53 protein-coding genes are annotated in these 48798 nt (G+C 47.4%); 41 read left to right on the top strand and 12 right to left on the bottom strand.

Going from position 1 to position 48798, the window contains the following annotated elements; genetic code table 11:
- Positions 1 to 28: 28 nt before the first annotated feature.
- Positions 29 to 523 carry a glutathione peroxidase gene (locus CHH53_RS15045; RefSeq protein ID WP_095216957.1) on the bottom strand — a complete coding sequence of 165 codons (495 nt, stop codon included), beginning with the start codon at positions 521 to 523 and terminating at the stop codon, positions 29 to 31.
- A 104-nt stretch (positions 524 to 627) separates the two neighbouring features.
- Here CHH53_RS15045 and CHH53_RS15040 point away from each other — a divergent pair, with 104 nt between their 5' ends.
- Positions 628 to 1008, top strand: coding sequence for a VOC family protein (locus CHH53_RS15040; RefSeq protein WP_095216951.1), 381 nt, complete (start codon positions 628 to 630; stop codon positions 1006 to 1008).
- Between the two features lie 103 nt (positions 1009 to 1111).
- Here CHH53_RS15040 and trhO read toward each other — a convergent pair whose 3' ends face one another.
- Both trhO and corA read right to left on the bottom strand, forming a co-directional pair.
- Positions 1112 to 2071 carry an oxygen-dependent tRNA uridine(34) hydroxylase TrhO gene (gene trhO, locus CHH53_RS15035; protein ID WP_095216950.1) on the bottom strand — a complete coding sequence of 320 codons (960 nt, stop codon included), beginning with the start codon at positions 2069 to 2071 and terminating at the stop codon, positions 1112 to 1114.
- Between the two features lie 113 nt (positions 2072 to 2184).
- Complete coding sequence (corA, locus tag CHH53_RS15030; protein ID WP_095216949.1) at positions 2185 to 3153, bottom strand: magnesium/cobalt transporter CorA; 969 nt, start codon at positions 3151 to 3153, stop codon at positions 2185 to 2187.
- A 449-nt stretch (positions 3154 to 3602) separates the two neighbouring features.
- Between corA and CHH53_RS15025 the strand changes: the two genes are divergently transcribed.
- The 4 genes from CHH53_RS15025 (at position 3603) to CHH53_RS15010 (ending at position 5687) form a co-directional block, all read left to right on the top strand.
- Complete coding sequence (locus CHH53_RS15025; RefSeq protein WP_077305238.1) at positions 3603 to 3800, top strand: cold shock domain-containing protein; 198 nt, start codon at positions 3603 to 3605, stop codon at positions 3798 to 3800.
- Positions 3801 to 3879: 79 nt separating this feature from the next.
- Complete coding sequence (locus CHH53_RS15020; RefSeq protein WP_095216948.1) at positions 3880 to 4185, top strand: hypothetical protein; 306 nt, start codon at positions 3880 to 3882, stop codon at positions 4183 to 4185.
- The gene (locus CHH53_RS15015) at positions 4186 to 4761 is read left to right on the top strand and encodes a xanthine phosphoribosyltransferase (protein WP_095216947.1); all 576 of its coding nucleotides are present in this window, start codon (positions 4186 to 4188) and stop codon (positions 4759 to 4761) included.
- Between the two features lie 23 nt (positions 4762 to 4784).
- Positions 4785 to 5687, top strand: a complete 903-nt coding sequence (locus CHH53_RS15010; protein ID WP_095216946.1) for an AEC family transporter — start codon at positions 4785 to 4787, stop codon at positions 5685 to 5687.
- Between the two features lie 26 nt (positions 5688 to 5713).
- On the opposite strand, the gene CHH53_RS15005 is transcribed toward CHH53_RS15010, so the two are convergent.
- The gene (locus tag CHH53_RS15005; RefSeq protein WP_095216945.1) at positions 5714 to 6592 is read right to left on the bottom strand and encodes an NAD(P)-dependent oxidoreductase; all 879 of its coding nucleotides are present in this window, start codon (positions 6590 to 6592) and stop codon (positions 5714 to 5716) included.
- Between the two features lie 485 nt (positions 6593 to 7077).
- Here CHH53_RS15005 and CHH53_RS15000 point away from each other — a divergent pair, with 485 nt between their 5' ends.
- Complete coding sequence (locus CHH53_RS15000; protein ID WP_095216944.1) at positions 7078 to 9294, top strand: ribonucleoside-diphosphate reductase subunit alpha; 2217 nt, start codon at positions 7078 to 7080, stop codon at positions 9292 to 9294.
- 19 nt (positions 9295 to 9313) lie between these two features.
- Here CHH53_RS15000 and CHH53_RS14995 read toward each other — a convergent pair whose 3' ends face one another.
- Positions 9314 to 9979, bottom strand: a complete 666-nt coding sequence (locus CHH53_RS14995; RefSeq protein WP_158221578.1) for a Type 1 glutamine amidotransferase-like domain-containing protein — start codon at positions 9977 to 9979, stop codon at positions 9314 to 9316.
- Positions 9980 to 10085: 106 nt separating this feature from the next.
- On the opposite strand from CHH53_RS14995, the gene CHH53_RS14990 reads away from it, so the two are divergent.
- Together CHH53_RS14990 and CHH53_RS14985 are read left to right on the top strand one after the other, a co-directional pair.
- On the top strand, positions 10086 to 10799 hold the full coding sequence (locus CHH53_RS14990; protein WP_095216942.1) for a TraR/DksA C4-type zinc finger protein: 714 nt from the start codon (positions 10086 to 10088) through the stop codon (positions 10797 to 10799).
- Positions 10800 to 10913: 114 nt separating this feature from the next.
- Positions 10914 to 11582 carry a class I SAM-dependent methyltransferase gene (locus CHH53_RS14985; protein ID WP_095216941.1) on the top strand — a complete coding sequence of 223 codons (669 nt, stop codon included), beginning with the start codon at positions 10914 to 10916 and terminating at the stop codon, positions 11580 to 11582.
- Here the strand turns inward: CHH53_RS14985 and CHH53_RS14980 are convergent.
- The 3 genes from CHH53_RS14980 to CHH53_RS14970 form a co-directional block, all read right to left on the bottom strand.
- Positions 11548 to 13098: a glycosyltransferase gene (locus CHH53_RS14980; protein WP_095216940.1), complete on the bottom strand. Its 1551-nt coding sequence runs from the start codon at positions 13096 to 13098 to the stop codon at positions 11548 to 11550. The two genes, CHH53_RS14985 and CHH53_RS14980, sit on opposite strands and share 35 nt — an antisense overlap.
- A 63-nt stretch (positions 13099 to 13161) precedes the next feature.
- Positions 13162 to 13602, bottom strand: a complete 441-nt coding sequence (locus CHH53_RS14975) for an NUDIX hydrolase (protein WP_158221577.1) — start codon at positions 13600 to 13602, stop codon at positions 13162 to 13164.
- Positions 13603 to 13781: 179 nt separating this feature from the next.
- A complete protein-coding gene (locus CHH53_RS14970; protein ID WP_233135140.1) occupies positions 13782 to 15170 on the bottom strand; it encodes a S1C family serine protease in 1389 nt (462 codons plus the stop codon).
- Positions 15171 to 15349: 179 nt separating this feature from the next.
- Between CHH53_RS14970 and CHH53_RS14965 the strand changes: the two genes are divergently transcribed.
- The 4 genes from CHH53_RS14965 (at position 15350) to CHH53_RS14950 (ending at position 19692) form a co-directional block, all read left to right on the top strand.
- On the top strand, positions 15350 to 16042 hold the full coding sequence (locus CHH53_RS14965; RefSeq protein WP_095216938.1) for a response regulator transcription factor: 693 nt from the start codon (positions 15350 to 15352) through the stop codon (positions 16040 to 16042).
- Positions 16039 to 17355, top strand: a complete 1317-nt coding sequence (locus CHH53_RS14960; RefSeq protein ID WP_095216937.1) for a sensor histidine kinase — start codon at positions 16039 to 16041, stop codon at positions 17353 to 17355. Before CHH53_RS14965 ends, CHH53_RS14960 begins: the two co-directional genes overlap by 4 nt.
- Positions 17356 to 17455: 100 nt before the next feature.
- Positions 17456 to 19282 carry a translational GTPase TypA gene (typA, locus tag CHH53_RS14955; RefSeq protein WP_095216936.1) on the top strand — a complete coding sequence of 609 codons (1827 nt, stop codon included), beginning with the start codon at positions 17456 to 17458 and terminating at the stop codon, positions 19280 to 19282.
- Between the two features lie 107 nt (positions 19283 to 19389).
- Positions 19390 to 19692, top strand: coding sequence for a YkvA family protein (locus CHH53_RS14950; RefSeq protein ID WP_095216955.1), 303 nt, complete (start codon positions 19390 to 19392; stop codon positions 19690 to 19692).
- Positions 19693 to 19930: 238 nt separating this feature from the next.
- On the opposite strand, the gene CHH53_RS17510 is transcribed toward CHH53_RS14950, so the two are convergent.
- Positions 19931 to 20068 carry a hypothetical protein gene (locus CHH53_RS17510; RefSeq protein WP_198946061.1) on the bottom strand — a complete coding sequence of 46 codons (138 nt, stop codon included), beginning with the start codon at positions 20066 to 20068 and terminating at the stop codon, positions 19931 to 19933.
- A 109-nt stretch (positions 20069 to 20177) separates the two neighbouring features.
- Here CHH53_RS17510 and CHH53_RS14945 point away from each other — a divergent pair, with 109 nt between their 5' ends.
- The 8 genes from CHH53_RS14945 to abc-f all read left to right on the top strand — a co-directional run bounded on the left by CHH53_RS14945 (position 20178) and on the right by abc-f (position 28221).
- Positions 20178 to 20381 carry a hypothetical protein gene (locus CHH53_RS14945; RefSeq protein WP_095216935.1) on the top strand — a complete coding sequence of 68 codons (204 nt, stop codon included), beginning with the start codon at positions 20178 to 20180 and terminating at the stop codon, positions 20379 to 20381.
- A 54-nt stretch (positions 20382 to 20435) separates the two neighbouring features.
- Complete coding sequence (argS, locus tag CHH53_RS14940) at positions 20436 to 22118, top strand: arginine--tRNA ligase (RefSeq protein WP_095216934.1); 1683 nt, start codon at positions 20436 to 20438, stop codon at positions 22116 to 22118.
- Positions 22119 to 22293: 175 nt separating this feature from the next.
- Complete coding sequence (locus CHH53_RS14935; RefSeq protein WP_095216933.1) at positions 22294 to 23436, top strand: CapA family protein; 1143 nt, start codon at positions 22294 to 22296, stop codon at positions 23434 to 23436.
- Positions 23437 to 23500: 64 nt separating this feature from the next.
- Positions 23501 to 23821: a thioredoxin family protein gene (locus CHH53_RS14930; protein ID WP_095216932.1), complete on the top strand. Its 321-nt coding sequence runs from the start codon at positions 23501 to 23503 to the stop codon at positions 23819 to 23821.
- A gap of 126 nt (positions 23822 to 23947) precedes the next feature.
- Positions 23948 to 25288, top strand: a complete 1341-nt coding sequence (locus tag CHH53_RS14925) for an Nramp family divalent metal transporter (protein ID WP_095216931.1) — start codon at positions 23948 to 23950, stop codon at positions 25286 to 25288.
- Positions 25289 to 25373: 85 nt separating this feature from the next.
- Positions 25374 to 26267, top strand: a complete 894-nt coding sequence (locus CHH53_RS14920; protein WP_095216930.1) for a diacylglycerol/lipid kinase family protein — start codon at positions 25374 to 25376, stop codon at positions 26265 to 26267.
- 44 nt (positions 26268 to 26311) lie between these two features.
- Positions 26312 to 26440: an RAxF-45 family protein gene (locus tag CHH53_RS17940; protein WP_369819902.1), complete on the top strand. Its 129-nt coding sequence runs from the start codon at positions 26312 to 26314 to the stop codon at positions 26438 to 26440.
- Positions 26441 to 26607: 167 nt separating this feature from the next.
- Positions 26608 to 28221, top strand: a complete 1614-nt coding sequence (gene abc-f / locus CHH53_RS14915) for a ribosomal protection-like ABC-F family protein (protein WP_095216929.1) — start codon at positions 26608 to 26610, stop codon at positions 28219 to 28221.
- Between the two features lie 39 nt (positions 28222 to 28260).
- Here the strand turns inward: abc-f and CHH53_RS14910 are convergent, their stop codons facing one another.
- Positions 28261 to 29154 carry an SDR family oxidoreductase gene (locus tag CHH53_RS14910; protein ID WP_095216928.1) on the bottom strand — a complete coding sequence of 298 codons (894 nt, stop codon included), beginning with the start codon at positions 29152 to 29154 and terminating at the stop codon, positions 28261 to 28263.
- A gap of 335 nt (positions 29155 to 29489) precedes the next feature.
- Between CHH53_RS14910 and CHH53_RS14905 the strand changes: the two genes are divergently transcribed.
- The 5 genes from CHH53_RS14905 (at position 29490) to CHH53_RS14885 (ending at position 34590) form a co-directional block, all read left to right on the top strand.
- Positions 29490 to 30008, top strand: a complete 519-nt coding sequence (locus CHH53_RS14905) for a YppG family protein (protein ID WP_095216927.1) — start codon at positions 29490 to 29492, stop codon at positions 30006 to 30008.
- A gap of 26 nt (positions 30009 to 30034) precedes the next feature.
- Positions 30035 to 30727: an alpha/beta hydrolase gene (locus CHH53_RS14900; protein WP_095216954.1), complete on the top strand. Its 693-nt coding sequence runs from the start codon at positions 30035 to 30037 to the stop codon at positions 30725 to 30727.
- A 332-nt stretch (positions 30728 to 31059) separates the two neighbouring features.
- A complete protein-coding gene (gene cshA / locus CHH53_RS14895; RefSeq protein ID WP_095216926.1) occupies positions 31060 to 32553 on the top strand; it encodes a degradosome RNA helicase CshA in 1494 nt (497 codons plus the stop codon).
- A 104-nt stretch (positions 32554 to 32657) separates the two neighbouring features.
- On the top strand, positions 32658 to 33137 hold the full coding sequence (locus CHH53_RS14890; RefSeq protein ID WP_095216925.1) for a PH domain-containing protein: 480 nt from the start codon (positions 32658 to 32660) through the stop codon (positions 33135 to 33137).
- Positions 33130 to 34590: a PH domain-containing protein gene (locus tag CHH53_RS14885; protein ID WP_095216924.1), complete on the top strand. Its 1461-nt coding sequence runs from the start codon at positions 33130 to 33132 to the stop codon at positions 34588 to 34590. The genes CHH53_RS14890 and CHH53_RS14885 overlap by 8 nt, the downstream gene beginning before the upstream one ends.
- 9 nt (positions 34591 to 34599) lie before the next feature.
- Here CHH53_RS14885 and CHH53_RS14880 read toward each other — a convergent pair whose 3' ends face one another.
- A complete protein-coding gene (locus tag CHH53_RS14880) occupies positions 34600 to 35370 on the bottom strand; it encodes a rhomboid family intramembrane serine protease (RefSeq protein ID WP_095216923.1) in 771 nt (256 codons plus the stop codon).
- Between the two features lie 152 nt (positions 35371 to 35522).
- Here CHH53_RS14880 and acpS point away from each other — a divergent pair, with 152 nt between their 5' ends.
- The 15 genes from acpS to CHH53_RS14805 all read left to right on the top strand — a co-directional run bounded on the left by acpS (position 35523) and on the right by CHH53_RS14805 (position 47902).
- On the top strand, positions 35523 to 35888 hold the full coding sequence (acpS, locus tag CHH53_RS14875) for a holo-ACP synthase (protein ID WP_095216953.1): 366 nt from the start codon (positions 35523 to 35525) through the stop codon (positions 35886 to 35888).
- 61 nt (positions 35889 to 35949) lie between these two features.
- Positions 35950 to 37461, top strand: coding sequence for an NAD(P)H-hydrate dehydratase (locus CHH53_RS14870; RefSeq protein WP_095216922.1), 1512 nt, complete (start codon positions 35950 to 35952; stop codon positions 37459 to 37461).
- 50 nt (positions 37462 to 37511) lie between these two features.
- Positions 37512 to 38528 (top strand): LolA family protein, encoded by a 1017-nt coding sequence (locus CHH53_RS14865; RefSeq protein WP_095216921.1) that lies wholly within the window; start codon positions 37512 to 37514, stop codon positions 38526 to 38528.
- Between the two features lie 84 nt (positions 38529 to 38612).
- Positions 38613 to 39785 (top strand): alanine racemase, encoded by a 1173-nt coding sequence (alr, locus tag CHH53_RS14860; RefSeq protein ID WP_095216920.1) that lies wholly within the window; start codon positions 38613 to 38615, stop codon positions 39783 to 39785.
- Positions 39786 to 39941: 156 nt separating this feature from the next.
- Positions 39942 to 40217: an antitoxin gene (locus tag CHH53_RS14855; protein ID WP_095216919.1), complete on the top strand. Its 276-nt coding sequence runs from the start codon at positions 39942 to 39944 to the stop codon at positions 40215 to 40217.
- A gap of 4 nt (positions 40218 to 40221) precedes the next feature.
- A complete protein-coding gene (locus CHH53_RS14850; RefSeq protein WP_093727599.1) occupies positions 40222 to 40572 on the top strand; it encodes a type II toxin-antitoxin system PemK/MazF family toxin in 351 nt (116 codons plus the stop codon).
- A gap of 205 nt (positions 40573 to 40777) precedes the next feature.
- A complete protein-coding gene (locus CHH53_RS14845; RefSeq protein ID WP_095216918.1) occupies positions 40778 to 41650 on the top strand; it encodes an STAS domain-containing protein in 873 nt (290 codons plus the stop codon).
- Complete coding sequence (locus tag CHH53_RS14840; protein ID WP_038558142.1) at positions 41647 to 42003, top strand: STAS domain-containing protein; 357 nt, start codon at positions 41647 to 41649, stop codon at positions 42001 to 42003. Before CHH53_RS14845 ends, CHH53_RS14840 begins: the two co-directional genes overlap by 4 nt.
- Before the next feature lie 2 nt (positions 42004 to 42005).
- Positions 42006 to 42407: an anti-sigma regulatory factor gene (locus CHH53_RS14835; protein ID WP_095216917.1), complete on the top strand. Its 402-nt coding sequence runs from the start codon at positions 42006 to 42008 to the stop codon at positions 42405 to 42407.
- 16 nt (positions 42408 to 42423) lie between these two features.
- Positions 42424 to 43434, top strand: coding sequence for a PP2C family protein-serine/threonine phosphatase (locus CHH53_RS14830; protein WP_095216916.1), 1011 nt, complete (start codon positions 42424 to 42426; stop codon positions 43432 to 43434).
- A 55-nt stretch (positions 43435 to 43489) separates the two neighbouring features.
- Positions 43490 to 43819 carry an anti-sigma factor antagonist gene (locus CHH53_RS14825; RefSeq protein WP_095216915.1) on the top strand — a complete coding sequence of 110 codons (330 nt, stop codon included), beginning with the start codon at positions 43490 to 43492 and terminating at the stop codon, positions 43817 to 43819.
- A 2-nt stretch (positions 43820 to 43821) separates the two neighbouring features.
- Positions 43822 to 44298 carry an anti-sigma B factor RsbW gene (gene rsbW, locus CHH53_RS14820; RefSeq protein ID WP_095216914.1) on the top strand — a complete coding sequence of 159 codons (477 nt, stop codon included), beginning with the start codon at positions 43822 to 43824 and terminating at the stop codon, positions 44296 to 44298.
- Positions 44270 to 45061 carry an RNA polymerase sigma factor SigB gene (gene sigB, locus CHH53_RS14815; RefSeq protein WP_093727605.1) on the top strand — a complete coding sequence of 264 codons (792 nt, stop codon included), beginning with the start codon at positions 44270 to 44272 and terminating at the stop codon, positions 45059 to 45061. The genes rsbW and sigB overlap by 29 nt, the downstream gene beginning before the upstream one ends.
- Complete coding sequence (locus CHH53_RS14810; protein WP_233135138.1) at positions 45054 to 45650, top strand: SpoIIE family protein phosphatase; 597 nt, start codon at positions 45054 to 45056, stop codon at positions 45648 to 45650. The genes sigB and CHH53_RS14810 overlap by 8 nt, the downstream gene beginning before the upstream one ends.
- An 89-nt stretch (positions 45651 to 45739) precedes the next feature.
- On the top strand, positions 45740 to 47902 hold the full coding sequence (locus tag CHH53_RS14805) for a Tex family protein (RefSeq protein WP_095216912.1): 2163 nt from the start codon (positions 45740 to 45742) through the stop codon (positions 47900 to 47902).
- Positions 47903 to 47944: 42 nt separating this feature from the next.
- Here the strand turns inward: CHH53_RS14805 and cmpA are convergent, their stop codons facing one another.
- Entirely contained in the window at positions 47945 to 48067 is a 123-nt protein-coding gene (gene cmpA / locus CHH53_RS14800) for a cortex morphogenetic protein CmpA (RefSeq protein WP_095216911.1), read from the bottom strand.
- 88 nt (positions 48068 to 48155) lie between these two features.
- Between cmpA and CHH53_RS14795 the strand changes: the two genes are divergently transcribed.
- Positions 48156 to 48632, top strand: a complete 477-nt coding sequence (locus CHH53_RS14795) for a SprT family protein (RefSeq protein ID WP_233135136.1) — start codon at positions 48156 to 48158, stop codon at positions 48630 to 48632.
- Positions 48633 to 48798 lie beyond the last annotated feature (166 nt).

Raw genomic sequence — 48798 nt, 5'->3', positions numbered from 1 at the left:
GTTCATAACCTAAACATGACCAGGTATGTCATCTGCTCATTTGTGCTTGGTCGAGCAGTTTCTCGATGGCTGGTTTCATATCCATCGGACTGGTCTTGGGAGCAAAGCGCTCGACGACATTTCCTTCCGCATCGACGAGGAACTTTGTGAAATTCCATTTGATGCTTTTGGAAAATAGTCCGCCTGCCTGACTGGTCAGGTGCTTATAAAGCGGGTGGGCCTCAGGGCCGTTCACCTTCACTTTTTCAAACATCGGGAAGCTGACGCCGTAATTGCGCTGGCAAACAGCTGCGATTTCTTCACTGCTGCCGGGTTCCTGATTCATGAATTGATTACTCGGAAAGCCGAGGATGACCAGGCCCTTTTCTTGATAATCTTTATATAACTCCTGAAGCTGTTCCAATTGGGGTGCAAAACCGCATTTACTTGCTGTATTCACAATGACGAGCACCTTGCCTGCATAATCGCTGAGACTGACTTGTTTTCCCTCTAAGGTAACTGCTGAATAATCGTATACTGTCATATCGGCTTCCTCCTCTGCTTGCATCTCCAATGTAGCATAAACCGTAAATAAGCGATAACAATCCAAATTTTCAATGGTAGAATATAGGGAAAGGGGGTTATCCAATGGAATTTTTCCTGAAACAGCTGGATCATGTGCAGCTTGCCTGTCCTCGCGGCAGTGAAGACCAAGCAAGGCAGTTCTTTGTGGATGTCCTTGATTTTGAGGAAATTGAAAAGCCTGCCACATTGCAGGCAAGAGGCGGTGTTTGGTTCAGCTGCAACGCAATTACTGTTCACATGGGTGTGGAAGAACCTTTTTCCCCTGCACGAAAAGCCCATCCGGCTTTTGAGGTCGAAGGACTCGCATCGCTACGGCGTCACTTGAGTGACCATAGCGTGGACTTTATCGATGATGAGGATTTGCCCGGTGCAGATCGAATCTATGTGGACGATCCCTTTGGCAACCGCCTCGAATTCCTGGAATGGAAAAAGCCGCACAGTTGATGCTGTGCGGCTTTTTCCTAATAAAGCGAATGTTTGTTTTCAGCTGACTTCCACAACAATGAAAAAGGATGTAAAGCCTGTGCTGGCTTTACATCCTTATCCATCAGTTTGCTACTTTTTCGTCCTCAAGTTTTGCAAGGCGTTCTTCCACTTCTTCCGGAGTCAAGCCGTGTTCTGCCACGTACATGTTACGCGGGGAACGGCGGCAGCTGTCGGAGCAGCCGCGAAGATACTTATGCTCGTTTTCTTCCGAGCAAAGGAACTGGCGGTTGCAGGAAGGATCTGCACAATTCACATAACGTTCACAAGGTTTGCCGTCGAAGTAATCCTTACCTACGACAACATGCTCTGTTTGGTTGACCGGTACGGAAATGCGGGAATCGAATACATACATTCTGCCGTCCCAGAGTTTACCTTGTACTTCGGGATCTTTTCCGTAAGTGGCAATACCGCCATGCAGTTGGGCAACATCCTCAAAGCCCTCGCGTACGAGCCAGCCGGAGAATTTCTCGCAGCGGATACCGCCTGTGCAATATGTCAATACGCGTTTGCCTTCCAATTTGTCTTTGTTTTCGCGGACCCAGTTCGGCAGGTCGCGGAATGTCTCGATGTCAGGACGGATCGCGCCGCGGAAGTGGCCAAGATCGTATTCATAATCATTACGGGCATCAAGGACAACGGTGTTCTCGTCCTGCATCGCTTCATAAAATTCCTTCGGAGACAGGTATTCACCTGTGACCTCGCGAGGGTCTATATCATCTTCAAGACGCAGCGTCACCAATTCAGGGCGGTGGCGTACATGCATTTTCTTGAAAGCATGTCCATCTGCCTCATCGATTTTAAAGATCATATCTTCAAAACCTGGTTTCGCATGCATCATGTCCATATAAGCCTGTGTCTGTTCGACTGTGCCGGAGCAAGTGCCATTGATACCTTCTTTGGCAACAAGGATACGGCCTTTCAGTCCGAGCTCCTTGCATTTCTCCAAATGTTCTTTAGCGAAAGCTTCCGGATCTTCAATATCTACATAGTTGTAATACAATAATACTCGATAGTCGCTCATCTTTTTTTCCACCTGTCATTTATATTTGCAAGATACAAATTTAGGGGATGTCGTTATTCATACTCTTGCAATCAAATATTTTAACACGTATGGAATTCCAGTACAAATGGAAATTAAAACAATTTGTTTTTGAAATAATACCACATGCCAAAAGTGATCAGTACAAGAAGGACGGTGACCCCTGCTGTTGTCCAAGGGCTGTCTTGGAATGGTATAGGGAGATTCATCCCGAAAAATCCGGTCACGAATGTGAGCGGTAGCATGACGGTGGAAATGATCGTCAGGAAGTTCAGTTTTTCCGTCGACTTGGCGCTGATGATGGAATAATACGTATCCAATGCACTATTCACCAAATCACGGAAAGTCTCGGTGGAGTCGACGATACGTTCCAGGTGATCGATCAAGTCCGTATAGAAGGGCACATTCTCTTCCTGGATATCGAATTTCCATTTGCCGTTCACATTCAGGAAAATACGCCGCTGCGGGAGAATCACCCGCCTGATCAGAATGATCGTCCGTTTCAAGGCAAGGAACTCTTCGGTTACCTCTTTGACTCCTTCACTGTACATCTCATCTTCAAGCTCTTCGATCCGGATGCCGATCCGATCCAGGACAGGGAAGTATTCATCCGTGATGCCATCCGCGAGTGCATATAGCAGGAAGTCGGCCCCTTGATTCATGAAGCGGGAGGAGCGGGAGCAGATGGCATCCATCTGGCCGAGCCAGCGCAGCTTATGCTTGTGGATGGTAACGACATAATTGGGTCCTAAAAAGACATTCAGCTCAAGCGTCGTGATTTCGTTGTCACTTTCCTCGTTGTAACGCAGGGCATGGAAGACGAAAAATTTGTATGCATCATAATCATCAACCTTTGCGCGCGGGCTGTCATGCAGGCAGTCCTCGATTGCCAGCGGGTGGAAATCGAATATCCCCGCCAGCTCATGCAATTCATGGGATTTCACATCATAGGCATCAATCCATAGCAGATTATCGGGATCCTCCAAATGCCTATTGCTGTCCTGCAATGAAATATTCGTATGCATCGAGTCTGTTTTATGATCATAAAGATACGTCTTAATCATGCTGCCACCCCTTTCATTACGTTTATTCTTTCACAAAAGCTATAGTCACTATAAAAAAAGGGGTAAGGACTGTCAACTGGAATATTCCTTCTAGAAATCGGGTATGGAAAAGAAAACCGATGGAGAAAATGGAAGGGAAATCACATGTTTTCCGAAAAATAACTTGTAATAAATGCCAATGGTCACAGGTCTAATTACGTCTTTATGAAAGCGGATTCCGCTTACAAAGCCAATGATGTAAGCGTTTTTATAGGGCGTAGGTCTCATTCTGAATTTAATTTGGAGAAAAAGTTAGAATTGACTTGCATTCTTATTGAAAAAAGGGTACTCTTAAAGAGCAAAAGGAAACGGTTGAATAATCTTTACGATCTCTTTCACAATAAGTGGTGTAAAGGTATAACGATTCAATACCTGTACTTTTGTACTTCTATTGTAAGGAGGTCATTTAAATGACTGGAAAAGTAAAATGGTTTAACGCAGACAAAGGTTTTGGTTTCATCGAAAGAGAAGACGGTGACGACGTATTCGTACACTTCTCTGCTATCCAAGCTGACGGCTTCAAAACTCTTGACGAAGGTCAAGAAGTTGAATTCGAAATCGTTGAAGGCAACCGCGGCCCACAAGCTGCTAACGTAACTCGTCTGTAATATATCATACGACGACAGAGGCGCATTCTGGATTTTTCCAGGATGCGTCTTTTATCATTTTCAGGAGGTGTGACTGCTGATGAGCCAAGAGGAGCTGTCCAAAAAGATCATCGAAAAGTACCAGGAAGATGAGCGGATGATGATACGGATATTTACCCAGTGGTGCGCGAATCAAGGTTTGGATGCTGTTTCCTTGTACGGACAAGCCTATCCGGATCAAGGGAAAAATGAAGCATTGCTGGAGGCTTTGGATGAAGTTCTGCCCAAGGAGGAGGCATCCGATATTTCGGATGATATGGTTGTGGAAGTGCTGCAATTTTTCGGTAATGATGATTTGGCTTTCGTTGTCGCTTCGGCTGCAGAAGAAAGGAAGGGGAAACGATAGATGGAACTGCTCGAAAAAGCAATTCTGGAAAGAGGCACCATCATTGGGGACACAATCGTTAAAGTGGATAGCTTTTTGAATCATGAAATGGATACGTCCCTCCTTTATGAAATAGGGAAGGAGTTCCAGCGGAATTTCAGGCACAAACCAGTGACAAAGATTGTAACAATCGAATCAGGCGGTATTGCACCGGCGCTGATGACTGGTTTGGCCTTCAACGTCCCGGTTGTTTATGCGAAAAAGCAGAAATCGCTGACGATGAAGGGTGATGTGTACTGTGAATCCGTCTATTCGTTCACGAAGCAAGTCTACTCGGATGTGACGATTTCAAAAGATAGATTATCATCAGAGGATCATGTGCTCATCATCGATGATTTTCTTGCGAATGGGGAAGCTGCAGCTGGATTGATCAGTATTTTAGAACAAGCTGGTGCTGAAGTAGCAGGTATCGGGATCGTAATCGAGAAAAGCTTCCAGAATGGACGGAAGCGTTTGGAGGAGTTGGGAATCGATGTCGTGTCCCTTGCCCGGATTGCTCGGATCGGAGAAGGGAAGATAGAGTTTCTGAAATCATAAATAATGTGATAGGATGATAGTCTTTGGCTTACATATTGACACTTTTGCCGATTTTCGGCATTTTCCTTCTTGGTTTCATTGGACAAAAACTGTTGAAATTCGACATCAGAAGCATTTCGAAGATGTCGGTTTATCTGCTGTCGCCGGTATTGGCTTTTCAAACTTTTTATGAGAATCGCATGAGTGTGGATTATATCTACCTTGCCATTTTCGTAGTCGGGATCTGTCTTGCGCTTTTATTGATTTGTTATATCATCAGTTTGCTGCGTGGATACGATCGACAGGATACATACAGCCTTATGCTTGGGGCTTCTTTCATGAACAATGGAAATTACGGAACACCGCTCGTGCTGTTCGTTTTCGGGGCGGCGGGCTTTGATTATGCGGTCATCCTGCTTGTATTGCAGCAGCTCGTCATGGTTACAATCGGCGTATTCGTTGCTGCCAAGGGAGGCGGCGCCGTATTATCGCTCCGCGGCACCCTCTTGTCCGTCTTGAAAATACCGATCATTTATGGGGCTCTGCTCGGTATTTTGTTTCAAGTCTCATCCATACCGCTCAGCGGACCGGTCACCGAAGCCATCCATCTCGTAGCTGATGCAGCAATCCCTACCGTCATGATCGTGCTTGGTATGCAGCTGGCCAATATTTCATTGAAATCCTTTGAATATGAGCGCCTTACTTATGCGCTCGTGCTGAAACTGCTCATCTCTCCTGCGATTGCTTATCTTTTCACCTTATTCCTCCCTGTGGATGACATGGTGAAACAGATCATGATTTTGGTAGCCGCAATGCCAACTGCTGCAAATACGACGCTTTATGCGCTTGAATTCGGTGCCAAGCCTGCTTATGTATCAAGTGCGACCATGATCAGCACACTTCTCAGTCTCATCACCTTGCCGCTTTTGCTGTATATACTTGTATAAAGAGGCCAGTTTCCTGGCCTCTTTGCTTATGCTTTCTTCGTGAATAGCTTGATCAAAGCTTGTGTGCCGAGGTCTTCGTCGCCGTTTGCTGCCAGGCGTTCATACAAGGAAAGGCTCAATTCCAATCCTGGGGTCATCAAGCCCATTTCCCGGGCGGCTTCCAAGGCAAGCTTCATGTCCTTGATAAAGTGCTTTACATAGAAGCCTGGATCATAATCCCCCCTGATCATCCGGGGAGCAAGATTGCTCAGGCTGAAACTGCCGGCAGCGCCCGTCGTAATCGATTGAAGCACCTTTGATGGATCCATGCCAGCGTATTCTGCATAGGCAATAGCTTCACAAACACCGACCATATTGCTAGCGATCGTCACCTGGTTGATCAGCTTCGTATGCTGTCCGGAGCCGGCGGGACCTTGGAGGATGATATTTTCCCCCATTGCTTCGAAAAGCGGCAGTGCGGCTTGGAATGCATCTTCGTCGCCGCCGACCATGATGGCGAGTTTCCCGTTTTTGGCGCCGACATCTCCGCCTGAAACGGGAGCATCCAAAGCAAAGAGCCCTTTATCTTTTGCTGCAGCATGAATTTCCTCCGCAAGGGCCGGTTTGGAAGTCGTCATATCGATCACGTATGTACCGGGCTTGGCGTGCTGGAGAATCCCGTTTTCGCCAAAGTAAACTTCCTGCACATCACTGGGATAGCCGACCATTGTGATGATGGCATCCACACTTGCAGCTAGACTTGCAGGTGTATCGTGCCAAACGGCTCCTGCATCGATCAATTCTTCTGCTTTTGCCTTCGTCCTTGTGTAGACTGCCAGCTCAAAACCAGCCTGCATCAAATTGCGGCTCATGCTTTTCCCCATGACGCCTGTACCGATGAATCCGACCTTTTTGATTGTCCCCATATTATCCCTCCTTCGATTCTGTTTTCATCGTACCGCTTAGCAGCTGGAATGTCGAGTGATGGAGATATTTTGGGTGAAAATCACAAACAATTTTTCGACAGCGAAAAACCTCGAAAGATGGCAGTTTTTATTCTAAGATAGATTGTGAAATATGACTGCGGCAGAAAGTAGCGATTGAAAGAGTGAGGGATGTATGGTAAAGTCATTTATACAACATCTTGTTAGTTCAGACATGAATTACTACTATATATAGTTTCGAAGGCGAGCAAGCCGGGTATCGACAGGTGGATGGGGAAATCGCTTCATCAGCCTGATAGACAGTGTTCTGTGACACTTTTTATTTGTCGATTCTGATCTATGCTACTACTGTATCTAGTAGGGCGGGCAGAAGAGACAGCTTCCTGGTAGTTGCTCACTTTGTGCGTTTAGGGGAAAAAGAAGTACTTACTATTACACCTGTATTTTTTGGAGGAGGAAGTTTCAACATGTTAGATACGACACAGACAGTCAATTGGAAAGAGCATGTGGCATCCGTGCTCGAATCACGCTTTGCGCCGGCTGATGCCAAGCATTTGGTGCAATATGGCGAGCGCCTGATGGAACAAAAGGCGTGGTCATCGGAAAAGGAATGGTTGAACCAGCTGATCTTGGAAGGCTTGGCACAGCTGGATGAAGAAGAGCCGCAATGGACATATATCGCAGCCAGCCTATACCTGGAACAGCTTTATTTCCAAGCGTCACAAAACAGAGGATATAATTTCGAAGATAAGTATGGATCCTTCTACAGCTTGATTCAGCAATTGACTGAAATCGGTATCTACAACAAATTCCTTCTCGACACATACAGTGAAGAGGAAATCAACTACTACAACAGCTTGATCGATCATAAAAAAGATGGTTTGTTCACCTATATCGGCTTGCGTACACTTGCAGATCGTTATTTGGCGACTGATCACAAAGGCGGTACATACGAGCTGCCGCAGGAAAGATTCATGATCATCGCCATGACCATCATGAGCAAGGAGCCTGAGGAATCCCGGAAAGAGCTTGTTGCAGAAGCTTACTGGGCATTGAGCAACCTTTATATGACGGTTGCCACGCCAACTCTGTCCAATTCAGGCAAGAGCTACGGTCAGCTTTCCAGCTGCTTCATCGATACAGTCGATGACAGTCTGCAGGGTATCTTCGACAGCAACACAGATATTGCCAACTTATCCAAGAACGGCGGCGGTATCGGGGTCTATCTAGGTAAGATCCGCAGCCGGGGCAGTGCCATCAAAGGCTTTGAAGGTGCTTCTTCTGGTGTGCTTCCGTGGATGAAACAGCTGAACAATACGGCGGTCAGCGTCGATCAGCTTGGTCAGCGCAAAGGTGCTATTGCCACGTATCTTGATATTTGGCATAAGGATATCTTCCCATTCCTTGATGCGAAACTGAATAATGGTGATGAACGTCAGCGTACACACGATTTATTCACAGGTGTCTGCCTGCCTGATATCTTCATGGAACAAGTGCAAGCACGGGGTAATTGGTATCTGTTCGACCCGCATGAAGTCCGCCGCGTGATGGGCTTCTCCTTGGAAGATTTCTATGATGAAACAAGAGGCGAAGGATCTTTCCGTGAGAAGTACTGGGCGTGTGTGGAGAATCCGGACTTGCATAAAGAAGAGGTACCGGCAATCAATGTGATGAAGCGCATCCTGCGCAGCCAGCTGGAAACAGGTGGTCCATTCATGTTCTATCGTGATGAAGTCAACCGTCAAAATGCCAACAAGCATGCAGGCATGATTTATTCCAGCAACCTATGCACGGAAATCATGCAGAACCAGAGCCCGACGCTCATGACGGAACAGACAACAAAGGACGGCAAGATCATCATCACGAAAGAGCCGGGGGATTTCGTCGTATGCAACCTATCTTCCATCTCTTTGGCAAAAGCAGTTACAGAGGACGTGTTGGAGCGTTTGATTCCGATTCAAGTCCGCATGCTGGATAACGTCATCGATTTGAATACGATCCCTGTCCTGCAAGCGCAGCTCACGAATCAGAAATATCGTGCCATCGGACTCGGAACATTCGGCTGGCATCATTTGCTTGCTTTGAAACAGATCGATTGGGAAAGTGATGAGGCTGTTGCATATGCAGATGAGCTTTACGAGAAAATCGCTTACCTGACTATCAAATCCAGTATGGAAATCGCGAAAGAAAAAGGTGCATATCCTATTTTCGAAGGTTCTGAATGGGCAGACGGCAGCTACTTCGACAACAAAGGCTATACCACTGGTGATTCCGAGCTTGACTGGAAAGGCCTGAAGGAGCAAGTGAAGGAAAACGGCATGCGCAATGCTTATTTAATGGCAGTGGCGCCGAACTCTTCCACTGCACTGATTGCTGGAAGCACTGCGACTACAGATCCGATTTTCAGCAAGTTCTATTCCGAAGAGAAGAAGGATTATAAAATCCCTGTCACTGCACCTGATTTGAATGAGGATACGGACCGTTTCTATAAATCCGCTTATGAAATCGATCAGCAATGGAGCGTGAAGCAGAACGCAGCGCGCCAAAAGCATATCGACCAGGCAATTTCTTTCAATATGTATGTACCGAACTCCATCAAAGCAAAAGATTTGCTTGATTTGCATATGGCTGTTTGGGACTCCGGAATCAAGACATCTTACTATTTGCGTTCTACATCCAACTAATAGAAAAAAGGGACCCTATTCACAGGGTCCCTTTTTCTATGCATTTCACTTGTTCGTTCCCGAAGACTGCTGCAGGCAGCTCGTTCTCAAGATATAAACAGGCGTCCTCATCTATGCCATATCCGAGGGGGATATTATGCTGATTCAGACCGGCAAGGAGGTTCGGCTCATCCTGCCATTGGGAGAAGTGGACACTGATCAGCTGGTTTTGAAGGAGACCAAGACCAGGTCCGCTCCAAGCTTGCTGATGGTCTGTATCATGCGGGGAGAGTAAAACAGTTTCAGGCATGATCAAGGCTCCCGCGCTATTCCCTGCCAGCGGTATGCCGGCATGATATTTTTCTGTCAGCAGCTGCTTGAAGGGCTGCTTCGTATAGCGGGAATAGTATGTTTCGGAATGTCCGCCTCCTATGAAGACACCGGTGGCATTTTTTATTATATTCGCTGCCTTTTCGGTATCTAAATACCCCGTCTCATCGGGTACGATAACGGCAATATTATCCTCTCGGACGCCTTGGGCGGTCCAGTGGATTGTATAACGCGGCAGGAAAGCTTCCCAGCCTTCCCGATAGACGATCAATAGGGCAATATACGCTTTTGGACCGCCTGCTGCTTGGGCAAAGTGTACATTGGCTTCTTCCTGGGATGTGTTTCCTCCGAGCAGATACAATTTTCGGGTTTGCATAGGCTTCGCCTCCATTTTCCTGATTATACAATAAGTGCTGTCTTAATAGAGATGGGTTTTCTGTCGCATACTAAGTGGCAGCAGGAAATGAACAGGAGGAAAGTGCATGGTCAGACAACAAACATTGAATGCCTGTAAGGAAATGCTGGAAAATCGTATGCAGGAATTGAAGCAGGCGCTGAAGGACCATTTTGGCACCGAGATGTCCTATACGAAGGATGCCATGGGTGAGTTAAGCAACTATGATAACCATCCCGGTGATACAGCAACGGAATTATACGAGCGGGAGAAGGATATCGCCTTGAATGATCATTTGGAGCAAGAGCTGCAGGATATCAAAGCCGCACTCGGCCGAATAGAAGATGGAACCTATGGTATCTGTAAGATTTCAGGAAAGCCAATCCCGGAAGAACGGCTGCTGGCGATGCCGACGGCAGAAACGCTTGCGGAATATAAACCGCAGCGAATGACGCTGCATGACAGACCGGCAGAGGAAGCTGTCATTCATCCTCGGCTCGAGGACCTTGAAGGGAAAGATGATGAGGAAGATACAGAGCACACCTTTTATGACGGAGAGGATACCTTGCAGGATCTGCAAGCGTACGGCTCGTCGGAGACACCCTCCGATTTTGTGAATGCAGAAAAGGATTATGATTATATGGCAGTGAACTCAGATGAAGAGACAGGAGGAGCACAGGATATCGAGAATTTTCTCTTGGCAGATATGGACGGACATTATGATGGTGTGAATGAAGACCATGAAAAGTATGAGGATTATCTCGAGGATGCCGATGTCAAATCGATTCTCTATGATGAATGAATAAGCCGGGCTGAGATACCCGGTTCCGTTAAGTAAGGAGAAAGAAAGCATACATGCCCATCCCGCGGAATACGTTGTACTACACGTCACGTATTTTAAAAAAGGGGTTGAAGCATGTTGACAGAGGCATGGACTTCAAGATTTTTCAAGCATGATGATCAAGCGGCACGTGATTTCGTGCTGAAATTACCGGATGCTTGGTGGAGCCGCAGCTATGAATATGAATGGGCAGCTTCTTTTGTGGAAGCAGATGATATCGTATTGGATGCTGCTTCCGGAATCAGTCATCCATTCAAGTTTCATTTAGCGGCCTCAGCTAAAACAGTCTATGCATGTGATATAGATGGCAGGATAACAGATGATCAAGCGATCCTGAATGATGTGATCAATGATTTCGGTCCTGAGGAAGCTGCTCGCCTGCCAGAAGGACTGCTTCGGGCAATTCATCGCACCCAGGCAGATTTGACATCCTTGCCGTATGAAGATGCTTTTTTCGATAAGATTTTTTGTATCTCGGTAATGGAGCATCTGGACGTAAGTGTGCAAAAGCGCGCTTGGGAGCAATTCAGCCGCACGCTGAAGCCGGAGGGGCATGTTATTTTGACATTCGATTATCCAACCGTCGATATTGGCATCCTCGAAACATTGGCTGAACTTGCTGGATTTGAATATGCCGGTCCGGTCCATTCGGAAATGCCTGCAGGTGCATTGTTCGATGACCAATGGGGACGGCTGTATTGCTACCGGGCTATTTTTCGGAAGAAGAAACCTCCGTCCACTTGATCAGGTTTGGATGGGGATCAAGGATACTTTCATATTGCTCTTTCTGACCGTAGAGAGCTTGGGGATCCTGCTTGCGGTAACGCTCGTATTTCCGTATACGATCTTCCGTTCTGGCCCAGCCAAAATGCTTGATGCGTACGGTGCTGAGACTGTTGGGCAGCTGAAAGATATTCTCCGGGAAGCGCCCGCAATGCAGCGGGGTGTCCAGCCACTTGTAAGGAAATGCCGGCTGATGGCGCAGCAGGAAGGGGCGATAGAACAAATGGGCCTGCCAATACTGATCTTCCCGATAGTGTTCTTCATCCCAGAAATCATATAGACGGAAGGAATAAAGGTCGAGGCCAGCTTGGTTCAGCAGCTGGTCTTTTTCCGTAAGAAAGGTGTCATCCAGTACTTCATCAGCATCGAGATTAAGAATCCAATCAGGTTTGACAGCAATGGTTTCCTGCCACTGCTGTTTCCGAAGCTTCACTTCATTGCTGAATGTGGATGCAGGATTTTCAATCAATTTCAGCGGGACATCGTATTCCTCGCAAAGCTTGCGGCAAATGGTCTTCGTATCATCTGAGCTATGATCATCGATGATGACAGCTTGATCCACCGCTGGCAGGGAAGAACGCAGGGAATGTTCCAAAAATCGATCGGCTTCATTTTTGACGATCATGGATAAAGTGAGTGTATTACCGCTGGTTTTCGCGACCCGAACATTATAACCGGGCCATTCATTCTCCCATCGGAAGGCGGGGAGCTTCGCTAGATCGGCTTTTCGGTAAAGATGGAACGCTGGGTAATGTGTATCCACATACAAGGGGATGCCGAGTGCGGCAGCACGGATGCAGAAGTGGCGATCTTCCCCCCAAAAGGAGAGGTTCGGGATTTCCCCGAAGTGAACACCTTTTTCCAATGCTTCCCTGCTGATCAATGTACAAGCACCGAGGCCGCCGACTTCGTATAGTCCAGGCTGCTGCATCTGTTCAAGGAATTTTTGATGCCGGCCCATCCGTTCTTCCTCGGATAATGATTCTCCCCGGTGCTTCAGGAATTGATCATATTCATCCTTCAGCCATACTTGCGGCAATGCTTGCGTGCCAGGCTGCCACTCTGTCCAAAAAATACAGGAGATGATATCTTTCCGATTTGCCAGTAATTGCTTCAAGGTGGCTGGGTGCAGAACGATATCGGAATCGACGAAAAAGATATAATCCATTTTCTGCTCGATCGCATAGGAAATGAGCTTATTCTTCAGTGCAGCCACTTTCCAAATCAGGGCTTCCGTCCAGTAATGTGTATGCTCATCCTTATGGTATGTATCGGCTGTTTCGGATGGCAGGATGACAGCGCCATTTTTTGCGGCAAAATCATGAAGTAAAGAACTGGATTCGGGCTCGTCATTATCATCGATGAAACAATAGGAAATGGATATGTCCTTTGATTGCAGATTTTTGAGGGAATCTAAGTAGGCAGTTAATATGGCGGGATCTTGTTTGACGGTTGTACCGATCAATATGTTATACATGAACCATGCTCCTTTATGTAATCTGTTTATAGTGTATTTTCCCGGAGCATGTCATGTGCCTGTTCAGTCGATTTTAAATGTCTTTTTTCTTAACTGATGCAGGAATTGATCTTGTGAAGCTGCGAGCGGCGGAATGGCTTGGAGGTCCATCCACCTATATCGGAAAATCATTCCGTTGTCGGCGCCATTGCCAAAAACCTGATGTTCCCATGTGTCGGGAAGGGGCTTTTTTGTAGGAATCACGAAGAAATGGCGAAGCTGGAGTTCTTGCTTGTGCGGATGGCGAAATGGTGCACTGCCCAGCATTTCGGCCGCAGGAAGATCCTGCAATCCGGATTCTTCGAAAATCTCTCGATGCAAGGCATCCAGTAAATCCTCGCCAGGATCGACTGTACCGCCGGGAATTTGTCTTCCTGCTTCTGGTATATCCCGATGCGTGTGCACAAGCAGTTGCTGGATATCTTTATGGTTTCGGATGATATAAGCCAAAACTTTTTCAACCAAATCATTCCACCTCCTTATAGGATTATAAATAAAAAAGCGATCACCTGAAAATGATTCGGTGATCGCTTTTTTGGAAAGCTCGGGCGAGAGCATGTTCGGCCGCTAAAATGACATTTGGGGATATCATGTTTGGTTTCGTTAAGGGTGCGGCCTGCATCTATCTGATCAATAAGCAGAGCTTATTGTTGTTGTTGTTGTGTGGATTGTTCCGACTGTGCCGTTTGATCCTTGGCTAATGTCAGTTTTGTTGTTTCTTTCTTACCATCACGGTAATACGTGACGGTTACCTTATCACCGATTTTCTTATCGGAATAAAGATAAGAGCGCAAATCAACCATGCTGGTGATATCCTGATCATCGATTTTCGTAATGACATCGTATTGCTGCAAGCCTGCATCAGCTGCCGGTGAGTTCTCTACCACTTGGGCAAGTACGACACCCTGTGTCACACCTTCCGGCAGGTTCAAGGTTTGCTGTGCATTTACTTGCGGCACTTGATCGAGGCTGACTGCACCAATGCCGACATATGGGCGTTCCACTTTACCGGATTTCTCCAGTTGGTTGATGATTGGTTTGGCAGCATCGATCGGGATGGCAAAACCGATTCCTTCAACCTCTTCCTGCGCAATCTTCATGGAGTTGATACCGATGACTTCCCCGTTTGCATTGATGAGTGCACCGCCGCTGTTACCAGGGTTGATCGCTGCATCTGTCTGTAAAACCTCCGTTACCCAATCCTCTGTACCATCGTTATTTGAATCGACTGCTACGGAACGATCCAATCCGCTGATGATACCTTGTGTCACGGAACCTGCGAATTCAGCTCCCAATGGATTACCGATGGCAATGGCTTGCTGTCCGACTGTAAGGTCATCTGAAGTACCGAATGTAGCTACTGTATCTACGTTGGCTCCGTCGATCTCAAGTACAGCCAGGTCGCTTATCTGGTCTGTTCCAAGCAATGTCGCTTTTGCTTTTTCGCCATTGGCTAGCGTGACTTCCAGGCTGGTCGCTCCGTCGACAACGTGATTGTTCGTCACGATGTATGCCTTGCCATTCTCTTTCTTATAAATGACACCGGAACCGGAACCGGCTTCCTCTGATTCAGAGAACAAATCCGTTTGCTGCAGATTCTCGACTCCCACTACTGCTGCCGAGGCATCCTGGATGGCACTGGTCAGGTTTTGGGTACTTGTCTGAGTTGCCAATGTCTTGTTGCTTGATTCCGTCGTGGATGTATTATTTGTACCCATCGTCGATGGGCTGGCTGTATTGGAACCAAAGGAAATCACATTTGTGAAAACAAGGATGGCCACAATAGCAAGTACCAAGATACCGCCTGCGATACCGCTGACGAAGCCCGTCCATACTTTTCCTTTTTGCTTTGGCGGCTGCTGCTCTTTGATCGGTTCTTCCACTTGAATTGCTTGTCTGTATTTAGGTGGTGTTTCCTCTATCGACTCAGCATCCTTATGCTGATCGTCCATATAAGCCGGCTCTTGTTCGTTTGTATCGTGCTGCCATCCTTCTGGATGCTCATTGTATTGATTGTCATTTTCTCTATTCATGTAAGACACCTCTTTCGTGTTGTATATGCGTCGTTCTATACTACACATTCTACTGTCTGGTTTTGGCATCTTTTTGGAGCAATTATGTAAAATATGTGGAATGGGCAATTGACAGGAAAGTCTTTTCTTTTTGTGATTTTGTGGGAAAATAACCGTAGAGAGGAAAGGGGTACGACAAAATGACGCATCATATAATCGTTGTCGAAGACGATCAAAATATACGGAATATAGTAGAAGCCTATTTGAAAAAGGAAGGCTATCGGATCAGTGTAGCCGAAACAGCAGAGCTGGCACTTGAAATTGCCGATCAAGAAATACCGGATATGTGGATCATGGATATCATGCTGCCAGGTATGGATGGATACGCGCTTTGCAATAAAATCCGTCAGACAAGCGAAGTGCCGATCATCATCATCTCAGCAAAGGACGAAGAGATCGACCGAATCCTCGGTTTGGAGCTTGGAGGGGATGATTATTTGACCAAGCCCTTCAGCCCCAGGGAATTGGTCGCGCGTGTGAAACGGTTGTTCAAGAGATGGAACCCGCAAACGAATCAAGGGGCACAGCAAGTCAAACAAATGGATTTGCAGGCAGGTGACTTGCAGCTTCAATTAGGAGAACGCCGTGTCTACTGGCATGAAGCAGAAGTGGAAGTGACAGCGAAGGAATTCGAAATGCTTGTGATACTGGTCCAGAATCCGAACCGGGCTTTTTCGCGTGATGAATTGCTGACACAAGTATGGGGGGAAGACTATTTTGGCAGTGATCGTGCAGTGGATGATTTAGTGAAGCGATTGCGCAAGAAGATGGACGGTATCCCGATTGAAACAGTCTGGGGCTTCGGGTATCGGTTCAGGATGAACGAAGCATGAGACTGAAGACCCAGCTTAATATTGCATTTACAACTTTGCTGATTATTGTGATGGGATTCACAGCTATTACCCTGTATTCGCAAATCCGGGGACTGCTTGTTACAAATGAGACGAGACAGCTCGAGGAAAGCGGCCAAATTTTAATTACAGCGATTAGCGGTGTAGATACCATTCCTGCTGCTACGCTTGATTCCATGCTCAATAATTTGGATCTCAAAATGTTCATTTATGATGAAGAAACAGAGCAGGTGACCTATACCAACCTTGTTCGGATCGACGCAGAACGATTTGCAGCCAAATATGATACCGCCCCGACCAATAAGAATACAATCTGGCAGGAGAACCGCAATAGCTATGTGGTTAAATCGATCAGAACCAGCGAGAATCAAAATATGGTCATCCTCCGCCCGATTCGTGAATTGGAAGAGGTGCAGGAAAGCTTCTTTCAGCGTATATTCCTTGTGTTCCTGATCGGTGTCATGATAGCCATCTTAATCAGCACTTATCTGACACAGCGTCTGGTCAAGCCGCTCACGGAATTAAAATATCAGCTGAAGAAAATCGAACGGCGTGAATTCGATAATATAAAATCCGTGAAAGCCAGCGGTGAAATCAAAGAAGTGGAACAAAGTGCAATCGAGATGGCCAAGGAATTGAACCGCTATATCACATCCCAGCGGCAATTCTTCCAAAACGCCAGCCATGAATTGAAAACACCGCTCATGACGATCCAAGGATACGCGGAGGGAATCAAAGATGGTGTCTTCACAGGCAAGGATCAAGAACACGGACTCGAAGTCGTTGTATCCGAGATCAAGCGTTTGAAGCAGCTTATCAACGAAATGATCCTGCTGGCCAAGCTCGACAGTGAAGAAGGTATTTACAAAGAAGAGAAAATGGAGATCAAAGAGCTAGTCGATTTGACGATCGATCGTGCCTTGCCTCTTGCAAGCGACAAGGATATCCAGCTTACCTACAATAAACCTGCTGCAATCGTGATTAATGGGGATAAAGAGAAACTGCTTCGGGCAATGATGAATATAACGTCCAATGCAATCCGGCATGCCCATAGCAGGGTGCATATCTCGGTGCAGCCAAGCAGCTTCAAGCAAGTTGAGATCAAAATCAATGATGATGGTCCGGGTATCGACGATGACCTGCTGCCGAATATGTTCCAGCGCTTCGTCAAAGGTGAAGGCGGAGAAACCGGACTCGGCCTGGCGATCTCGCGTGCGATCGTGGAACGGCATAACGGTATCATCCGTGCAGGGAAATCCGATCTGGGCGGCGCAAGCTTTACGATAATATTATAATGTTAATGTTTACCTATCCTATTGTACCGGTTATGAACTGTGGTATAATTAACAGGTTGTAGTCGGTTAGGATTACATGAAGAAGAGGAGACATGTATACATGCAATTTAGAGAAGATATTCGCAATATCGCGATTATTGCCCACGTTGACCACGGAAAAACGACTTTGGTCGACCAGTTGCTGAAATATTCTGGTACCTTCCGTGATAATGAGCACGTGGATGAGCGCGCAATGGATTCCAATGACTTGGAAAAAGAGCGCGGAATCACAATCTTAGCGAAAAACACTGCGATTAATTATAACGATACACGCATTAACATATTGGATACACCAGGACACGCCGATTTCGGCGGTGAGGTGGAACGCGTACTGAAAATGGTAGACGGTGTTTTACTAGTCGTGGATGCTTATGAAGGTGCAATGCCCCAGACTCGTTTCGTATTGAAAAAAGCCTTGGAGCAAAAGCTTACTCCGGTTGTAGTCGTGAACAAAATCGACAAACCAAGCGCACGCCCCGAGCATGTCATCGACGAAGTGCTTGATTTGTTCATCGAATTGGGCGCAGATGATGACCAGCTTGAATTCCCTGTTGTCTACGCTTCTGCATTGAACGGTACTTCCGGCGAGGAGCCCGACGAGCAGGTAGAATCCATGGATGCCATCTTCAAAACGATCATGGATAACATTCCGGCACCGATCGACAACGCTGATGAAGGCTTGCAGTTCCAGGTCACCATCTTGGATTACAATGACTTCCTGGGCCGTATCGGTATCGGACGTATTTTCCGCGGCTCCGTCAAAGTCGGTGATCAGGTTGCCCTGATGAAGAAAGACGGATCCGTGAAGAACTTCCGCATTACGAAGCTATTCGGCTTCATCGGTTTGAAACGAATCGAGATCACAGAAGCCAAAGCTGGTGACATCGTTGCAGTTGCCGGTCTTGAGGACATCAACGTCGGAGAGACCGTCTGCTCCGTGGACCAGCAGGAGGCATTGCCGGTTCCGCGTATCGATGAACCGACATTGCAGATGACATTCCTGGTGAACAACAGTCCGTTCGCCGGTAAGGAAGGTAAGTACATCACTTCCCGTAAAATCGAGGAGCGTCTGCTTAACCAGCTTGAGACAGATGTCAGTCTCCGTGTGGAACCAACTGATTCCCCTGACGCTTGGACAGTATCCGGACGTGGAGAGCTTCACCTTTCCATCCTGATCGAGAACATGCGCCGCGAAGGCTATGAGCTTCAATTGTCCAAACCGCAGGTAATCCTCAAGGAAATCGACGGTAAAATGTGCGAACCGGTAGAACGCGTACAAGCGGATGTGCCGGAAGAATACACTGGGGCAGTCATGGAATCCTTGGGTTCCCGTAAAGGGGAAATGGTCGACATGATCAACCAAGGAAATGGTCAAGTGCGTCTTGAGTTCCGTGTACCTTCCCGTGGATTGATCGGATATTCCACTGAATTCATGTCCCAAACACGCGGATTCGGTATCTTGAACCATACATTCGATGGCTATGAGCCAGTCGTTTCCGGACAAGTGGGCGGAAGATCCAAAGGTGTGCTTGTCGCCCTTGAACAAGGTAAAGCATCAACCTACGGTATCATGAAATTGGAAGACCGCGGCGTCATCTTCGTACCGCCTGGCACGGATGTCTATGCCGGTATGATCGTTGGAGAGCATAGCCGTGACAACGATCTGACAGTCAATATCACTGTTGAGAAACATTTGACTAACGTCCGTTCTGCGACGAAGGACCAAACGTCCACTATTCGCAAGACGCGTGATTTGTCCCTTGAAGAGGCAATCGAGTACTTGAACGATGATGAGTATTGCGAGGTTACACCGGAGTCCATCCGTCTTCGTAAGAAAATCCTTAACAAGAACGAACGTGAAAAAGCAGCGAAAAAGAAAAAAGCATAATCGGAAGCCCGGCATCCTGATGCTGGGCTTTTGCTTTTATGTTGTGGAATGGAGTTTCATCCCTTAAAATGGGAATAGCTCCAGATGGGGCAGAAAGGAAGGATGATATGACCAGACTATGGAGCAGGCTCCGTTTTCTGTTCAATGTCCGCAAGTCGATTCCATTTCTGAAAGCTTTTTTCACAGCTAAAGAGGTGGCAGCAGCCAAGAAGGTAACCGCCATTGCATTGATTGTCCTGTACTTTGTCTTCCCGTTTGATTTGGTACCGGATTTCCTCATCGGAATTGGTATCGTCGATGATTTGGCAGTCGCAACACTCATCCTGCAGCTTATCATCAAGATGGCCCCGGCACATATCAAAGCGAAATATGCTATTGATCGAAACGATAATAAAGTGATAGATATATGAAAAAGCACCCAGGTGGGCGCTTTTTTTCGCTCGGGAAAGAAGAGGTCCTGGGATCGGGAGGTTTTACAGTTTACGAGCAATACGGATACAGTCGTTTCCTTTGCTTTTTTCATCGTGTACTGATTGCTATCATTCTTCTCTCCTCCTGTCTTGCCTGCTATAAATAACGACGGAAGCAAGAAGGAAAAGTATTCAAAAAAAATCCTGCTGTCTTTTTGGACAGCAGGTTTTCGATAACTTATCTGTTTTTCTTCTTACGGAAGCCGCCGGCTATATCCGCTTGTTTGAATTCTTTGCGGAATGCGACCTCACGAGCATCAGATAGACTGACACCATTCATCCGTACAGGCTGATAGTTGCCATATTGCTTAGCCATGCGATCATCCTCCTTTTTACGGGTTAACAAAAGTTTACCCTTGTGACACGGGTTCTAAACAAGGGTTGCATCTTTCGTTAAAAAAGCTATAATAAAAAACAATATACACATGCCGATAAGAAAGAGAGTACTGCAGCTGGAAACAAAAGCGAGTCCCGGACGGTGGAAGCGGGATGCGGAAGGCGGCAGGAACCGGACTTTCTTGGCTGCAGCCCTGAACGTACGTGAAGCAGTAGGGGCTGCCGGGAGCTATCATTCCCGTTATCCAATTGAGCAGGTCCGATCAGGACAATTAGAGTGGCACCGCGGGTAACCGTCTCTTCCAAGTGGAAGGGGCGGTTTTTTAATTTGAAGGAGGAAATGAAACATGTACAAAACAATTGCAGCAGCATTATTGGCCAAGTCCCTGCACCAATCGGCAGATGAAATCGAGAAACAAATGGAGAGACCGAAAAAGCTGCAGCATGGAGACTATGCCTTTCCATGCTTTGCTTTGGCGAAGGAAAAAAGGCAAGCACCGCACATCATTGCAGCCGGATTAGCTAAAGACTTATCGCATGATGTATTTTCTGCCATCACGGCAATGGGTGGCTATGTCAACTTCACACTCGATAAGAAGCTTGCCGCAAGCCGCGTGCTGCGTGATATTCATCAACAGCGTGAGCGTTACGGAAGTTCAGCTGTCGGGAAGGGGCAGGTCATAACAATCGATCTTTCCTCTCCTAATATTGCAAAGCCCTTCTCCATGGGGCATCTTCGCTCGACTGTCATCGGGAACAGCATCAGTCTATTGCTGGAAAAGCAAGGCTATGACGTTGTCAGGATCAATCATGTCGGTGACTGGGGCACACAATTCGGCAAGCTCATATGTGCTTATGAAAAATGGGGAGACGAAGAGAAGGTTCGTGGGAATACGATTCCGGAATTGCTGAAGCTGTATGTCCGCTTCCATGAAGAAGCAGCCGATGATGAGCAGCTGGAGCAGGAAGGAAGAGACTGGTTCCGGAAATTGGAGCAGGGTGACGTGTATGCAAATAAGCTTTGGCGCTGGTTCCGTGACGAATCGATGAAGGAATTCGGGCGTGTGTATCAAATGATGGGCGTACACTTTGACTCGGATGCAGGAGAAGCGTTTTATAATGACAAAATGGAACGTGTGGTCGCGGAATTGGAACAAAAGGAGCTGCTAAGTTGGTCGGAAGGCGCACAAGTGGTCCGCTTGGATGAACAGGAGCTTCCGCCCAGCCTGATCAAGAAGAAGGATGGTGCCACATTATATGCGACACGTGATCTGGCCGCAGCCATTTACCGTAAGGAAACCTATGGATTTTCCAAAAGTCTGTATGTTGTCGGTCATGAACAGAGCCTGCATTTTCAGCAGCTGAAGCTGGTACTCAAGAAGATGGGCTATGAGTGGGCGGATGGAATCAGCCATATCCCATTCGGCATGGTTTTGCAGGATGGCAAGAAGATGTCAACCAGGAAAGGGAAGCTGGTGCTGCTCGATAAGGTGCTGAAGCAGGCGATTCAGCTGGCTGCCGCAAATATAGCAGAGAAAAATCCTGATTTAGTCGATAAAGAGGAGATAGCAAGGCAGGTCGGGGTCGGGGCGGTGTTATTTCATGATTTGAAGCATGAACGCATCCGTGATATCGAGTTTTCCCTGGAGGATATGCTGCGCGTAGAAGGAGAGACAGGACCGTATGCGCAATATACGCATGCCCGGGCTTGTACGCTGCTTGCCAAAGCAGGTGATATCCGCTGCAATCCAGAAGTTTCTGCAGAAGCCGCCGCGGATGCCTGGCCGGTGCTCTCCCAGCTGATCCAGTTCCCGGAAGCAGTTGATGCCGCAGCTGCCCACTACGACCCTTCCCGTATTGCCAAATACGTGATCGATCTTGCGCAGGCATTCAACAGCTACTATGGAAAGGTGCGCATCTTGGAAGAAAATGATGACCTTGGTGCTCGCTTAGCCATCGTCGAAGCAGCAGCCGCGGTATTGGCAGAAGGGCTTCGCCTCCTCGGCATTGCAGCACCGAAACAGATGTAATCCACTAATAGGATCCTGCCCAGGAATCGGGATATCGGGAATCTGTATGTCGATCGGTGAAAGGCTGTGTTCTTTCCTGTTTGCCATCATTCGAGGTTTTTATGCAAAACGTACTATCATTGATACGAGCATCCGCTTATAATACGGATAAATAACAAAAAACAGGCGGTTACGCATGAAAATCAAAGCATTCTTTCCTGCATTTTCGGGTCTTCTTTTATTGGCAGCGTGCAGTGGCGGTGTTCCAGCACAGCAGCCGCAAGCGGTCCATACAGTTCAGCAAAAGACAATCGAGCTGGAACAAAAAGAACAGCCAGCCATTCCATCATCGATTTCGATAACAGCAATCGGTGATGTGCTCTTGCATAGTTCCATCTATACAGAGGCAAAAAAAGGGAGCGGCTATGATTTCGATCCGATGTTCCAGGATATCAAGCCATATCTTGGAGAATCGACACTTACCGTAGCGAATCAGGAGTCAATCATGGGCGGGGAAGCACTGGGGCTCTCCTCTTATCCGACCTTTAACAGTCCTGATGAAATAGGTGATACTTTAAAGGACGTCGGGGTGGACGTCGTCACGATGGCCAATAATCATACGCTTGATCAAGGAGCAGCTGGTGTGAAGCATGCAACAGCGCAGTATGAGAAGATTGGTATGGCATATACTGGAGCGTATGCAAACAAGGTAGATAGCGAAAAGCTAACAATAGAAAAAACGGCAGAGGGTATCTCTGCTGCCTTCCTTAGCTACACGTATGGTACCAATGGTATTCCTGTACCCAAAGGAGAAGATCATCTAGTCAATCTGATTGACAAGCAGCAGATAAAAGAAGATATCCAAAAAGCAAAACAGGAAGCGGATGCTGTCATCGTCAGCTTGCATTTTGGAACTGAATACGAGGATGATCCCAGCGATGAACAAAGAGAGCTGGCTCAATACGCTGCTGACCAAGGAGCGACAGCGGTATTGGGCTGTCATCCGCATGTGCTGCAGCCGGTTGATTGGCTGACTGGTAAAGACGGTAATAAGACGCTTGTCATCTATTCGCTTGGGAATTTTATTGCTGCACAGGATGGAATGGATCGGCGTATCGGCGGAGTCTTCCAATTTGATATCGAAAAGGATGGCAATGAAGTGACCGCAGGGTCCCCGAGAATGCTGCTGACGTACCTATCTTTCACGGATTGGCATCATTATCGTATTGAGCCGATGCATCAGCTGCCGGAGCTGAAGGGGATATATGAAGAAAAGAAAAAGCATATGGCGAGGCTTGCGCCGGACCTCACCTTTATAGAGGAAGATCCATCAAGCTAACTGCTTGATTCCCTTTCGTGTGTACCGTATCTTTAGAAGGAAAAGCAGAAGGGGGAGACAGATAATGGAACAAATCCATACAAAAGAAAAGTTCAACGAAATCATCATGAGTGAAGAGCCGGTGATCGTCAAGTTCTTCGCGGATTGGTGCCCGGATTGTACACGCATGAATATGTTTATCGATCAGGTGCTGGCTGAATACGGCAATTATAAGTGGTATGAGCTGAATAATGATGAAGTCCCAGATGTTGCAGCGGAACAAGAAGTAATGGGGATCCCAAGCATTCTCCTATTCCAGAATGGCGAGAAGCTGGCGCACTTGCATAGTGCAAATGCGAAATCCCCTGAAGAGGTCATCGCGTTCCTTCAACAGCAGCTTGGATAAGAAATAAGCTGAGAAGCTTCCCTGAATCAGCGGGGAAGCTTTTTTTATAACCCCTATCTTTTCTTTGACTAAAAAAGTTTCCTTTGGTAAACTCATGCTAACAACTACTAGAAAGAAGCGATCTTTATGAGTAAAGAACGAGATAAAGGCTGGCTCCAGCGAGCAGGGAATGCAAGCCTGGAGGAGTCGAACCATAGTGTGGCCATTCCGGAGAATGGCAGCTTCTTCAAAAAGCTTTTCGCGTTTATGGGACCAGGAGTCCTGGTGGCGGTCGGTTTCATTGATCCGGGGAACTGGGAGACTTCGATCTCGGCAGGTTCATCTTTTGGGTATACCTTGCTGGCAGTCGTCTTACTGTCGAATTTGATCGCCATGCTCATGCAGGGGCTCGCTGCCAAGCTTGGCATCGTTACCGGTCGCGATCTGGCACAAGCGACAAGGGATGCTTTTCCGAAAAAAGTGGTCGTGGTGCTTTGGCTGCTGACGGAGCTGGCAATCATTGCAACGGATTTGGCGGAAGTTTTGGGATCGGCCATAGCATTGAATCTGCTATTTCATATCCCGATCATGGCAGGTATCATCATTACGGCCCTGGATGTGCTTTTGCTGCTATTACTGCAGAAAAAAGGTTTCCGCTGGATGGAGGCCATCATCACCGTTTTGATGGTAACCATTGCGGGCTGCTTCCTATTCGAGATGATATTCTCGCATCCCGCCCTGTCAGAAGCAGTGAAAGGCTATATCCCTTCACCGGAAATCGTCACCGATCCATCAGTTTTGTTCCTGGCGCTTGGTATACTAGGTGCAACAGTCATGCCGCATAATCTATATCTGCATTCATCCATCGTGCAGACAAGGAATTACCAAGATACCGAAAAGGGGAAGAAGGAAGCTGTCCGCTTCGCCTATATCGATTCAACCTTCTCTCTTGGGGTGGCATTCTTTGTCAATTCGGCCATTTTGATCCTTGGAGCAGCCGCTTTCCATACAATCGGACAGCATGTGGAAGGAATCGAGGATGCCTATAAGCTGCTCAGTCCAGTGATCGGTGCCGGTGCAGCCAGCTTCCTGTTCGGATTCGCGCTGCTACTGTCTGGTCAGTCTTCGACCATCACTGGAACGCTGACAGGTCAGATCGTCATGGAAGGTTTCATTCAATTCCGGATAAAACCATGGGTCAGACGACTCGTCACAAGGATCATTGCCATCATTCCGGCTCTCATCGTGGTAGGGATATACGGTCCTTCAAGCACAGGTGATTTGCTTGTTTGGAGTCAGGTGATCCTTAGTCTGCAGCTGTCTTTTGCTGTCATTCCGCTGGTTCTGTTCACCAGCAGCAAGAAGAAGATGGGAGCATTCGCGAACAAGCCGCATATCAAGGTACTGGCTTGGACGGCGACTGGATTGATTGTCTGCCTGAATGCATTCATGCTTGGTTATATGATCGTGACAGGGCATGCTTTATGAAGCCGGTTTTTCAGCCGGCTTTTTTTGTACCAAAGTTTAGCCGATCCAAGTTGAAGGGAAAATAACAGGGAAGGAGAGGAGAACGATGCAAACTTTCAACCGTGCAATATACTTAGTGAATGGGAATATGGATGATGCCCAAATCGAACAGGAACTTAACCAGACGCTGCCGAAGCTTGCAGCATCGATCAAGCAGCTGAAAATCATCCAAACGAATGATCTGGAGGAATTGGTAAGCTGCAGCCGGGAGGCGGCGGAGCATATCGATCTGTTGATCATCCATGGCGGTGACGGTACCATCCATCAAGTGATCAATAGCATTGCGCCTTTACCTAAGCGGCCTACAGTTGCAATCATCCCCGGCGGTACATGCAATGATTTCAGCCGCATGCTTGGCCTTCCGCAAAACTTAAAGAAAGCAGCAGCTGTAATCGCCGACGGAAAGACTGCATCAATAGACCTCGGTCAGTATGAGGATTCGTACTTCTTGAATTTCTGGGGAGTGGGGATGATTGCCGATGCATCGAATAATATCGATGAAGATCAGAAAGCGCGCTTAGGAGTGCTTTCCTATTTTATCAGTACAATGCGGACGGTTAATCAGGCAGAACCATTTGCATTTGAAATGGAAATCGATGGAGCGAGATTGGCAGGAGAAGCAGTCATGATCCTAGTGATGAATGGCCGTTTTATCGGCACAAGAGAGTTCGCAGGACCGGATATCAGGCCTGATGATGGCAAACTCCATGTAATATTCGTAAAGAATTCCAATCTTACCAGCTTTAAAGAACTGCTCCAGATTAAGCAGGATAAGACGGTGCTTTCAGATTTGACGGAGGTAGATATTCTGGAAGCAGAAAAAATCCGCTTTCATTCTCCAGCCGGCAAGCCTATCGATATGGACGGAGAGGTTTATCGGGAAACACTTGGGGAAGTGAAAATACTACCTGGACACCTTGATATGATAATCGGAGAATAGTTTGACAATTATGTTCCGTATCCTATATACTGGATATACTTACTATGAAAAAGGAGGGGAATCAGATGTTGCACACACTTTCGCGTGAAGCCGATCAGAATCTATTGCATCGCCGCGCGATTATTCATGTTTTTGTTGGTAACGGGATACGTATGCCCTTTTTTACCAACTGAATAATGAATAATGTGCAGGATCTATTTCTCTACAACATGATCGATTAGGAAAGGCGTTTCAAGAGAACCACACCCTGCGTGTGGTTTTTTTGTACCCATTTTTCCCCATTTGTCAGAGTCAGACAGTCTTGCTGTCTGGCTTTTTTTATAGAAAAGGAGCGGATATTATGTTGATTACACTGAAGGATGTCAAAAAAATCATGGGCGGCAACATATTGTTTGAAAAGCTCAACCTGGAGCTGAAACCAGGGGAAAAGCTAGGTTTGGTAGGAAGGAATGGCAGCGGCAAATCAACTATTTTCAAATTGATCGTCGGTATGGAAGCTTGTGACGATGGGCAGGTATTCATACGCAAGCAAGCAAAGATTGGCTACTTGGAACAAATTCCTGGCGGGCATGAAGGGACAGTCAAGGATTACTTGATGGGGGCATTTGAGGAACTGGCTGTCCTGCAGGAGAAAATGAGGAAGTTGGAGGAGCAGATGCTGGATCCGGACAAATTGGATAAAGCATTGGCGGCTTATGGAGAAATACAGACAGCTTTTTCAGAAGCTGGCGGCTATGAAATGGATGCTCGGATTGCGCGGACAGCAAATGGCTTGCATATTGCCCATTTACTCCAGGAGCCTTTCACCCGTCTCAGCGGAGGGGAAAAAACAAAAGTTGGTTTGGCATTTGTACTTCTGCAGCAGCCTGATTTACTGCTGCTGGATGAACCGACGAACCACCTTGATTTGTCCGCGATCGAGTGGCTGGAAAGCTTCCTCGCAAATTACGCGGGAGCCGTATGCATCATTTCGCATGATCAATATTTTCTGGATGCAACAGTCTCGCGAATCGCTGATTTGGAGGATGGGGAAGTGACTGTCTATACTGGCAATTTCACATCCTATCTGAAACAAAAAGAAGCGAAGCTGCTGCAGGAATTCGAAGCATACAAAGAACAGCAGAAAAAAATCAAGAAGATGAAGGAAACAATCAAGCGCCTGAAGCTGTGGGCGAATCAGGCGAATCCGCCCAATGAAGGGCTGCATAAGCGCGCCCGTAATATGGAAAGGGCGCTGGAGAGGATGGAGAAGCTATCCAGGCCGAATATTGATCCGGCTAAAATGAAACTCAAGCTTGCTGCCGATGAGCGCAGCGGGGAGGATGTCATCCGCTTGGAATCCATAGGCAAGCGTTTTGGCGGCAGGGAAGTGCTGCGGGATATCACACTGCATCTACGCTATAAAGAAAGATTGGCCATTGTCGGCGATAACGGTAGCGGCAAATCAACTTTGGTCAAGATCGTTCTTGGCTGCTTGGAGGCCGATGGCGGAAGTGTCAAAGTCGGAAGCTCGGTGCGGATAGGGTATTTGCCTCAGCATCCTTTGGGGGATGCTGATCCAGCCATGCGGATGATCGATTACTTCCGGGCGGTCATTTCTGTGACAGAAGCCCAAGCGAGACATATGCTGGCAGCCTTCCTGTTTTATGGCTATGCTGTATTCCAGCCGATCGGGCGATTGAGCGGCGGAGAAAGAATGCGGCTGAAGCTGGCGATTTTCATGCATCAAGGAATCAATCTGCTTATCCTGGATGAACCGACAAACCATTTGGATTTGGAATCCAGGGAAGTGTTGGAGGAGGCGCTGGGGCGTTTCGACGGGACAGTGCTGGGTATCAGCCATGATCGGCATCTTTTGAATACATGCTTTGATCAGACAGCTTACCTGGAGGAGGGGGTGCTGCATCGCCATCCTGGTAATTATGAACAGACGAAAGGCCGTTGGAAAAGATAAAGCAATAAAAAGCTGCGAGCGATTGCTCGCAGCTTTTCTTTATGCTGTAGGAATCCCGCCGGTGATGCTGTACACTTGTGCCGTTACGTAACTAGATTCCTCGGAAGCAAGGAATACATAGACGCTGGACAATTCGACCGGCTGTCCGGCGCGGCCGATAGGTGTGGCTGGTGTGCTGGAGCCGAACTCAGGGATATTATCCTGCAGCTGTCCGCCGGAAATCTGGAGAGGAGTCCAAATCGGACCAGGTGCAACAGAGTTCACCCGGATGCCCTTATCAGCGATTTGTTTGGCCAGTCCCTTTGTGAATCCGATGATCGTGCTCTTGGTTGCCGCATAATCCAAGAGCATCGGAGAAGGATCGAAGCCTTCCACGGAAGTCGTCGTGATGATGGAAGATCCCGCTGGCAGATGCGGAAGAGCGGCTTTTGTCAGCCAGTACAGCGGATAGACATTGGTCTCGAATGTTGATTTGAGCTGTTCGGTAGTCAGGTCGGCGATGTCCTCGACGGCCTGCTGCTTACCGGCGACAAGCGCAAGGATATCCAATCCGTCTAATTCTTCGACAGCTTCTTCTACCAGCTTATAATTGAATCTTTCGTTTTTAAGATCCCCGGGAATGAGTACGGCTTTTCTGCCTTCTGCCTCGATCAATTCCTTCACTTCTTCGGCATCAGGCTGCTCCTGGGGAAGGTAGTTGATGGCAACATCAGCACCTTCCCTGGCGTATGCAATCGCAGCTGCACGGCCGATGCCGGAGTCACCGCCTGTAACCAGTGCTTTTCGGCCGATCAGTTTACCGGAGCCTTTATAGCTTTCTTCCCCGCAATCAGGCTTTGGCTCCATATCCTTCTGCAGGCCGGGAGGGTCTTGTAATTGTTGGGGGAAAGTATCGTGATAGTATTGTGTTTTTGGATCCTTTGGCATATTCATACAGCTCCTTTTTGTATCGTTGTATATGCTATTGATACCACGTATGGAATAACTCAAACTGCATTTTCGTTATGTAAAGGGTTGCATGACAAAGTAATGTAAATGTGTTGAGAAATAGGTTTTAAGCACTAGGAGCAAGGGAATAGGCGGAGGTATAATTGCAGGACAATGTACAAGTGATGATCAGCGGTATGGGAGCAGTCCGATCTGCTCCGAATTGGCCATCGAGCAAAAATCAGCATAGGCGTTGGTTTTGATTTCTTTTTATACTTAGTGATAACGCCCGCCCTTCGCCTCACATAGGATAAAAGAGAAACAGGAAAGGTGTGGTGGAGATGTATTATTATAATACGGCAGAGCCACGCTCCCATATGCAGCAACAACAGATGAGCGATGGCCGGCAGCGCTATTATTACGAACCAATTTATCAAACCGAGCCCCAAGAGCGATATGATATGATGTACAATCATGATTGGATGCAAGCGAATGAAAATGTTGGTGATACTAACAGGCAGGCAGGTCCTTATACTTATAATCCTTTTCCGCCCGAGCACTTCACTCAGTGGGGGGGATGGCAGCAGCAAGGGCAGCCGCCGCAGCAGGTGACACCTTATGATTATTTTAAGAAACCGCCTCTTGCGCCGTACTGGCATGCCTTCGCGCAGCCGCCGAATGTCTATCAGCCAAAGCAGCAATCACAGCTGACGAAAGGCCTGGCATCTTATTTTCAGGATAAGAATGGTCAAATGGATATCAATAAGATGATGTCGACTGTCGGACAAATGGCATCGACAGTTCAGCAAGTATCCCCTATCGTCAAATCACTTGGTTCATTTTTGAAGATATTGAAATAAAGACAATGGAAAGCGAAGATGATCGTATGACAGGAATATTGTGTATACATGGCTTCACTGGCGGCACATATGAAGTGGAGCCTTTGACTGAGTATTTGATGAATCATACTGATTGGAAAGTCGAGAAGGTTGCTTTACCTGGCCACGGGACCACTGATGAGCTATCCTTGCGCGGAGTCGGGCACAGGGAATGGATAGAGGCTGCAGAAGGGGCATATGAACGGCTGGCGCAGGAATGCTCGCAGATCTACGTCATCGGTTTCTCGATGGGCGGGATGATTGCTTCCCACTTAGCTGCAAAATATGGTGCAGACAAGCTTGTGCTGCTGTCAGCTTCAGGGAAGTACCTGAACTGGAAGCTGCTCACGCTGGAGGCTTGGCAATATATGAAGAAGCAGATGAGCGGTGATGTCATCGAGGATTTGAATTTACTCCGGAAAGAAAAGAGGGGCAAGGTTCCGTTGCGGGCATTCTTGGAATTCAAGAAGTGTGTGGATTATACGAAGAAATCATTGCCTGCTGTCTCTTGTCCGGTTTTCATCGTACAGGGAATCCAGGATAGCCTGGTGCCATATCGGACCGTCAAGTATCTGCACAAGCATCTAGGTTCTGAAAATCAGAAGATGGTTCTTTTCGATGAATCGAAGCACTTGATCTGCCTCGGTCCGGATATCGACCAGATCTGCACACAAGTGGAGGAATTCCTGCTTGAGGCGTGAATTTTCCAGCGGTGGGGTGTTTAATATCCTTCAGCTGGGGAGAAAATATAAGGACAGCTGTGAAGATTGGCAGTGTGCTGCTTGAAAAGCGCATAGGGAGTTCCAAAGATAATGTGACTCTTTTGGAAGGGCTTTAATGGGATATCATGCATGTAGATATACGTGTAATCATAGATATAGGTAGAATTCAGACAAATAGTATGTTACTATAATTAAATCCAATGAATGCTTGCTTAAGGCCTCTTCCCAAGCGTGGAGGAAGGCTTTTTTATTGTGTATAACTGCCGTGCTTCATCAGTGAGACTTTTTTTATATAAAGGAGTAAAAAGAAATTGACAACATTTAGTTCATTAGGTATTTCGGAACCAATTTTGAAAGCATTAGATAAGATGGGATTTGAAGAGGCGACACCGATCCAAGCCGAAACGATTCCTTTCGCTTTGGAAGGAAAAGACGTACTAGGTCAAGCGCAGACTGGTACTGGTAAAACAGCTGCCTTCGGTATTCCGATGATCAGCAAAATCGATCGCTCCAAGCGTCAGATCCAAGGCCTGGTAATTGCACCAACGCGTGAGCTTGCCATCCAGGTCGGAGAAGAGCTCCACCGCCTTGGCCAATTCAAGGGCATCCGTACGCTGCCGGTTTATGGCGGTCAGCATATGGACCGTCAGATCCGTTCATTAAGAGAAGGTCCGCATATCGTCGTTGCGACACCTGGTCGACTGCTTGACCATATCCGCCGCAAAACAATCAATATCAGCAATGTACACACTGCTGTATTGGATGAAGCAGACGAAATGCTGAACATGGGCTTCATCGATGATATCCGTGAAATCCTTGCATCGATCCCGGAAGAGCGCCAGACATTGCTCTTCAGTGCGACAATGCCGAGGGAAATCCGTGATATCGGTACAAAATTGATGAAAGACCCTACGGAAGTCAAAGTAAAAGCAAAAGAGATGACTGTGACGAACATCGACCAGTCTTACATCGAAATTCAGGAAAGACAGAAATTCGATACACTTTCCAATTTGCTTGATATCGATGAGCCGACATTGGCAATCGTATTCGGCAGAACGAAGAAACGTGTTGATGAAGTGACGGAAGGATTGCAGGCTCGCGGATTCCGCGCAGAAGGCATCCATGGCGATCTTACACAAGGCAAGCGTATGTCCGTGTTGAACAAATTCAAAAATGGCCGAGTGGAAATCTTGGTAGCAACTGATGTTGCTGCCCGCGGTCTTGATATCTCCAACGTTACACATGTATATAACTTTGATATTCCGCAGGATCCGGAAAGTTACGTACACCGCATCGGACGTACAGGACGTGCTGGTAAAGGCGGACAAGCAGTCTCCTTCATCACGCCGAGAGAAGTCCCGCACTTGCATTTGATCGAAAAAACGACAAAGAGCAAGATTGCTCGTAAACCAGCTCCGACAAATGATGAAGCTGCCCAAGGACAGCAGCAGATTGCGATCGAGAAAATGATGCGCACGATCGAAAACAAGGATCTGAAAGCATACAACGAGAAAGCGAACGAGCTGATCGAGCAGTTCGGAGCAGAAACAGTCGTTGCAGCTGCACTGAAAATGCTGACAAAAGAGCGTCGTAATACACCGGTCCGTATTACTTCCCTTGCTCCTGTCAGTGTGAAAGGCAGTTTCAAGGATAAGAAGAAATATCGCGGCGGTTCCCGCGGCGGTAACGGCGACAGACGCGGTTATGGCGGTCGCAATGGTAAGCCTCGCAGCCGCAATTATCAAGGTCAAGGCAAACGCAATAACAGCGGCGGCTACCGCGGCAAACGCAATAACGATAATTGATCGGAGACAGACACCTGAGAAGGTGTCTGTTTTTTTATGGTCTTTATGGTGAAACAAATCACTAGTTCAATCGTATGATATGACTGGAAAGAGGGTGGAGTATCATGAAGGCACAGCCGCGCAATAGAATTGCATCAAGCGCGAAGAAGGTTTGGAGGATAAATGCGAGTCTGTATATGCTGCTTGCGGTCATTGCGGCAGGAGTCGTCACATATTTTCAAGATGCCTGGTCCATACCGGATTTGGTCCTGTATATTGGATGGGGTGTGATCATCGCTGCTTTATTCTTTTTTATCTGGCTGCTTCCGGCAGTTCGGTGGAAGAGATGGCGTTATGAGGTGTTTGAGCAGGAAATATACATACAAAGCGGTATTTTCATTGTCACGCAGACAATTATACCGATGATCCGGGTGCAGCATGTCGATACGGAGCAAGGTCCGATACTCAAGAAATTCGGTTTGGCTACGGTATCTGTCTCGACAGCTGCAACCACTCATCAAATACCAGCTCTCGCTTTGGAGGAAGCGCTGGAGCTGCGGGATAGGATCGGAGTGCTTGCTCGCGTGGAGGAAGAAGATGTCTGAACCGAAACGGATGCATCCGATCAGCATCGTCCTCCGGATGCTGAAGCTTATCAAGGATGCCATTGTTCCGCTGGTCATTGCTTTCATCGCATTATTAAGGGAATTGACGGAATTATTTTGGTGGAGTCCTTATGCACTTATCGGAATCGTATTGCTTTTGGATGGCTTGTTTGCCTTTTTGTATTGGTACCGTTTTACGTATCGGATGGAACAAGATGAACTTCGCATTGAGTCTGGGATCTTTGTCCGGAAAAAAAGATATATTTCCAAACATCGCATCCATTCTGTGAATACAAGTGCCAATATCTTTCACAGATTATTTGGTTTGGTGAAGCTGGAAGTACAGACAGCAGGCGGGGGGAAAGAAGCCGAGGGAGTGATCCCGGCTCTTTCCAAATCGGATGCAGCAGCAATCCAGCAATTCGTCAAAAGAAAAGAGCAAGATACTGTGCTTGAAAATGCAGAGGATACACAGCTTTCAGAGCATAGAGTGAGCTGCCGGCTCAGTTTCCGGCGTTTGTTGGCAGCTGCTGCCACATCGGGCGGTACAGGGATCATCTTTGGTTTTCTATTTGCAATCACACAGCAAGCTGACAATGTCATGGATATCAACATCTATTCTTTCTTCTATCACTGGCTGCTGAAGCAAAGTCTGCTTTTGTCCATCCTTTTTGCGGCCGGCAGTTTGGCAGTCACTTGGATGGTGGCGATGGTCGGTACCATACTGAAATACTGTTCCTTTGAAATAACGAAACAAGGGAATGAGCTTTTCATCCAAAGAGGGCTTTTGGAACGAAAGGAAATGACCATCCCATTGCACAGGATACAGGCACTGAAAGTGGAAGAGAATATATTCCGTCAGCCATTCGGGCTGCTGGCGGTCAGTGTGGAAATAGCAGGTGGGGAAGCTGGTAAGGATCAAAAGAGTGTTTCCACTGTTTTATTCCCGCTGCTTAGACGAAAAGAGCTTCGTGATTTTTTGGATGCCATGCTGCCTGAATATGTAGTCGGGACCGCTTATCGGAAACCGCCGAAGCGGGCTTTGATGAGGTATCTATTCCTGCCGGCAGCAATATCCATTCTTATCACGGGTGTGCTCATTTATTTCTTCGGCGGATATGGGCTATTTGCTCTTCCGCTCGTAGTGCTGTCCATCCTATTCGGTGTCTTGGACCATCGGGATGCAGGAGTATCATGGACGCAGGGTATGCTGACCATGCGTTATCGTGAACTGACACGTGTCACTGTTCATTCGCATCGCAAAAAGGTGCAGTCCTTCCATGAATCCCAGCATTACTTCCAATCAAAGAAGCAGCTTGGGACTTTGAAGATAGCAGTCGCATCGGGAGGTGCTGCAGGAAGCAGCTTTAAAGTAAAGCATTTGGATGAGAAGGATGCAGATGAGGCCTATGATTGGTATTCCTTCCGAAGCCCAAAAAGAACCGCACAGTAAATGTGCGGTTCAATTCATATAGTCGTAAATTCCGATCAGCACCAAGACTGCAATGACAATCCAGAGGATCAGCTTTTTATTGGTACGTCTGCCATACGGACGCTTTTTCCAGCGGTCTGGATCAAATCCCGCCTCGTCATCACCCTGGCGGGGGCGTTTGTTCCGGTAGATCGAGAATGGCTGTGCTTTGACAAGGAAGAGCGGTGCCAGTACAAATCCCGCCGCAGCTCCCGCCAGATGGGCGGTGAGGTTTATATTTGCGGAAAATAGGGACATGATGATACCGACAATAAAAATGATGAGTATCAATTGTGCATTTCCTGGATCGATCAAATGCTTGCGGAAATAAACCATGAACAGATAACTTCCGAACAATCCATAGATTGCACCGGAGGCACCGATATGACTCACGAAGCTATAAGGATCCAGTATATACGTAACGGTATTACCGATGATTCCCGTAAGCAGGTAAAACAAGCTGAATTTCAGCTTTCCCAGCATTTGCTCAAGGGCAGGTCCGAAGATCACCAGGGAAAAACAGTTGAAAAGCACGTGCGAGATGCTGCCGGGGGCGTGCAGGAAAATCGGAGTGACGAGACGCCAGTATTCCCCGCCCGAGATAAATAGATTTACGCCTGCTCCTAATTGATACAGGCTGTTCCCGACTGGCGTCTGAAACAGTCCGGTTATGAGCCAAAGCAGCAGATTGGCTGCCACGATAAAGCTGATAACAGGATAAGCATATAAATATTCTTTAAAGCTTTCGGTCCTGCGGAACAATCGAATTCCTCCTTCATACCTTCTGTTGATCAGCATAGCGCAAAGCATGGAAATTTGCTTTGTTTACATCCTATAACTTTCCTCCCTGCTTTTATACATATAGGGTACAATACTTGGTAGGGAAATTCAGCTGGAAGGTAGGTTGTGCACCCGTGATAAAGGGTATTGGTTTAGATATTACAGAATTAGCACGAATCAAAAAAGCGATAGGGCATAATGAACGTATCCTGGACAGGATCCTGACAAAATCAGAAAAAACGCACTATGAATCACTGACATCCGATAAACGCAAGGTGGAATTCGCAGCTGGACGTTTTGCTGCCAAGGAAGCTTATGCGAAAGCCAGAGGAACCGGATTGGGAAAACTGGGGCTCCATGATATCGAAATTTTACCCAATGAGGCTGGGGCGCCAGTGCTGACATCTGCCGACCAGACAGAGGGGGAACTGGTATTCTTGTCGATTACACATTCGGATGCATATGCCGCAGCGCAAGTCATCATCACACAGGGTGAATAGACTTGTCTGCATATTTTTCAAGCATGTCTCATAGATTGTAGTGCGGGTAGGAGGGAACAGCGTGTATATTGTCACCGCAAAGGAAATGTACGAAGTGGATCGTCATGCGATGGAGGATATCGGAATAAACGGCAGCATCCTGATGGAATCTGCTGGCCGGGCCATCGCTGAACGGATGAAACCGCTGATCGGAACCACGGACCGGATACTTGTCCTCTGTGGCTCTGGAAATAATGGCGGCGATGGATATGTGGTAGCCAGAACACTGCTGAATGAAGGATATGATGCGGCTGCCGTGCAGGTCGGGCGAAATTTGACAGCTGACGCAGCCGTGCATCAGCAAGTCTATGACCGTCTTGGCGGTGAAGTGATGGACGTTGAAGCAGATACATTCCGGCTGGCTTTGGAAAAAGCGGATGTCATCGTCGATGCAATGCTCGGCCTGGGTATCCGGGGGGAGCTGAAAAGTCCCTATACGGAAACGGTACAGGCTGTCAACGATTCGGCTGCACTTGTCATTGCGATTGATTTGCCTTCCGGTGTACCTGCGGATGATGCCTCGGGATTCGATGAGGCGGTCCGGGCGGATTATACCTTCGTCATCGAAGCGCCAAAGCCAAGTGCATTCATCCAGAAGACAGCAGCCTATTACGGGATATGGGATACCGTATCCATCGGTCTGCCAGCTGCTTATTTAGGCAGACAAGCTGGTGCCAGAATATGGACAGTACAGGACGTGAAGCGGTCATTCCCCATCCGGCAGCCTTTCTCACACAAGGGGACCCATGGCAAAGGATTCCTCATCGGAGGAGGAATGGAGATGCCGGGATCGGTTACGATGTCCAGCATGGCTGCTTTAAGAGCGGGAGCGGGTCTTCTTACCGTCGGTACATTACGCCAAGTCATTCCATCTGTCTCAGCTCACTTGGCTGAAGCGACATTCACTGTGTTGGAAGGAGAAAATGGCGTGATAGTCGATACGGAAACACTTGATGTGAGTGCATATGATGGGATCGCCGTCGGCATGGGCATGGGAAGGAGCGAAGCGACAGCAGCCTTGACCAGGCGGGTGCTGGAGCAGGCTGAGGTTCCTGTCCTGGTGGATGCAGATGGCCTTCATCATATCAAATCCGACCTGGAGATCCTGCGGAATAGGCAAGCTCCGACGATATTGACGCCGCATCCTGGAGAAATGGCGATGCTCTTGGATATGAAGGTTCCAGAGCTCCTGGAGCGCCCGTTTGAGCTCGCGAGGAAATTTGCGATTGTACATCAGGTACATCTCGTGCTGAAAGGGACGTATACGATCATTACTGCCCCTGATGGCAGCCAGGTGGTCAATACGACAGGAAACCCTGGTCTTGGGAAAGGCGGAAGCGGGGATGTACTTTCTGGTATCCTGCTGGCCATGCTGATGCAGCATGATGATCTGATGGAGGCAATCGCAAACGGAGTCTATGTCCATGGCAAAGCGGCGGATGTACTGGTCGGCGATATGCATTCGCAGCAGGATCTGCTGGCAACTGATCTCATGAAAGGACTGGCCAAGGTCTTTCGTGACATTTCCGATTGAGGGTGGCATGTTCTCTTTGTTCGCTTTATAGCTGACAAAGGAGTGTGACCATGAAAAGATTTGCTGGTTTGATTGTCTTTGCTGCCTTTTTATTCTTACTAGCCGGCTGCGGCGATGCTTCCCGGGAGGAAGTGGTCCAAAATCTGGAAGAGACATCTGCTGAGCTGCAAGGCTACAAGGCCGAAGCCACTATGAAGCTGAACACAGGAGAAGAACAGCAGGCCTACGGAATCGATATATGGTACCAAAAAGACGACCATTACCGCGTTTTATTGAAAAACGATGCTGACGAGCAAGGCAGTCAGGTGATCCTGCGAAATAAGGATGGTGTATTCGTGCTCACCCCCGCTTTGAAGAAAAGCTTCAAATTCCAAAGCGAATGGCCTTATAACAGCAGTCAGCCTTATTTGTACCAGTCGCTGGTCCAGGATGTCCTGAAGGATGATGATGCTTCTTTCGAGACAACGGAGGAGCATTATGTTTTCCAGACGAAAACGACATATCAAAACAATACGACACTGCCTTATCAAGAGATCTATTTCAATAAAAAGACGTATACACCCGAGCTTGTGAAAGTGCTGGATAAAGATAAGAAACCAATGGTTGAAGTGGCGTTCTCTGCCTTCAAACTGGATCCGAAGTTCACAGACAAGGATTTTGAACTGGAAAATAACCTGACCGGTTCCTTATCCGGCGTGCCTGCTTCGGCCGTGCCAACGGAACAACAAGGGCTGACTGTGCTGTATCCTACTGAAACAGTCGGTGCGACGCTTGCCGAGGAGAAGGAAGTAAGTGTGGATGGGAAGGAACGCGTCATCCTGACGTATGAAGGAGAAAAGAGTTTCACTTTGATTCAGGAGCGTGCGGACGTTTCGGAAACCGCGCCGGCTGCTGCCACACCTGCCAGCGGAGAACCATTCAGCCTTGGTTTCACTGTGGGAGCCATTACATCTTCCAGTCTGACATGGACACATGATGGTGTGGATTATATGCTGGCCAGCGAGGAATTGACCCGGGAAGAAATACAGGAAGTGGCTGCATCCATAAACGGCCAGGCCATGAAATGATGATTCGAAGCAGACGAACCGAGTCTGCTTTTTTGTTTTCCTGTTATAATAAGCAAAGGTAAAAAATCTAGGAGATGAATACATATGCGGAATGACCAATTTTATCGGGATTCCTGGGTGGAAATAAATCTCGATCATGTTGAATATAATATAAAGCAACTGGCAGCACATATCGGAGAAGACAAAGGGATTTATGCAGTTGTCAAAGCTAATGCATACGGACATGGGTATGTCCAAGTCGCGCAGACGGCACTGGATGCCGGGGCCCAAGCCCTGGCTGTCGCCTTTTTGGATGAGGCAATCCATCTGCGCAAAAATGGCATTCATGCAGCCATCCTTGTGCTTGGGGCGACTAGGCCGGAGGATGCGGCAATAGCTGCAGATCATGATATCTCACTGACTTTCTACCGCAAGGATTGGCTGGAGACCGTACGTGCACAGCAATTCCGCAAGCCGCTGCAGCTGCATATGAAGCTGGATACCGGAATGGGAAGATTAGGTTTTCGGACGGAGGAGGAAGTACGGGAGGTCTTGCCGCTGCTCGATGTCCCATCCCTTCACCTTGAAGGTGTCTATACGCATTTTGCAACAGCTGACGATGCGGATTTAGCTTACTTTGAAGGACAGCGGAGTAAGTTTGATAAGCTGTTCCAATCGCTGCGGGAAGAGTGGCAGCACCCAATCATCGTGCATACGGACAATAGCGCAGCCAGTATGCGCTTCGCTGCGGATGAGTCGGATTTTGTCCGTTTTGGAATCGGCATGTACGGACTATATCCGTCAAAGGTCGTCAAAGAGGAACATCCGATCAATCTCCGCCAAGCGTTTTCCCTGCACAGCAGACTTGTGCATGTGAAGCAGCTTGAAGCGCATGAAGCGGTAAGTTACGGTGCAACCTATGAAACAAATAAACCCGAATGGATCGGGACACTGCCGATCGGCTATGCTGATGGCTGGATCCGCAAGATGCAGGGCTTCGAAGTACTTGTAGATGGCAAACGAATGCCTGTTGTCGGCAGGGTTTGCATGGATCAATGCATGGTGAGGCTTGATAAAGCCTATCCGAACGGTACAGAGGTCGTTCTCATCGGTCCGCAGCAGGATGCATTTATCAGCATGGATGAAGTGGCAGACTGGGTCGATACCATAAATTATGAGGTTCCTTGCCTCATCGCCGCCCGGATGCCTCGCGTTTATAAACGCTCTGGTGAGATTGTCGAAGTCACCAATGCGCTTTCTCCCGGCGAAAGCTTGTAATTTTCGGCAGGAAGCCAGCCTTTCTCCCAAGCTTTTTGTTTGAAAAAGGCTTTTTTTATCAAAAAGTTCCGGAGGGTCCTTTGCAAACACAATGCTCGGATGGTATGATGAAAATGGATTTTTACAGAATCGACCCGAGTGAATTGGTGGAGGTGTATGGTTGTGTCCGAAGGCTTACAAGAAATCGTTGTAAAGCTGCCTAAGAAACTCCTGAATGAGGTGGATGGTTTGATGCAGAATAATAACAATAGTCTCGATCATTTCTTCTATCAAGCAACGAAGTCATACGTGCAGGAAAGAAAGAATATCCGTGAGACCATGCAGAAGGGTTACATGGAGATGGCACGTATCAATCTTAATATCGCTTCAGAAGCTTTCCAAGCTGAAGAGGAGGCAGAAGTAACGTTAGAGCGCCTTGTAAGCGGGGTGTAGGCCCTTGATCGTTAAAAGAGGCGAAGTCTATTTCGCCGACCTGTCCCCGGTAGTGGGATCAGAACAGGGGGGCGTACGCCCGGTGTTGGTCCTGCAGAATGATATCGGCAACCGATTCAGTCCGACCGTCATCATAGCGGCAATAACGGCACAGATCCAAAAAGCCAAGCTGCCGACCCATGTGGAGATCGATGCCAAGAAGTATGGATTTGAGCGGGATTCCGTCATTCTTCTGGAACAGATCCGAACAATCGACAAGCAGCGGCTGACGGATAAGATCACCCAGCTTGACCCACAGATGATGGGAAATATCAATCGAGCACTTGAAATAAGCCTAGGCCTTACAGAGTTCTAGGAACGGACCAGCCCTTACGGTGACGTAAGGGCTTTTTTGTTTTGATTTCAGTCCTGTTGGATTATGGTATATACTAAAAAGCAGCCGCCTTATTGGCAAGGTGGGCGTATTGGTGTTAGATTAATAAGTAGATAAAGTGGCCTTGAGCATATGACTGCAAAAACGGCTTTTTACAAGGTGAACGTTACAATACGGGGGTTTCATGATGGCAAAAAATCTGAAGGAGATTCTGGTTGAAAACAGTGACAATCTGATTCATATGTGGCTTGAGGAAGTCGCAGAGAAACAGAAAAATGTCGTGATTTCCACTATTTCGCAGGATCTTTTCGAAAACACGAACCGGGAATTCGTCGATATCATTTTCGGCAGTGTCGAGAAGGAGAGCTTGACTTCCGATCTGGACAGCTTTACAGAACGAGTCATCAATCTGGGCTGGCCGCTCAGCTATCTGACGGATGGCCTGCAGCTTTTCAAACGCGTCGCAGTGGAGTTCCTTGTCGATCACGAAGAGTTGGATGTCCCTGTGTCGAAAGTGTTAAGGCATGTGGATGAGCTTGTGAATCCGTTCATCAACCAGCTGGTGAATGAATATTCCGGCAACTGGGAAAATACAGTATCCCTTCAGCGTGTCGCATTGCAGGAATTATCTGCACCTTTGATCCCGGTCATGGATAATATCACAGTCATGCCGCTGATTGGAACCATTGATACGGAGCGGGCCAAATTCATCATGGAGAATTTACTCGATGGCGTAATCAAGCATCATGCAGAGGTAGTGCTGATTGATATTACTGGTGTACCGGTTGTGGATACCATGGTCGCACATCATATCATCCAGGCTGCAGAAGCAGTGAGGCTGATCGGGTCCACTTGCATCCTTGTCGGTATCAGACCGGAGATTGCCCAGACGATTGTGAATCTGGGGATAGATCTCAGTAAGTTCCCGACGAAGAGCTCCCTTCGCAAGGGATTCACTACCGCTCTTGAAATGACGAACAAAATGATCGTACAAACAAACAGCGAAGAACAGACGATTGAAGAGCTGATCGATTCGCTTGATAGGAGTGAACAACCGTGAGAATCCCAATATTGAAGCTGCATAACTATTTGCTGATCAGTATCCAGATCGATCTGGATGACCAGACTGCGATTCAATTCCAGGAAGACTTGCTCAATAAAATCCATCAGAGCGGGGCGACAGGAGTGGTCATCGACTTGACTTCCGTCGACATCATCGACTCCTTCATCGCCAAAGTATTGGGCGATGTAGTGACAATGTCCGACTTGATGGGGGCAAAGGTCGTCCTGACCGGAATCCAGCCAGCTGTGGCCGTGACACTTATCGATTTGGGCATTCATTTGAATGAGGTAACGACAGCATTAGATTTAGAACAAGGATTGATCAAATTGCGCCAGGAACTGGAGGAGTGAAAATGGACTTCAGAACCTGTGTGAATATACAGAAAGAATGGGACATTGTCGGTGCAAGACAATTCGGCCGCGACTTTTCGAAAAAGCTGGGCTTTGGGATCGTCGATCAAGCTCGTATCGCAACTGCTATTTCGGAGCTTGCACGTAATATCTATCTTTATGCCGGAAGCGGAAAAATCTGCTTTGATGAAGTGGAGAATGTCGGTTCGCGCGGGATTTGCATCGTCGCAATCGATACAGGTCCAGGTATTAAAGATATCAGTCAGGTAATGGAGGATGGTTTTTCCACATCCGGAGGTCTGGGCGCAGGTCTTCCTGGTGTAAAACGCCTGATGGATGAATTTGATATTACTTCAAAGATAGGCGAAGGGACGGAAATCCGCGTCGTGAAATGGGTCCGTTAGAGGAGGATGATGCCAGGTGGATGCGCTTAAGCTAGATCTGTCCCACTATCGGGAACTGCTCAAGCAATACATCGATACACAGGATGAGTCTGCCCTATATGAGGCGGAGCAGATAAGTAAACGCTCCATCCAGCACAATATATCGCTGGAGGAGATCATCAACACGCATATCAATGCGCTGGAAGATATCTATCCGGATCTTCCAGAGAATATACAGCACTCGATGAGCTTCCTATTGGAGGTGATGATTTCCTACGGTTTGGCGCTTCAGGAATTCCAGGATCTGAGGGAAGAGCAGCTCGAGATCAAATCGGAGATCTCCGTGGCTGCTCGGATGCAGAATACGTTGCTGTCGACTGAAAAGCCTGATGTGGAAGGCTTTGATATCGGTGTTGTCAGCGTACCTGCGAATCAGATGAATGGTGATTACCATCACTTCATTCATCATGAAGATGGTACTGTAGGTATCACAGTGGCTGATGTGATCGGTAAAGGTATCCCAGCGGCATTATGTATGTCCATGATCAAATATGCGATGGAAAGTTTTCCGTCCGAGCATAAAAAACCGAGTGAGATTCTTGAAAGCCTTAATCGGGTTGTGGAGCGCAATGTCGATCCCAGCATGTTCATCACGATGTTTTATGCTCTTTTCAATCCGGAGGCCAGCACGATCACTTACTCATCAGCAGGGCATGAACCTGGTTTTTATTATCATGCTGCCGAGGATGCATTCGAAGAGATCAGGGCGAAAGGGGTCGTCCTCGGTGTTACGGATACGGCCCAATACCGCCAATATGAAAGGGAAATCCATGCAGGGGATATGATCATCCTGCTGACGGACGGCGTTACCGAATGCCGTCAGGGAGATCGTTTCATCGAGAGTGAGGAAGTGCTGGAGGTCATCAAGAGTTTTTCCCATCTCCCAGCACAGGAATTGGTGGAAAACGTATATAAACATTTCGAAAAACTGCAGGATTTTCATCTGCGGGATGACTTCACCTTAATAATTATCAAAAAAGATGTTTGAATCGAGAAGACACGGGTATTACATAGGATGGTAACTAGCCCTTAGGAGGTACATGATGAACTTAACTGTTGACGTACAAGAACAAGCAGGGAAATCAATTGTTCTTTTAGCTGGTGAAATAGATGCCTATACAGCTCCTAAATTGAAAGAAACACTTTTATCCCTGACGAGTAAAGAGGGGAATAAAGTCGAAGTCAATCTGGAGCAGGTGAATTATATGGACAGTACCGGATTGGGCGTATTCGTTAGCGGATTGAAATCGACGAAAGAAAACAACAGTGAATTGAAGCTCGTACAGCTGCAGGATCGTGTATACCGTTTGTTCGAGATTACAGGTTTGATCGATGTGATCGATGTTGACAAAACAGTACGAGGTGGCTATTAATTATGGAATCTTTCGATTTTATCGAGATCAAAGTACCGGCTAAACCAGAATACGTTGGTGTGATTCGCTTGACTGCTTCAGGTGTTGCAAACCGGATGGGTTTTTCCTATGAGGATATCGAGGATTTGAAGGTTGCAATTTCAGAGGCGGTGACGAACACGGTTAACCATGCATATGAAAAGGATGAAGATGGCGAAGTTACGATCGGTTTCGGCGTATATGAAAATCGTCTCGAAGTGATGGTCGCCGATCATGGCGACAGCTTCAACTTGGATCAAGTAAAAAGGAATATTGGCCCGTATGAGGCAGCAGAACCCATCGAACAGCTGAGGGAGGGCGGTTTTGGTTTATTCCTGATAGATGCGTTGATGGACAAAGTGGAAATCAACAGCGATTCTGGAGTGATCGTCCTCATGACGAAATACCTTCATGAAAATGAGGTGGGGCTAGATGACGACCAAATCTCAACCACACAATAACCGTGAGGATGAGGTTTATAAATGGATAGATCATCTGCAAAAGCATCCCACAGATGAAGAAATCCAAGAAAAAATCGTACTCACATACAAAGACCTCGTCGTATCCATAGCAAGGAAATATTCCAAGAACAGCTCCATCCATGAAGATTTGGTCCAGGTCGGCATGCTGGGCCTGCTTGCAGCAATCAGGAGATATAATCCTGATTTCGGCAAATCCTTTGAATCATTTGCCATCCCGACAATCATCGGGGAAATCAAACGCTTCATTCGTGATAAGACATGGAGTGTCCATGTACCGCGGCGGATCAAAGAGCTGGGTCCGAAAATACGCAAGGCAATCGATGAACTGACGACAGAAAATCAAAAATCCCCGACCGTGGCTGAAATCGCTGCTTATCTGGAAGTGTCCGAGGAAGACATTTTGGAAACGATGGAAATGGGCAAAAGCTATAAGGCATTGTCTGTCGACAGAAAGATTGAGGCTGACTCGGATGGCAGCACGGTGGCTATCCTCGATTTGGTAGGCTCGACGGATAATGGCTACGAAGACATAGACCGCAGAATGCTGCTGGAAAAGGTGCTTCCAATTCTCAGTGAGCGGGAGCAGGAGATACTTCGCTGCACATACTTCGAGAATATGAGCCAAAAAGATACAGGGGAAAGACTCGGTATTTCTCAGATGCATGTATCGCGTCTGCAGCGCAGAGCTTTGCGTAAACTGCGGGAGGCCCTGCAAGCCGAAGGTGCGGACAGCTTTGAGTGATTTCTATCTCCATATGGATGTGTCGGCGTTTCAGGAGCCTAAAAAAGGCAATTATTATTGCGGAGATAGTTATTTCTACCATGAATCGGAACATGAATTCATCTGTGTGCTGGCTGATGGACTTGGAAGCGGGGAATTTGCCAAAGAGTCATCACAGGTAGTGATAGATGTGATCCGTGCCCATGTGCATAGCGGAATCGATGAGCTGATCAGAAGATCGAACGAGGTATTGGTCGGTAAACGCGGAGTCGTGCTGGGTATCTTGAAGGTGGATTATCGGACAAGCACTTATTCCTTCACTTCCATTGGCAATATCGGGATCATGACAATCACAAGTGGTAAAAAAGAGCGATGTATACCGAGCCAAGGGTTTCTTGCCGGGTATCCGAGGAAATATAAGATTTCACGGGGAATCCTGCAAGATGATATGATATTCGTTATGTTTTCTGATGGTGTTTCCGATAACGAGCTTACGCAGGAACTTTTCAAGGAAAAGGATGTTCGGAAAATAAGGGATATGTTCGCTCTCACCAAACAAAAGCCGCATGAAGATGATATAACATTGATTGCCATGAAATACACAGAATAGGATTGGTACCTCGCGCAGGTGCCGATCCTTTTTTTATCTGCCCAGCAATTCTGATACAATGAGGATAGCAGCAGTCAGGAGGAACAAAATTGGAACCATCGATTCAAGACAGGCTCATACAATGGGTCGAAAAAGAAACATCCATCAAACAATCATCCATCAGACAGGTCATCCACCTGCTGGGAGAGGGAAATACCGTACCGTTTATTGCCCGTTACCGGAAAGAGCAGACTGGAGCTCTGGATGAAGTTGAAATCAAGGCGATTCAGGATAAGTGGGAATATGCACAGCAGCTTCACCAAAGGAAAACGGAAGTGATCCGTTTGATCGAGGAGCAAGGAAAACTGACAGAGGAGCTCAAGCGCGACATTCTGGCTGCCATGCAGCTGCAGCGCATAGAGGATTTATATCGTCCATACAAGCAAAAGCGGAGGACAAAGGCAACGATTGCGAAGGAAAAAGGATTGGAGCCCCTTGCAAAAGGACTTTATGAACAAACCATCCGAGATCCGGAAAAAGAAGCGCAAAACTATCTGGATCCTGAAAAAGAGCTGCATTCCGAGGCGGAAGTGCTGCAAGGTGCCGGGGACATAGTAGCGGAATGGATCAGTGAGCAACCGGCTTTTCGGGATTATATTAGAGATAAGACAGAGAAGCAAGGTGTTCTTTTGACCAAAGTCAAAAAGGCGGAAGACGATGACAAAGGCGTATACGAAATGTACTATGCGTATCAGGAGCCGATCCGGCAAATGGCTTCCCATCGGACCTTGGCTGTCAACCGAGGTGAGAAGGAAGGGATATTGCGTGTTACGATCGAGCCGCCTGTGGATGTCATCCTAGCTTATCTTAAACGTAAAATCATCAGACAAGGGGCATCTGCTGAAGTAGCTGCAGCATTGGAGGCAGTGATCGAGGATAGCTATAAGCGTCTCATCCAGCCATCGGTGGAACGGGAAATTCGTTCCATGCTGTCGGAGAAGGCAGAGGAACAAGCGATTAAAATTTTCTCGGAGAACCTGAAAAATCTCTTGCTTCAGCCGCCATTGAAGGGCCGCGTCGTATTGGGAGTGGACCCGGCGTTCCGTACAGGATGTAAGCTGGCGGTTATCGATGAGACAGGGAAGCTGCTGGAAAAGAATGTGATTTATCCTACAGCGCCACGCAACGATGTCAAAGGAGCCAAAAGAATCGTCGATGCGTTGCTTGAAAAGTACAATGTCGAACTGATTGCCATTGGAAATGGAACTGCATCAAGGGAAACGGAGCAATTCATTGCGGATGTGATTCGTCAATCCGGAAGCAGTGTCGCTTATATAATCGTAAACGAAGCTGGCGCGAGTGTGTATTCAGCATCGGAATTGGCAAGAAAGGAATTTCCAGATCTGCAAGTGGAGGAACGCAGTGCTATTTCCATCGGCCGCAGAATACAGGATCCTTTGGCAGAGTTGGTCAAGATCGATCCGAAATCGATTGGCGTCGGACAATATCAGCATGATGTCAGCCAAAAAAAACTCAATGATTCCTTGGGGTTTGTCGTGGAGACTGTAGTGAACCAAGTCGGGGTCAATGTGAATACAGCTTCCGAATCTTTGCTGCAGTATGTATCGGGATTTAGTAAGACGGTAGCAGCAAATGTCGTGAAGCAGCGGAATGAGATCGGTAAATTCACCTCGCGCAAGCAGCTGAAAGCCATTCCCAGGCTTGGAAACAAGACTTATGAACAGAGTATCGGCTTCCTGCGTGTCTTGGACGGTGAGGAGCCGCTTGATAGGACGCCGATCCATCCAGAGAGCTATACAGCTACAAAACAGCTTCTGGAGCGGCTTGGTGCAACTGTGGCGGATATAGGGAGCGCGCAGCTGCGGGAGAAGCTGGCGGAGCTTGACATCGACCAAGTTGCTGCAGAGTTAGGTATTGGTGGATTAACGCTCCAGGACATCATACAGGCGCTGAATCAGCCGGGGAGAGACCCGCGTGATGATTTGGCTCAGCCATTATTGAAACAAGATGTATTGGCAATGGAAGATCTCAAGGAAGGAATGGAGCTCCAGGGAACGGTCCGGAACGTAGTGGATTTCGGTGTGTTCGTCGACATAGGAGTCAAACAGGATGGACTCGTCCATATTTCCAAAATGTCGGATAGATACGTAAAACATCCGATGGATATTGCTTCGGTAGGGGATGTTGTCACTGTCTGGGTGGATAAAGTGGACATTGACAAACAGCGAATAGCCCTTACAATGGTGAAGTGACAACAGCAGTGACAAACCCCTGTCCCGTTTGGGACAGGGGTTTTAGCCGCCGTTGGAATGCTGTTTCCGCTTATAGAAGAACCAGCATTGATTCAACACCTTCAATTGGTTAACGTTTTTTGTGAGAAAAGCTTGTGATAGTTGATTTTTCAACCAATTAGGCATTCTTCTTACCTCCTGCAGCCCTTGGATGTCGGGAAAAATGAATGTCTGCAGCATTATATGCATGAGAGAAACAGGAGGTGCCTATGTAATGAAAGAAATAACGATGCATAATCTGCAGCAGATAGTTGAAGAAATTTCAATTATGTGGTTTCAAAAGCCATTTGTAGATACTGCAAGGTATAATAATCGTCTCAGGACGACTGGAGGCAGATACCTGCCCGGGAAAAGGATCATTGAGATCAATCCTAAGTATTTGGATGAGCTTGGACAGGAAGAAACGATTGGAATCATCAAGCATGAACTATGTCATTATCATTTGCATATCGAAGGCAAGGGGTATGGCCATCGCGATCCGGAATTTCGGGAGCTCCTGCACCGGACCAAATCACCGCGATTCTGCAATGTGCTTCCGTCTGTCAAAGAACAGCAGCTGCTAACTTATGAATGCACGAAATGCGGGCATATATATAAGCGTAAAAAGACAGTCAATACGTGCAAATATGGGTGCGGTAAATGTGGAGGAAAGCTGAAAAAGACGGAGGACACGGATATCTTGGGGAAATAGAAAAAGAAAAAACAAAAACTTTCTAGAAAAGTGTTGACGTGTTTTTAAATCCGTGATAAATTTATTAAGCCGTCGACGAACGGCACGAAAAAAATCACGAAAGTGGTTGACAGACAGCGAAAGATGTTGTAAGATACATAAGGTCGCTAAAACGTTATAAAAAATC

Origin of the sequence: Terribacillus sp. 7520-G, from assembly GCF_002271665.1 — a bacterium.
GTDB lineage: Bacteria > Bacillota > Bacilli > Bacillales > Amphibacillaceae > Terribacillus.
Note: the sequence above shows the minus strand (reverse complement) of the source record. Positions and strands in the feature narration are given on the sequence as shown.

Coding starts and splice junctions, on each gene's coding strand:
- CHH53_RS17510 (WP_198946061.1), bottom strand. CDS start 20,068: ATGGCTAAGCAATATGGCAACTATCAGCCTGTACGGATGAATGGTGTC.
- CHH53_RS14910 (WP_095216928.1), bottom strand. CDS start 29,154: ATGAATATGCCAAAGGATCCAAAAACACAATACTATCACGATACTTTC.
- CHH53_RS14980 (WP_095216940.1), bottom strand. CDS start 13,098: ATGTATAACATATTGATCGGTACAACCGTCAAACAAGATCCCGCCATA.
- CHH53_RS14970 (WP_233135140.1), bottom strand. CDS start 15,170: ATGAATAGAGAAAATGACAATCAATACAATGAGCATCCAGAAGGATGG.
- CHH53_RS14900 (WP_095216954.1), top strand. CDS start 30,035: ATGACAGGAATATTGTGTATACATGGCTTCACTGGCGGCACATATGAA.
- CHH53_RS15000 (WP_095216944.1), top strand. CDS start 7,078: ATGTTAGATACGACACAGACAGTCAATTGGAAAGAGCATGTGGCATCC.
- CHH53_RS14865 (WP_095216921.1), top strand. CDS start 37,512: ATGAAAAGATTTGCTGGTTTGATTGTCTTTGCTGCCTTTTTATTCTTA.
- corA (WP_095216949.1), bottom strand. CDS start 3,153: ATGATTAAGACGTATCTTTATGATCATAAAACAGACTCGATGCATACG.
- trhO (WP_095216950.1), bottom strand. CDS start 2,071: ATGAGCGACTATCGAGTATTATTGTATTACAACTATGTAGATATTGAA.
- CHH53_RS14855 (WP_095216919.1), top strand. CDS start 39,942: ATGGTTGTGTCCGAAGGCTTACAAGAAATCGTTGTAAAGCTGCCTAAG.
- alr (WP_095216920.1), top strand. CDS start 38,613: ATGCGGAATGACCAATTTTATCGGGATTCCTGGGTGGAAATAAATCTC.
- CHH53_RS14795 (WP_233135136.1), top strand. CDS start 48,156: ATGAAAGAAATAACGATGCATAATCTGCAGCAGATAGTTGAAGAAATT.
- CHH53_RS17940 (WP_369819902.1), top strand. CDS start 26,312: ATGAAAAAGGAGGGGAATCAGATGTTGCACACACTTTCGCGTGAAGCC.
- CHH53_RS14835 (WP_095216917.1), top strand. CDS start 42,006: ATGGACTTCAGAACCTGTGTGAATATACAGAAAGAATGGGACATTGTC.
- CHH53_RS14845 (WP_095216918.1), top strand. CDS start 40,778: ATGGCAAAAAATCTGAAGGAGATTCTGGTTGAAAACAGTGACAATCTG.
- CHH53_RS15015 (WP_095216947.1), top strand. CDS start 4,186: ATGGAACTGCTCGAAAAAGCAATTCTGGAAAGAGGCACCATCATTGGG.
- abc-f (WP_095216929.1), top strand. CDS start 26,608: ATGTTGATTACACTGAAGGATGTCAAAAAAATCATGGGCGGCAACATA.
- CHH53_RS14990 (WP_095216942.1), top strand. CDS start 10,086: ATGGTCAGACAACAAACATTGAATGCCTGTAAGGAAATGCTGGAAAAT.
- CHH53_RS14885 (WP_095216924.1), top strand. CDS start 33,130: ATGTCTGAACCGAAACGGATGCATCCGATCAGCATCGTCCTCCGGATG.
- CHH53_RS15025 (WP_077305238.1), top strand. CDS start 3,603: ATGACTGGAAAAGTAAAATGGTTTAACGCAGACAAAGGTTTTGGTTTC.
- CHH53_RS14905 (WP_095216927.1), top strand. CDS start 29,490: ATGTATTATTATAATACGGCAGAGCCACGCTCCCATATGCAGCAACAA.
- typA (WP_095216936.1), top strand. CDS start 17,456: ATGCAATTTAGAGAAGATATTCGCAATATCGCGATTATTGCCCACGTT.
- cmpA (WP_095216911.1), bottom strand. CDS start 48,067: ATGCCTAATTGGTTGAAAAATCAACTATCACAAGCTTTTCTCACAAAA.
- argS (WP_095216934.1), top strand. CDS start 20,436: ATGTACAAAACAATTGCAGCAGCATTATTGGCCAAGTCCCTGCACCAA.
- CHH53_RS15040 (WP_095216951.1), top strand. CDS start 628: ATGGAATTTTTCCTGAAACAGCTGGATCATGTGCAGCTTGCCTGTCCT.
- CHH53_RS15020 (WP_095216948.1), top strand. CDS start 3,880: ATGAGCCAAGAGGAGCTGTCCAAAAAGATCATCGAAAAGTACCAGGAA.
- CHH53_RS14950 (WP_095216955.1), top strand. CDS start 19,390: ATGACCAGACTATGGAGCAGGCTCCGTTTTCTGTTCAATGTCCGCAAG.
- CHH53_RS14890 (WP_095216925.1), top strand. CDS start 32,658: ATGAAGGCACAGCCGCGCAATAGAATTGCATCAAGCGCGAAGAAGGTT.
- rsbW (WP_095216914.1), top strand. CDS start 43,822: ATGGAATCTTTCGATTTTATCGAGATCAAAGTACCGGCTAAACCAGAA.
- CHH53_RS14960 (WP_095216937.1), top strand. CDS start 16,039: ATGAGACTGAAGACCCAGCTTAATATTGCATTTACAACTTTGCTGATT.
- CHH53_RS14945 (WP_095216935.1), top strand. CDS start 20,178: ATGCCGATAAGAAAGAGAGTACTGCAGCTGGAAACAAAAGCGAGTCCC.
- sigB (WP_093727605.1), top strand. CDS start 44,270: ATGACGACCAAATCTCAACCACACAATAACCGTGAGGATGAGGTTTAT.
- CHH53_RS14925 (WP_095216931.1), top strand. CDS start 23,948: ATGAGTAAAGAACGAGATAAAGGCTGGCTCCAGCGAGCAGGGAATGCA.
- CHH53_RS14935 (WP_095216933.1), top strand. CDS start 22,294: ATGAAAATCAAAGCATTCTTTCCTGCATTTTCGGGTCTTCTTTTATTG.
- CHH53_RS14920 (WP_095216930.1), top strand. CDS start 25,374: ATGCAAACTTTCAACCGTGCAATATACTTAGTGAATGGGAATATGGAT.
- CHH53_RS14985 (WP_095216941.1), top strand. CDS start 10,914: ATGTTGACAGAGGCATGGACTTCAAGATTTTTCAAGCATGATGATCAA.
- CHH53_RS14930 (WP_095216932.1), top strand. CDS start 23,501: ATGGAACAAATCCATACAAAAGAAAAGTTCAACGAAATCATCATGAGT.
- CHH53_RS14995 (WP_158221578.1), bottom strand. CDS start 9,979: ATGCAAACCCGAAAATTGTATCTGCTCGGAGGAAACACATCCCAGGAA.
- CHH53_RS15005 (WP_095216945.1), bottom strand. CDS start 6,592: ATGGGGACAATCAAAAAGGTCGGATTCATCGGTACAGGCGTCATGGGG.
- CHH53_RS14825 (WP_095216915.1), top strand. CDS start 43,490: ATGAACTTAACTGTTGACGTACAAGAACAAGCAGGGAAATCAATTGTT.
- CHH53_RS14965 (WP_095216938.1), top strand. CDS start 15,350: ATGACGCATCATATAATCGTTGTCGAAGACGATCAAAATATACGGAAT.
- CHH53_RS15045 (WP_095216957.1), bottom strand. CDS start 523: ATGACAGTATACGATTATTCAGCAGTTACCTTAGAGGGAAAACAAGTC.